This window comes from Hydrogenoanaerobacterium saccharovorans, assembly GCF_003814745.1.
GTDB classification, from domain to species: Bacteria; Bacillota; Clostridia; order Oscillospirales; family Ruminococcaceae; genus Hydrogenoanaerobacterium; species Hydrogenoanaerobacterium saccharovorans.
The window spans coordinates 807400-865070 of record NZ_RKRD01000001.1 but is presented as its reverse complement, the minus strand read 5'-3'; the positions used below and the strand labels follow the sequence as shown (position 1 = coordinate 865070).

General features: G+C 44.2%; 62 protein-coding genes, 1 tRNA gene and 1 other annotated feature (2 of these 64 only partly in view). Of the genes, 16 read left to right on the top strand and 47 right to left on the bottom strand.

Going from position 1 to position 57671, the window contains the following annotated elements; all coding sequences use genetic code 11:
* From mraY to EDD70_RS03975, 14 genes are all read right to left on the bottom strand, one after another.
* Positions 1-747: the 5' portion of a phospho-N-acetylmuramoyl-pentapeptide-transferase gene (mraY, locus tag EDD70_RS04040; protein ID WP_092752770.1), read on the bottom strand. The gene continues 264 nt to the left of window position 1, outside the view; the window shows 747 of its 1011 coding nt (coding positions 1-747); its start codon is at positions 745-747; its stop codon lies off the left edge, out of view.
* Position 748: 1 nt separating this feature from the next.
* Positions 749-2116: a UDP-N-acetylmuramoyl-tripeptide--D-alanyl-D-alanine ligase gene (locus EDD70_RS04035; protein WP_092752772.1), complete on the bottom strand. Its 1368-nt coding sequence runs from the start codon at positions 2114-2116 to the stop codon at positions 749-751.
* A 21-nt stretch (positions 2117-2137) separates the two neighbouring features.
* The gene (locus EDD70_RS04030; RefSeq protein WP_092752774.1) at positions 2138-3577 is read right to left on the bottom strand and encodes a UDP-N-acetylmuramoyl-L-alanyl-D-glutamate--2,6-diaminopimelate ligase; all 1440 of its coding nucleotides are present in this window, start codon (positions 3575-3577) and stop codon (positions 2138-2140) included.
* Positions 3578-3711: 134 nt separating this feature from the next.
* Positions 3712-6072, bottom strand: coding sequence for a penicillin-binding transpeptidase domain-containing protein (locus EDD70_RS04025; RefSeq protein ID WP_242943087.1), 2361 nt, complete (start codon positions 6070-6072; stop codon positions 3712-3714).
* Between the two features lie 131 nt (positions 6073-6203).
* Positions 6204-6683 carry a hypothetical protein gene (locus EDD70_RS04020; protein WP_092752776.1) on the bottom strand — a complete coding sequence of 160 codons (480 nt, stop codon included), beginning with the start codon at positions 6681-6683 and terminating at the stop codon, positions 6204-6206.
* A gap of 61 nt (positions 6684-6744) precedes the next feature.
* Entirely contained in the window at positions 6745-7668 is a 924-nt protein-coding gene (gene rsmH, locus EDD70_RS04015; protein WP_205408585.1) for a 16S rRNA (cytosine(1402)-N(4))-methyltransferase RsmH, read from the bottom strand.
* Between the two features lie 16 nt (positions 7669-7684).
* A complete protein-coding gene (gene mraZ / locus EDD70_RS04010; protein WP_092752780.1) occupies positions 7685-8104 on the bottom strand; it encodes a division/cell wall cluster transcriptional repressor MraZ in 420 nt (139 codons plus the stop codon).
* A 288-nt stretch (positions 8105-8392) separates the two neighbouring features.
* Positions 8393-8845, bottom strand: coding sequence for an ATPase (locus tag EDD70_RS04005; RefSeq protein ID WP_092752782.1), 453 nt, complete (start codon positions 8843-8845; stop codon positions 8393-8395).
* Between the two features lie 28 nt (positions 8846-8873).
* Positions 8874-9359: a pantetheine-phosphate adenylyltransferase gene (gene coaD / locus EDD70_RS04000; RefSeq protein ID WP_092752784.1), complete on the bottom strand. Its 486-nt coding sequence runs from the start codon at positions 9357-9359 to the stop codon at positions 8874-8876.
* Positions 9359-9934, bottom strand: a complete 576-nt coding sequence (gene rsmD, locus EDD70_RS03995) for a 16S rRNA (guanine(966)-N(2))-methyltransferase RsmD (protein WP_423230117.1) — start codon at positions 9932-9934, stop codon at positions 9359-9361. Before rsmD ends, coaD begins: the two co-directional genes overlap by 1 nt.
* 104 nt (positions 9935-10038) lie before the next feature.
* Complete coding sequence (gene uvrC / locus EDD70_RS03990; protein ID WP_092752788.1) at positions 10039-11877, bottom strand: excinuclease ABC subunit UvrC; 1839 nt, start codon at positions 11875-11877, stop codon at positions 10039-10041.
* Positions 11878-12001: 124 nt separating this feature from the next.
* A complete protein-coding gene (locus EDD70_RS03985; protein WP_092752789.1) occupies positions 12002-12265 on the bottom strand; it encodes an HPr family phosphocarrier protein in 264 nt (87 codons plus the stop codon).
* A 204-nt stretch (positions 12266-12469) separates the two neighbouring features.
* A complete protein-coding gene (locus EDD70_RS03980; RefSeq protein WP_092752791.1) occupies positions 12470-13189 on the bottom strand; it encodes a DUF554 domain-containing protein in 720 nt (239 codons plus the stop codon).
* Between the two features lie 9 nt (positions 13190-13198).
* Positions 13199-14395 (bottom strand): AI-2E family transporter, encoded by a 1197-nt coding sequence (locus EDD70_RS03975; protein ID WP_092752793.1) that lies wholly within the window; start codon positions 14393-14395, stop codon positions 13199-13201.
* Positions 14396-14721: 326 nt separating this feature from the next.
* Between EDD70_RS03975 and EDD70_RS03970 the strand changes: the two genes are divergently transcribed.
* On the top strand, positions 14722-15183 hold the full coding sequence (locus EDD70_RS03970) for a hypothetical protein (protein ID WP_092752795.1): 462 nt from the start codon (positions 14722-14724) through the stop codon (positions 15181-15183).
* Positions 15184-15333: 150 nt separating this feature from the next.
* On the opposite strand, the gene EDD70_RS03965 is transcribed toward EDD70_RS03970, so the two are convergent.
* On the bottom strand, positions 15334-15831 hold the full coding sequence (locus EDD70_RS03965; protein ID WP_123811011.1) for a hypothetical protein: 498 nt from the start codon (positions 15829-15831) through the stop codon (positions 15334-15336).
* Positions 15832-16046: 215 nt separating this feature from the next.
* Here EDD70_RS03965 and ylxM point away from each other — a divergent pair, with 215 nt between their 5' ends.
* The 7 genes from ylxM (at position 16047) to EDD70_RS03930 (ending at position 21346) form a co-directional block, all read left to right on the top strand.
* Positions 16047-16406: a YlxM family DNA-binding protein gene (ylxM, locus tag EDD70_RS03960; RefSeq protein ID WP_092752800.1), complete on the top strand. Its 360-nt coding sequence runs from the start codon at positions 16047-16049 to the stop codon at positions 16404-16406.
* Positions 16407-16426: 20 nt separating this feature from the next.
* Positions 16427-17788: a signal recognition particle protein gene (gene ffh, locus EDD70_RS03955; protein WP_092752803.1), complete on the top strand. Its 1362-nt coding sequence runs from the start codon at positions 16427-16429 to the stop codon at positions 17786-17788.
* Positions 17789-17867: 79 nt separating this feature from the next.
* Complete coding sequence (gene rpsP, locus EDD70_RS03950; protein ID WP_092752805.1) at positions 17868-18110, top strand: 30S ribosomal protein S16; 243 nt, start codon at positions 17868-17870, stop codon at positions 18108-18110.
* Between the two features lie 18 nt (positions 18111-18128).
* Positions 18129-18362, top strand: coding sequence for a KH domain-containing protein (locus tag EDD70_RS03945; RefSeq protein WP_092752807.1), 234 nt, complete (start codon positions 18129-18131; stop codon positions 18360-18362).
* A 148-nt stretch (positions 18363-18510) separates the two neighbouring features.
* Entirely contained in the window at positions 18511-19026 is a 516-nt protein-coding gene (gene rimM / locus EDD70_RS03940) for a ribosome maturation factor RimM (protein ID WP_092752809.1), read from the top strand.
* Positions 19016-19756, top strand: a complete 741-nt coding sequence (gene trmD, locus EDD70_RS03935; RefSeq protein ID WP_092752811.1) for a tRNA (guanosine(37)-N1)-methyltransferase TrmD — start codon at positions 19016-19018, stop codon at positions 19754-19756. The genes rimM and trmD overlap by 11 nt, the downstream gene beginning before the upstream one ends.
* A 399-nt stretch (positions 19757-20155) precedes the next feature.
* Entirely contained in the window at positions 20156-21346 is a 1191-nt protein-coding gene (locus EDD70_RS03930; protein WP_092752814.1) for an iron-containing alcohol dehydrogenase, read from the top strand.
* Positions 21347-21397: 51 nt separating this feature from the next.
* Here the strand turns inward: EDD70_RS03930 and EDD70_RS03925 are convergent, their stop codons facing one another.
* The 21 genes from EDD70_RS03925 to EDD70_RS03825 all read right to left on the bottom strand — a co-directional run bounded on the left by EDD70_RS03925 (position 21398) and on the right by EDD70_RS03825 (position 42024).
* Positions 21398-21781, bottom strand: a complete 384-nt coding sequence (locus EDD70_RS03925; protein WP_092752816.1) for a metal-dependent transcriptional regulator — start codon at positions 21779-21781, stop codon at positions 21398-21400.
* Positions 21782-21796: 15 nt separating this feature from the next.
* Positions 21797-21973 carry a FeoB-associated Cys-rich membrane protein gene (locus EDD70_RS03920; RefSeq protein WP_092752819.1) on the bottom strand — a complete coding sequence of 59 codons (177 nt, stop codon included), beginning with the start codon at positions 21971-21973 and terminating at the stop codon, positions 21797-21799.
* Positions 21974-22013: 40 nt separating this feature from the next.
* A complete protein-coding gene (gene feoB, locus EDD70_RS03915; RefSeq protein ID WP_092752821.1) occupies positions 22014-24035 on the bottom strand; it encodes a ferrous iron transport protein B in 2022 nt (673 codons plus the stop codon).
* A gap of 66 nt (positions 24036-24101) precedes the next feature.
* Complete coding sequence (locus tag EDD70_RS03910) at positions 24102-24341, bottom strand: FeoA family protein (protein WP_092752823.1); 240 nt, start codon at positions 24339-24341, stop codon at positions 24102-24104.
* Positions 24342-24704: 363 nt separating this feature from the next.
* Positions 24705-25535 (bottom strand): Mrp/NBP35 family ATP-binding protein, encoded by an 831-nt coding sequence (locus EDD70_RS03905; RefSeq protein ID WP_092752826.1) that lies wholly within the window; start codon positions 25533-25535, stop codon positions 24705-24707.
* A 61-nt stretch (positions 25536-25596) separates the two neighbouring features.
* Positions 25597-26829 carry a YibE/F family protein gene (locus EDD70_RS03900; protein ID WP_242943088.1) on the bottom strand — a complete coding sequence of 411 codons (1233 nt, stop codon included), beginning with the start codon at positions 26827-26829 and terminating at the stop codon, positions 25597-25599.
* 345 nt (positions 26830-27174) lie between these two features.
* On the bottom strand, positions 27175-27798 hold the full coding sequence (locus EDD70_RS03895; RefSeq protein ID WP_092752830.1) for a V-type ATP synthase subunit D: 624 nt from the start codon (positions 27796-27798) through the stop codon (positions 27175-27177).
* An 18-nt stretch (positions 27799-27816) separates the two neighbouring features.
* A complete protein-coding gene (locus EDD70_RS03890) occupies positions 27817-29214 on the bottom strand; it encodes a V-type ATP synthase subunit B (RefSeq protein WP_092752832.1) in 1398 nt (465 codons plus the stop codon).
* Between the two features lie 21 nt (positions 29215-29235).
* Positions 29236-30987: a V-type ATP synthase subunit A gene (locus EDD70_RS03885; RefSeq protein WP_092754559.1), complete on the bottom strand. Its 1752-nt coding sequence runs from the start codon at positions 30985-30987 to the stop codon at positions 29236-29238.
* Between the two features lie 7 nt (positions 30988-30994).
* On the bottom strand, positions 30995-31606 hold the full coding sequence (locus EDD70_RS03880; protein WP_092752834.1) for a hypothetical protein: 612 nt from the start codon (positions 31604-31606) through the stop codon (positions 30995-30997).
* Positions 31607-31636: 30 nt separating this feature from the next.
* Positions 31637-31945 carry a V-type ATP synthase subunit F gene (locus EDD70_RS03875; protein WP_092752836.1) on the bottom strand — a complete coding sequence of 103 codons (309 nt, stop codon included), beginning with the start codon at positions 31943-31945 and terminating at the stop codon, positions 31637-31639.
* A gap of 50 nt (positions 31946-31995) precedes the next feature.
* A complete protein-coding gene (locus EDD70_RS03870) occupies positions 31996-32430 on the bottom strand; it encodes an ATP synthase subunit C (RefSeq protein WP_092752838.1) in 435 nt (144 codons plus the stop codon).
* 50 nt (positions 32431-32480) lie between these two features.
* Entirely contained in the window at positions 32481-34412 is a 1932-nt protein-coding gene (locus EDD70_RS03865; protein WP_092752840.1) for a V-type ATP synthase subunit I, read from the bottom strand.
* A 91-nt stretch (positions 34413-34503) separates the two neighbouring features.
* On the bottom strand, positions 34504-35547 hold the full coding sequence (locus EDD70_RS03860; RefSeq protein ID WP_092752842.1) for a V-type ATPase subunit: 1044 nt from the start codon (positions 35545-35547) through the stop codon (positions 34504-34506).
* A gap of 42 nt (positions 35548-35589) precedes the next feature.
* Complete coding sequence (locus EDD70_RS03855) at positions 35590-35901, bottom strand: hypothetical protein (protein ID WP_092752844.1); 312 nt, start codon at positions 35899-35901, stop codon at positions 35590-35592.
* Positions 35902-36187: 286 nt separating this feature from the next.
* Positions 36188-36931 carry a copper homeostasis protein CutC gene (locus tag EDD70_RS03850; RefSeq protein ID WP_092752846.1) on the bottom strand — a complete coding sequence of 248 codons (744 nt, stop codon included), beginning with the start codon at positions 36929-36931 and terminating at the stop codon, positions 36188-36190.
* A gap of 87 nt (positions 36932-37018) precedes the next feature.
* Positions 37019-38470 carry an N-acetylglucosamine-specific PTS transporter subunit IIBC gene (gene nagE / locus EDD70_RS03845; protein ID WP_205408586.1) on the bottom strand — a complete coding sequence of 484 codons (1452 nt, stop codon included), beginning with the start codon at positions 38468-38470 and terminating at the stop codon, positions 37019-37021.
* A gap of 113 nt (positions 38471-38583) precedes the next feature.
* Positions 38584-39078 (bottom strand): PTS sugar transporter subunit IIA, encoded by a 495-nt coding sequence (locus EDD70_RS03840; RefSeq protein WP_092752848.1) that lies wholly within the window; start codon positions 39076-39078, stop codon positions 38584-38586.
* A 46-nt stretch (positions 39079-39124) separates the two neighbouring features.
* On the bottom strand, positions 39125-39952 hold the full coding sequence (locus tag EDD70_RS03835; RefSeq protein WP_092752850.1) for a PRD domain-containing protein: 828 nt from the start codon (positions 39950-39952) through the stop codon (positions 39125-39127).
* A 108-nt stretch (positions 39953-40060) separates the two neighbouring features.
* A complete protein-coding gene (ptsP, locus tag EDD70_RS03830; protein WP_092752852.1) occupies positions 40061-41743 on the bottom strand; it encodes a phosphoenolpyruvate--protein phosphotransferase in 1683 nt (560 codons plus the stop codon).
* Between the two features lie 23 nt (positions 41744-41766).
* Positions 41767-42024 (bottom strand): HPr family phosphocarrier protein, encoded by a 258-nt coding sequence (locus EDD70_RS03825; RefSeq protein ID WP_092752854.1) that lies wholly within the window; start codon positions 42022-42024, stop codon positions 41767-41769.
* Positions 42025-42484: 460 nt separating this feature from the next.
* Here EDD70_RS03825 and EDD70_RS03820 point away from each other — a divergent pair, with 460 nt between their 5' ends.
* The 4 genes from EDD70_RS03820 (at position 42485) to EDD70_RS03805 (ending at position 44506) form a co-directional block, all read left to right on the top strand.
* Entirely contained in the window at positions 42485-42655 is a 171-nt protein-coding gene (locus tag EDD70_RS03820; protein ID WP_205408587.1) for a DUF1540 domain-containing protein, read from the top strand.
* A gap of 136 nt (positions 42656-42791) precedes the next feature.
* Positions 42792-42868: transfer RNA gene (locus EDD70_RS03815), tRNA-Val, on the top strand.
* Between the two features lie 309 nt (positions 42869-43177).
* Complete coding sequence (locus tag EDD70_RS03810) at positions 43178-43834, top strand: potassium channel family protein (RefSeq protein ID WP_162840822.1); 657 nt, start codon at positions 43178-43180, stop codon at positions 43832-43834.
* A 12-nt stretch (positions 43835-43846) separates the two neighbouring features.
* The gene (locus tag EDD70_RS03805; RefSeq protein ID WP_092752858.1) at positions 43847-44506 is read left to right on the top strand and encodes a potassium channel family protein; all 660 of its coding nucleotides are present in this window, start codon (positions 43847-43849) and stop codon (positions 44504-44506) included.
* A 99-nt stretch (positions 44507-44605) separates the two neighbouring features.
* Here the strand turns inward: EDD70_RS03805 and EDD70_RS03800 are convergent, their stop codons facing one another.
* Positions 44606-45076, bottom strand: coding sequence for a metallophosphoesterase (locus EDD70_RS03800; protein WP_092752860.1), 471 nt, complete (start codon positions 45074-45076; stop codon positions 44606-44608).
* 170 nt (positions 45077-45246) lie between these two features.
* Here EDD70_RS03800 and EDD70_RS03795 point away from each other — a divergent pair, with 170 nt between their 5' ends.
* From EDD70_RS03795 to EDD70_RS03780, 3 genes are all read left to right on the top strand, one after another.
* Entirely contained in the window at positions 45247-45492 is a 246-nt protein-coding gene (locus EDD70_RS03795; RefSeq protein WP_092752862.1) for a hypothetical protein, read from the top strand.
* Positions 45493-45561: 69 nt separating this feature from the next.
* Positions 45562-46209 carry a hypothetical protein gene (locus EDD70_RS14885; protein ID WP_162840823.1) on the top strand — a complete coding sequence of 216 codons (648 nt, stop codon included), beginning with the start codon at positions 45562-45564 and terminating at the stop codon, positions 46207-46209.
* Positions 46206-46715 carry a hypothetical protein gene (locus EDD70_RS03780; RefSeq protein ID WP_092752867.1) on the top strand — a complete coding sequence of 170 codons (510 nt, stop codon included), beginning with the start codon at positions 46206-46208 and terminating at the stop codon, positions 46713-46715. Before EDD70_RS14885 ends, EDD70_RS03780 begins: the two co-directional genes overlap by 4 nt.
* A 39-nt stretch (positions 46716-46754) precedes the next feature.
* On the opposite strand, the gene EDD70_RS03775 is transcribed toward EDD70_RS03780, so the two are convergent.
* From EDD70_RS03775 to EDD70_RS03760, 4 genes are read right to left on the bottom strand one after another with little or no spacing between them, the layout of a single operon-like run.
* Positions 46755-47411, bottom strand: coding sequence for a DUF2628 domain-containing protein (locus tag EDD70_RS03775; RefSeq protein ID WP_162840824.1), 657 nt, complete (start codon positions 47409-47411; stop codon positions 46755-46757).
* Positions 47412-47427: 16 nt separating this feature from the next.
* Positions 47428-48264: a 16S rRNA (cytidine(1402)-2'-O)-methyltransferase gene (rsmI, locus tag EDD70_RS03770; protein WP_092752871.1), complete on the bottom strand. Its 837-nt coding sequence runs from the start codon at positions 48262-48264 to the stop codon at positions 47428-47430.
* A gap of 13 nt (positions 48265-48277) precedes the next feature.
* Positions 48278-49009: a tRNA1(Val) (adenine(37)-N6)-methyltransferase gene (locus EDD70_RS03765; protein ID WP_092752874.1), complete on the bottom strand. Its 732-nt coding sequence runs from the start codon at positions 49007-49009 to the stop codon at positions 48278-48280.
* Positions 49010-49046: 37 nt separating this feature from the next.
* The gene (locus EDD70_RS03760; RefSeq protein WP_092752876.1) at positions 49047-50210 is read right to left on the bottom strand and encodes a cation diffusion facilitator family transporter; all 1164 of its coding nucleotides are present in this window, start codon (positions 50208-50210) and stop codon (positions 49047-49049) included.
* A gap of 158 nt (positions 50211-50368) precedes the next feature.
* Between EDD70_RS03760 and EDD70_RS03755 the strand changes: the two genes are divergently transcribed.
* The gene (locus tag EDD70_RS03755) at positions 50369-50785 is read left to right on the top strand and encodes a putative ABC transporter permease (RefSeq protein ID WP_242943090.1); all 417 of its coding nucleotides are present in this window, start codon (positions 50369-50371) and stop codon (positions 50783-50785) included.
* A 10-nt stretch (positions 50786-50795) separates the two neighbouring features.
* Here EDD70_RS03755 and murI read toward each other — a convergent pair whose 3' ends face one another.
* From murI to EDD70_RS03720, 6 genes are all read right to left on the bottom strand, one after another.
* Positions 50796-51584, bottom strand: coding sequence for a glutamate racemase (gene murI / locus EDD70_RS03750; RefSeq protein ID WP_092752879.1), 789 nt, complete (start codon positions 51582-51584; stop codon positions 50796-50798).
* A 111-nt stretch (positions 51585-51695) separates the two neighbouring features.
* Positions 51696-52322: an HAD family hydrolase gene (locus EDD70_RS03745; protein ID WP_092752881.1), complete on the bottom strand. Its 627-nt coding sequence runs from the start codon at positions 52320-52322 to the stop codon at positions 51696-51698.
* A 65-nt stretch (positions 52323-52387) separates the two neighbouring features.
* The gene (locus tag EDD70_RS03740) at positions 52388-53989 is read right to left on the bottom strand and encodes an MBL fold metallo-hydrolase RNA specificity domain-containing protein (protein WP_092752883.1); all 1602 of its coding nucleotides are present in this window, start codon (positions 53987-53989) and stop codon (positions 52388-52390) included.
* A gap of 97 nt (positions 53990-54086) precedes the next feature.
* Positions 54087-55853: an aspartate--tRNA ligase gene (aspS, locus tag EDD70_RS03735; RefSeq protein WP_092752885.1), complete on the bottom strand. Its 1767-nt coding sequence runs from the start codon at positions 55851-55853 to the stop codon at positions 54087-54089.
* Positions 55854-55931: 78 nt separating this feature from the next.
* Positions 55932-56182, bottom strand: a binding site (T-box leader).
* A 124-nt stretch (positions 56183-56306) separates the two neighbouring features.
* Positions 56307-56867, bottom strand: coding sequence for a thymidine kinase (locus tag EDD70_RS03725; RefSeq protein WP_092752889.1), 561 nt, complete (start codon positions 56865-56867; stop codon positions 56307-56309).
* Between the two features lie 25 nt (positions 56868-56892).
* Positions 56893-57671: the 3' portion of a sirohydrochlorin cobaltochelatase gene (locus EDD70_RS03720; protein WP_092752891.1), read on the bottom strand. 1 nt of this gene lie beyond the right edge of the window; 779 of the gene's 780 nt are visible here — the last part of the coding sequence; the start codon is cut by the window's right edge — 2 of its three bases fall inside, at positions 57670-57671; it ends in the stop codon at positions 56893-56895.

Here is a 57671-nt window from a genome sequence, read left to right as displayed (position 1 = left end):
GAGGAACATGGAACCGGTATCACCCATAAACACCTTTGCGGGGTGAAAGTTCCAAACAAGGTAACCAATCATAGCACCGGCAACTGCGGTTGCAAGAATGTTCATTTCGTTGAATGCAAGCATACCTGCTATCAGCATAAAGCAAGCAGAAACCACAAAGGTTACCGATGCCGCAAGCCCGTCGATGCCATCGGTGAGATTGACCGCATTTACCATAAATATAATAAACAGCATCATAACAGGGTAATATAAAACACCAAGATTAAGCTGACCAAAGAATGGCAAAACAATAATGGTGGAGGTATCGCCTTTTACATACAGTGTTGCCAAATAAGCCCCGGAAATAAGTGTTTGCAAGATAATTTTTTGCAGGGCGGTAAGCCCCAAATTGCGTTTGCGCACTACTTTAATGTAATCGTCTATAAAACCCATAAAGCCAAATGCAAGAGCCATAACAAGCCCCGAGAAAAGCCGAATAACATTCATCTCGTAGGTATGCACAAGGATATTTTCACTTTGAAAATTGTATACGATATAACCAACTGTTACTGCAACCAAAATACCAATGATAAACAGAATGCCCCCCATAGTAGGTGTACCCTGTTTATTTTTATGCCATGTAGGGCCAATATCGTTAATGGGCTGACCGTATTTTACCTTATGCAAAAAAGGTACAAACCAAATGCCCAAAATTGCTGTAATGGCAAATGCAAGCACTGCCGTAAGAATAATTACGAATGTATTCATGTTATTTTCTACGCTCCTCATATACTGTCTGAATAACGTCCTCAAGCTTCATGCCGCGGCTCGCTTTAAACCATAAAATATCGCCTTTATTTGCGTTGGCAATCAAATAACTTGCCAGCTTACGTTTGCTATCGAAATATTTTGCATCACAAACACCGCTGTCTTCCGCTCCTATTATGGTATGCTTCGACATCTCGCCGTATGCGTATACAGCATCTATGCCAAGCTTACCCGCCAAAATACCCACGTTGTAATGCGCCTTGCTCGAAATCGCGCCCAGTTCCAGCATATCGGCTGCTACTAAAATCCGCCTGCCTGTGCAACTTCTGTCCTTTAGGGTATTCAGTGCGGCTACAAAGGAATCGGGGCTGGCATTGTAGCAATCTTCCACAATGGTAATCCCGCCACAGTCTACAATTTTTTGGCGCATACCTGTCGGAGCAAATTCTGCCAGAGCCTTCGCCGCCGATTCGGGCTCTACACCGAGAAGCACGCCCGCTGTAAAGCCCGCCAAAGCGTTTAGCACATTGTGCCTCCCCATTGTGGGGATTACAGCGGGAATACTTCTGCTGTTGTATATAATTGTAAAACTAGTTGTATGGTCGTTGCTTATAATATCTTGGGCACGTACCTCGCAAGCGGGGTTATCTATGCCAAAGTAAACAATATTGAAACGGGAATTGCGGTAAGTAATAAGCAAATCATCGTCGCCGTTTAAAATAAGCGGTGCACCTGCTTTTAAGCCTGCTGTAATTTCTGTTTTGGCTCTAAAAATCCCCTCACGGCTGCCAAGTTTTAAAATATGAGATACTCCGATGTTCGTGATGATGGCAGCATCTGGCCGTGCACAAAGTGATAGTTCTTCAATTTCGCCAAACCCTGACATTCCCATCTCCACCACAGCCGCCTGATGGGTGCTTTCTATCCCAAGTACGGTTTTGGGCACACCGATTTGATTGTTGAGATTACCCTCGGTTTTAATCGTTTTATACCCTGCCGATAAAACTGCCGCAGTCATATCACGTGTAGAAGTTTTGCCGACACTGCCTGTTACCGCTACAATTTTTGTTGTAAGCTGTGCCCGATACAGCGCAGCAATGCGGCGCAGAGCTTTTTCGGTACTGCCCACATAAAGCACCCTGTCTTTTGGGTAATCGCCTTTTACCTCTGCAATTGCATACTGTGCCCCTTGTAACAAGGCATTGCCAATAAAATTGTGTCCGTCAAAATTTTCGCCGCGCAGTGCAACAAAAAGACAACCCGGACGAATATCGCGGGAATCGGTTGTAATGTAATTGACATCGCCGAACAGTTTTTTATCCGCGCATACAACCTCGCAAATTGCGGAAAGCGATAGTTTTATATCCATTGGGGTATCCTCCCGGTGTTTTTACTTTTGCTTTTCTTTTAGCAGTCTTAAAACAATTTCTTTTTCATCAAAACAGATGGTACCAAAATGCAGCACCTGATAATCCTCGTGCCCTTTGCCGCAAAGCAGAAGAATGTCGCCTGCTTTGGCAAAATCGAGCGCCCACTCAATTGCCTCATAACGGTCGGGGAAGATTTCGTACGGCGTATCATGTTCCAGTAATCCCGGTTTTGCATCGTCAATGATTTGAAGCGGGTCTTCATTGCGCGGGTTATCGGATGTGAGGATAACAAAATCGGATAGCCGTGATACAATCTCTGCCATTTTGGGGCGTTTGGTACGGTCTCGGTTGCCCGCACAGCCAAACAGCGTGATTACTCTCCCCTTTGCAAACTCCTTAACAGCAGAGATGACTTTCTCCAGCCCATCGGGAGTGTGCGCGTAATCGCGTATAACAGTAAAATCGGTATGGGTATCCAAAACTTCTGTTCTGCCAACAACGCCCGTACAGCTGTTAAGCCCAATGATTGCATTATCAAAAGAAATACCTGCCGCAAGAGAAGCAACCCCTGCTGCTAACGCATTAGAGATAGAGTATTTGCCCGGCATGCAGAATTTTACTCTGCCAATCAAGCTATCGCCTACCAAAGCAAAACGTGTTTGGGTAGCCGACGGGATGATGTTTTTTGCTGTAAAATCAGCGCTGTCACTGTCGGTAGAAAAGGTAAGGGTTTTGCAATTGATTTCATCCAACAGCCGTCTGCCGTAAGAATCGTCGATGTTGATGACTGCGGTTTCGCACATAGAGAATAATCGTTTTTTGGCTTCGTAGTAATTCTCCATCGTGCCGTGGTAATCCAGATGGTCTTGCGTAAGATTGGTAAACACCCCTACAGCAAAGCGGCAACCTGCCAAACGATGTTGGTCAAGGGCGTGGGAAGATACCTCCATTACCACATACTCACAGCCCGCTTTCAGCATACGCGAAAACAGAACATGCAACTCTGCCGGGTCGGGTGTGGTATGCGTGGCAGGCACATCCATATCACCAATTTCGTTGTGGATGGTGCCGATCAGCCCCACGTGTTTGCCGGCACTTTCAAGTACATGCTTTATCAGGTACGTAATAGTTGTTTTGCCGTTTGTGCCTGTAATGCCTATCAACTTCATATGATGGGATGGATTGCCATAGAAGTTGCCGCACATAATTGCATACGCTTCACGTGAATTGGGCACCAAAATCTGCTCTTTCAATCCCAAGTCGCGCTCGCAGACCACTGCTGCCGCACCTGCGTCCAACGCCTGCTGTGCCACCGTGTGCCCGTCAAACTTTAAACCTTTTACACATACAAAAACAGATGCCGGTATCACTTCGCGATTGTCGCAGGTAACCTTAGAGATTTCACAATCCTTTATTTTATTTTCACATTCAATCTCTTTTAAAAGCTCATAAAGCTTCATTTCGTTACCCCCTCTGCGGGAATACACCCGCTTTCACCAAGGCAAAGCTTACGCATTGCTTGCTTTGCCGCAAGTACAAATTACTTGTTATCAAATCTTGTTCACTCGTTCTGGTATATTTTATTTATTTGTCTTTAATCTGATGTATCTTTGCTGATAAATTGGACGTTTATCACCGTACCGGGTTCTACCTGTGCACCCGCTAATTCACTTTGCTTTGTTGCTGTGTTTACGCCTTCGGTAGCACCGGAGATTTTAATGTTCAGCCCTGCATCGGTTAATGCTACATTTGCCTGCTGCGCCGTCATACCAATTACATTGGGCACGGTTGCAAGTTTACTTAGGCTTTCGGTATCGGTATAAAGCAAAACTTTGCTGCCCTTGGGTACCGAAGTCATTGCGCGCGGAGTTTGTTTAATAACGGTTGAACCTTCCCCTATCACTTCGTAATTTAACCCGATCGGGCGCAAACTGCCCTGTGCATCCATAGTACCTTTACCTATAACATCGGGGACCTTAATATCAATTTTTGCAAGTTCTTCATCGGTATACTGGGGCTCTACACCAAGGTATGGCAGAGTTTCGCTTAATATTGCACCCACCACCGGTGCTGCAATTACCGAACCATATGGGTTATGCATAAATGGTTCGTCAAGCATCAGCAGGCAAGCAACTTGCGGATCGTTTGCCGGTGCAAAACCAAGAAACGACGAGATACGTTTATCAACAGCACCCTGTTCGTTTGTTTTATCCAATTTCTCTGAAGTACCGGTTTTTCCGCCTACACGGTAACCCGGTATGTAAGCATTTTTACCCGAGCCTTTGGTTACAACGTTTTCTGCCATTAAAGCAACAGTATTGCTCGTTTCGGCAGAAATTACTTGACGTTTAACCGTAGGCTCTATGTTTTTTATAATGTTGCCGTCAGAATCTATAATTTGTTTTACAAGGTGTGGCTGCATTAGATTACCGCCGTTTACCACTGCAGATATTGCTGTAATCAGCTGAATGGGGGTTACCTTAAAGGTTTGCCCAAACGATTCGGATGCAAGATAAACGTTGGGCAATTTGGTACCCATTAAGCTGATTTCATGATATAACCCTACGTTACCCGCTTCGCCGGGTAGGTCGATGCTGGTTTTATCCTGCAAACCAAATGCTTGACGATATTTTACAAATTTTTCAACACCCAGCATTTGACCAACCGTAATGAAGCCGGGGTTGCAGGAGTTCATCATAATATGGGTAAAATCTTGCGTACCATGGCCGGCTGTCTTCCAACAGCTGATTCGCTTATTTGCAATTTGTATCGAACCCTTGCACGTGTAAGAGAACGTTTTTGGGTTAACCGCACCTTCCTCCAAAGCCGATGCAGCAGTGATGAGCTTAAATACCGAACCCGGCTCATATGGGTCTGAAATCGCTTTGTTTCTCCACTGGTCGTATTGCATCTGTTGCAGCAGGTCGTTATAAAAATCCTCCCCGCTGTTAATCATTGCTTCAAGTTCTTTGCGTTTATTCACATTTTCAACTTTATCCAAAAGCGCTTTTGCAGCTTCTTTGTCGCCTGATTTTGCTAATTCCAGTTTTGCTGCAATGTTGATGTCTCCTATTGTATAGGGCGAATTGGGGTCAAAATCGTTTTTCGTTGCCATAGCCAGAATTTCCCCGGTTTTAACATCTATTACAATTGCAGTAGCGCGCGCCTGGACATTATGTTCTTTCACGGCGGTTTCAAGATGTTTTTCAACAAAGTGCTGAATGCTCTCATCAATGGTAAGTACAATGCTGTTACCGTCGGTAGCATCATACATCTTTTCGTATTTAAAAGGCATATCGGTACCCCATGCATTCTTTGCCGAAACTACTCGCCCCGGTGTACCGCTGAGCACATCATCGTATTTTGCTTCCAGCCCATAGGCACCGTGGTTTTCACTGCCTGTAAAGCCAAGCACAGTAGATGCCAAACTTCCGTAAGGATAGTAGCGTTTGTTGTCTTCTTCTAGGCTGATGCATGTAATGTTGTTTTCGGATGCAAATGCAATTACCTCGTCGGCAACAGGGCGTTCTACCCTTGTTTTAATAATTTCATAATACGTATTGCGGTGGGATTTCTCGATAATCTTATCTTTGTTTACTTCTAAAATCTCAGAAAGACCGTCGGCTATGGTATTGCGGAGTTCGTCAGCCGAACGTACAATCTTGCCGTCCTTATCTTTTTTATCGCGAATATCGGATGGGGATAACACAACGGTCCATGCTGTGGCACTTTTTGCAAGCGTTTTCATATTGCGGTCGTAAATCGTCCCGCGCTTGGGGCTGATATCTGCCTCACGCAGCTGCTGTTTTGCGGCATTGCGCTGGTATTGTTTTGCATCTACCACTTGCAAGGTAAATAAACGAACAATCAAACCCAAAGTGCCTACCACGCACAGTATAGCCATACAAACCATCATCCGACGCTTCATTTTTGAACTTGGTCCTGTAACCGCCATATCATATCCCCTTTCCGTGGTCGAATCCTGTCTGTTTTACTCGACCTATGGCGGACTTTGTCCGCAAAAAAGCAAAGAGTCAAGAATATAACATCCTTAACTCTTTTAGGATCCACTCCATACTTATTTTCCTACTTGTTAAGGTATTCCTTTATTTTGGCTATAACCTTCTCTACCAGGTTCCCATTCGCCAAATCTTGCTCTGCTACCTCAACGACGTCATTTGGTGCCAAATTAATGTATTCGATCTGACTTCTGTCCATCTTAACAAGCCCCATAGAATTTTCAGCGCTTGTTTCAATATTTTTAACAGACAATTTATTTTCAAGCGAGGCCTGTAGCCGCACATGCTCGCTTTCCAAATCGGCGGCTTCAGCCGCAACGGAGTTAATTTGTGCACCAATTTCGGTAAGTACCACATTGTTATAAATAAACAGTGAAGTAATTGCAACAACAATAATTGCAGTAAACAGCACTGTTGCGGGGGATAAGCCGAACAAAAGGCTGGGTGTTGGATTGTTGTTTTTAATGACTTTGATTGTACGCCGTTCTTTGCGTTCTTCAAACAGCGAAAGATCATATGCCGAGGTATTGTTTTGTGATACAGCCATTTTGTTCGTCCTCCCTTTATTTAAAAACAGTTTAACATCTTTTTTTATTTATTTATTTTAATTACAATTTTTCAATAACTCTTAACCTTGCACTTCTGCTGCGACGGTTTACTTCTAATTCTTGGGCAGTAGGCTCAATGGGTTTGCGCGGTGTGAGCTTGCCTTTTGGCGTTCTGCCGCAAACACATATAGGGAAATCCGGCGGACAGATGCACCCTTTGGTGTACGCCGCAAATTTTTGTTTTACCATCCGGTCTTCTAACGAATGAAAGGTAATAACGGCGAAACGCCCGCCTGTATTTAAACGGTCAAATGCGGTGTCTAGCGCGGTAGATAAGCTTTCAAGTTCTCCATTTACCGCTATGCGGATTGCCTGAAATGTTTTTTTTCCGGGGTTTCCCTCGCGCTTAACGGCAGCAGGTACCGATTTTTTGATAATCTCCAGTAGCTGCAACGTTGTTTCTACCGGTGCTTTTTCTCTGTCTTTTACAATGTTCTGTGCAATTTTCCAAGCAAACTTTTCTTCACCAAACTCGCGTAAAATCCGCGCCAAGTCATCTGCGGAATAGGTGTTGACAATATCATAGGCGCTAACGCCGCTTTGACTCATACGCATATCGAGCTTTGCATCCTGTAAGTAAGAGAACCCACGCTCGGCGGTATCCAATTGGTGCGACGAAACTCCCAAATCCAGCAGAATCCCATCGACTTTATCAATTCCGAGAGAATCGAGAACCTGCGGCAGCTGTGCAAAATCGCTTTGCACTACCTGAGCACAAGAGTATTCAGCAAGGCGTTCGGTTGCTGTTCTGACTGCATCGGGGTCTTTATCTAATGCGAGCAATCTGCCGGTGGTAAGCTTTGCCGCTATGTGTGAGGAGTGCCCTGCACCGCCCGCCGTACCGTCAACATAAATGCCATCGGGTTTAATGTTCAATGCCTCGATGCATTCGTTTAGCATGACCGAAATATGATGAAACTCCATAGTCAATCCTTTCCAATCAGAAACCCAATTCCTCCATAGCCTGTTCGACCATTTCGGGGGTCAGCTCCTCGCAGCTCTTCTGCCATTTTTCTTTGTCCCAAATCTCAGCTCGCACAGAGGCACCAATAATCATAACCTCTTTGCTCAGCTCGGCATAATCGCGCAGATTAGGCGGTATCACAATTCTGCCTTGTTTATCAAGTTCAACATCGACAGCACCCGAGAATAAAAAACGCTGCAACGTTCTTGCTTTGCTCATGGGCAGCGCTTTAATCTTCTCTTCCAGTCTTCCCCATTCATCCATTGCATAAACAAACAGGCAGCCGTCAAGGCCTTTGGTAAGAATAAAGTGTTCCCCCAAGTGTTCGCGCATTTTGGCAGGAAAATTGACGCGGCCCTTCGCATCTAAGCTGTGAGCATATTCGCCGATTAGCATTTTCCGCCACCTGCCTTTCACTTTGAGGGTTTATAAACCACTTCGCCCCACTTTGCACCACCATAGTTTTATTATAACGATATTTTTTCATAAATGCAATGATTATATTTTCTTTTTCAACCCCTTTTTTCGGCATTTGATGCGGATTCCAACAGCTTTTAACAAAACATGCACAAACAGCTATAAAAACCAAAGATTTCTTCATTTCAATCGACAACGTCATACAAAATAAAAAAGAGACGGCATACAAGCCGTCTCATAATTTCGAAATATTTAATAAGAACCGAGTTATTTTTTTGTATTACGCAAAGCCTGACGCGTACTTTTTACTTCCATCAGCGACTTAGCAAGTCCATCTTCGGTGGTTTTAAGCATTTTGTCGGCGAACTCCTGTGCCACTTGACGCATCTCGCGCGATTTCATCTGTGCCTGCGTTATCATTTCTTGTGCTCTTTGATGTGATTGGCGCATAATTTCTTCTTGTGCAACAAGAGATTTTGCACGCTCTTCAGCACGGCGCACAATCGCTTCTGCCTCACGTTTTGCCTCTGCAATAATTTCGCCTCGGTCAGCTACTATTTTTTTTGCATGAGAAATTTCAGGAGGCATATTTGCGCGAATATCATCAAGCAAGTCCCGCACTTTATCTGCATCCAAAACACATCGTCCGCCTGTCATTGGCAAATTCCAGGCACGGTCAATCATTTCATCCAGCATATCCAGAATTTCTTCCACATTCATATTAAAACCTCCTTGATTCTAAGGTGTTTTAGATCGAGCGGCACAGCCTATCCTTTACTTCTGTAACAATTACTCCGGGTACAAAATCGGTGATATCGCCGCCAAATGAAGCGATTTGCTTTACAATACTGGAACTAAGATACATATTCTCGGTAGCAGTGGTTAAAAACAAAGTATCCGCTTGCGGATTAAGCTTTTTATTAATTAGTGCCATCTGAAACTCATATTCAAAATCGGTTACTGCGCGCAAACCTTTTACAATCGCAACCGCACCTTTATCTCGTACATAATCCATCAGCAACCCTGAGAAATTATCTACCTCCATATTTGGGATATCGGTAGTTGCACGGCGTATCATGTCCATTCGCTCTTCAGCCGAAAAGCTAGGGTGTTTGTCTGGGTTGATAACTACAACCACAATGATTTTATCGAACAGCTTGGATGCCCTGTGAATAATGTCTAGGTGTCCCTTTGTAACCGGGTCAAAGCTGCCGGGGCAAACTGCAATTCGCATTAATCAACGTCCCCCTCGTTTTTGTAAACATGTACCAGTATTCTGCCATAACGATAGGTTTTGCGCAAGGTAAAGTTCTCCACGGATTCCGGCAATTTTTCGTCTGCTTGCGTTTCACACACAATAATGCTGTTCTCACGCATCAGCTTAGCCACACCAGGTAAAACAGCTGCCACCAGCCCGAGATGGTAAGGCGGATCTAAAAAAGCAATATCATAGCGATCGGCAGCACTTAGTAAATATGTTTTTGCTTCCATGGGGTAAACTTTTGCTTTACCGATAAACCCTGTGGCATCGAGATTCTGCTTAACCGCAGTAATGGAAAGTTTTGCACTGTCTACAAACGTTGCGCCTTCGGCACCTCTCGAAAGTGCTTCAATCCCCATCTGACCGGAACCGGCAAACAAATCGAGCACATTTGCACCCGGAATATCAAATTGTATAATTGAAAAAATCGATTCTTTTACCTTATCAGCTGTAGGCCGCGTGTCCAGTCCTTCCGGGGTGACGAGTTTTCGTCCGCGGGCCGTACCTGTAATCACTCTCATTTTTGTAACTCCTTTAAGCAGACCCAAGCCGCTTTCAATCCAAAACTATTATTTTTACAGTAAAGTGTACACGTAATATTATCGGTTAATTTTGATAAGCTGTCAACTGCAAATATGCTAATTGGTAAAAATTAACTATTTTCATGGAGAAAATTGTAAAGATTTGTTGCAGTGTTAACCGTCATAGAAGGTGCTTCGGCAAGCTCTTCACAAGTGGCAGATTTCATCGCTTTTACCGTTTTAAAGTGCTTGAACAACGCTCTTGCCCTGTTCTCGCCAATACCATCCACCTTGGTGAGACTCAGTTCGAATGCAGTTGCCTTATGTTTGCTGCGTGAATAAGTGATGGAAAAACGGTGTACTTCATCTTGTATTTTTGTAACAAGAGTAAATGCTGTGCGGTTAGAATTGATTGCAATCTCGCCGCCATCCTCAGCAATGGCACGCGTTTTATGCTTATCATCCTTTACCATACCAAAGACAGGAATGTCGCCCAACCCCATTTTGCTAAGCAACGGACGGATGACACCCACATGCCCCTTGCCGCCATCAAGCAGAATCAAATCGGGTTTTTTACCAAAACCTCTGCCCGTTTCTTGCTCTTCAAAATAACGGTTGAAGCGGCGGGTGATTACCTCACGCATACATGCATAATCGTCCGGAGTAAACTGAGACTTAATAGAAAATTTTTTATATGCTTCTTTTTTTGGACGGGCGTTCTCAAAAACCACCATCCCCGCCACCATGGTATCGGAACCAATATTCGAAATGTCGTATGCCTCGATGTAAACAGGTGCCGATTTCAGCCCCAGCAGACGTGCGAGCTCATCCAATGCGGCAACTTCTTTGCCTGTTCTTTCTGTTTCGTGCGACAGGCGCTGTGCGGCATTGTTGCGCGCCATCTGGGTTAGCTGATAGCCCTCGCTGCGTTTGGGTATGTGCAGGGTAACTTTATGCCCCGCTTGCTGTGTAAGATACTGTTCGATGATGGGCATATCGTCAAATTCGCCGTCTACAGATACTATTTTTGGGCGGTCTGTATGCGAACTGTAATAGTTTGTGATAAATTCACCGCGGAACTGCTTCAATTCACCGGCATCAGTGAAAATATAGTCATCCTTATCCACCAAGCGTTGGTTGCGAAATTTCAGCACTGCGGCACAGGTGAGCTTATCCAACTGCGCAAACCCGATGATATCCTGATTATCGGCTTTGGTATAGATGACCTTCTGATGTTCGGTAATACGATTGATGGCATTGATGCGGTCGCGCAGCTTAGCAGCTTTCTCAAACTCCATATTCTCGCTTGCAACCATCATTTCATCGGTTAGCTTATCAATTGCCTGCGTACTGCCGTTTTTAATAAACTCTACTGCCGAGTCAATCACCTGTTGATACTCTTTTTCCGTAATTTTGCCCCGGCAAACACCCATACACTGTTTGATGTGAAAATTCAGGCAAGGCCTGCCTTTGCCGAATTCATTCGGGAATTTGCGGTTACAGGTTGGCAGCATAAAAATTTTATTGGTTTCATCCACCGTCTGGCTTACCACAAACGAAGAAGTATACGGCCCTAAATAAATTGCTCCATCATCCAATTTTTGCTTTTCTGCCGTAATTCTGCCCCACGGAGGAGCGGAAATTTTAACATAAAAGTAACCCTTGTCATCCTTGAGCAAAATATTGTACTTTGGCGTATATTCTTTGATAAGGCTGCATTCCAACACAAGGGCTTCAAACTCGCTGGCTGTGACGATATACTCAAAATCATATACCGATTCAACCATTTTATACACTTTATCTGTGTGTTTTTCTACACTGCGAAAGTAGCTGGATACTCTGTTTTTGAGCGCCTTTGCCTTACCAATATATATGATGGTACCGCTTTTGTCTTTCATGATATAGCAGCCGGGGTCCAGCGGCAGCTTTTTCACTTTATTTCGAAGGTACGGAAGCCTGTCATTGTTCATCCTGTCGCCCTCCCTAGAAAAAAATAGCGCTGCCAAAACGATGACAGCGCAATTGTTGCTATTGCTAATATAAAATGTACGCACTGAAGTAAATTGGTTGCCTTCAGCGGCTATGTTTGAAAAATTACTCTGTAAAGCCGGATTCGATTAATTTAACAAGACCCTCAACAGCAGCCTGCTCATCAGAGCCGTCTGCAATAATACGAATATTGGTACCGCCTACAATACCGAGAGACAACACGCCAAGAAGGCTCTTCGCATTGACTCTGCGTTCTTCTTTTTCAACCCAGATAGACGATTTATATTCATTTGCTTTTTGAATAAAAAAAGTAGCGGGGCGCGCGTGTAAACCAACCTGGTTTTGAACAGTAACATCTTTTACAAACATAATCATACTCTCCCAAATCAATATATATGGTTTATTAATCAAAATGTGTGTTGCGCAGGAACGTTAGCATACTTGTATGTTTTAATTATAGCATACTGGATTTTTTCGTCAACGGATAATAGCGCTTGTTTGGGGTATTTGAAAGAAATTCTGTTGTTTTTATAGATACACATAGAACAAGCGCGCATCGTTTGTACATAATTACTACAAAGTTTTCAACATCATCAGCATGTTATACACTACAGGAACCAACAAAGCAGGTATGATATTGGCTGTTTTAATTTTGCTGCTGCCAATAAAGTTTAGCCCTATACAAAGAACAATGGCATATCCCACCATACATATCATCGACAACAAATCGTCGGACACTGCTTTGGTAAGTACACCTGCAAGCATGGCGATGGTGCCTTGATAGAGTAATACAGGGATTGCAGAAAACAGCACCCCCACCCCTAAAGTGGATGCAAGAATAAGTGCCGTGGTGCCGTCGAGTGCACTTTTTATAAACAGTACACTTGAGTCACCGCGCAGCCCGTCGTTAAGCGGCCCGATGATGGACATTGCACCAACGCAGAATATAAGCGAAGAACTGATAAAACCTTTTGCAAAACCATCTACTTTCAGCTTGTTTTCAATCATTCTTCCCAAAAGGTTCAGCCGGTCATCAATCTTTAAAAGTTCACCGATCAAGGTGCCAACTGCCAAACTGATGATAAGCAGCAGCCCGCCTCTGTCCCTCAACTTGCCCGAAGGCAATACGGTAATCATTGAGGAAAGTACGCCGTTAAGCGCTACAATCAGAATTCCGATACCCAGCGAGGACATCACTGCATCTTCTACATGCTTTGGTACACCACGTTTAATCAGCAAGCCAATCAGCCCGCCCAATGCAATTGCTACCGTATTAACAATTGTTCCTATCATTTGTTTTGCCTACTCCCCTGTTGTTATAGTATGATCCCCTTTATTGAGCAGTTCCTTTTGTGCCTGTTTTTTTGCAAGCCGTTTATTGGTTATAATCGCTGCTATCTTATAAATAACGGCAAAAGTAGGAATGCCAAAAATCATACCCGGCAGCCCGAAAAATCCGCCGCCCAATATGATTGCAAACATAACCCAAAAACCCGAAAGACCGATGGAATCCCCTACGATTTTGGGCAGAATGATGTTGCCGTCCACCGTTTGAATCAACACAATGAGCACTACAAACCAAATGGCACTTTTTAAATCTACCATTAAAATAATCAAGGTACAGGGTATTCCGCCGATGTATGGACCGAATATTGGTATAATGTTGGTGATGGCAATAATCGTAGAAATCAGCACCAAATAAGGGTTGACAGCGTCCGATAGAGGCATCAGGTTCATACCGATAAAGCATAAAACGCCTACAATCATAGCATCCAACAATTGCCCCGAAATAAAGCCGTTAAATGTGGTATACGCTATGTTGCCCAAACGCAGCATTCTGTCGCGGTGCAGTTCGGATAAATAAGCGTTGAGGAACTTTTTTATCTGCTGTATAAAACGTTTTTTACCCGCTAACAGATAGATCGAAACGATGAAGCCTATAAACAGGTTTGATACCCCAGTTGTAAGTGATTTTGTAAAATTCATTACCTGAGGCAGCGCGTTGCTTAACAGCTTGGTAACCTTTATCAGGATATCTTCCCAAGATCCCAAAAAGTTTTGCACAAGATCGCTGCTGATACCAAAACGGTTCATCAGTTCATTAATTGTATTTTGCAAGCTCTCTAAATATTGCGGAAAATTATTTATCAATATGGTAATGCTCGTTACTATTTGAGGCAGCACAAGCGAAATTACGAAAGTGAAAATCATTAAAAAGAGTGCATAAGTAATCAGCATTGCAAGGAAGCGTTTCTGTTTTTCTCCCCACTTGCTGGTATTACCTATAAACAAGCGTGATTCGATGGCTTTCATCGGCCCGTTAAGCACAAACGCAATGCCAAACCCCACAAAAAACGGTCTGATAATGCTTAACAGCTTGGATGCGGCACCCAAAAAATAGCGTGCGTTGAACAGCACAAAAAATAACAGTACCACATACGTACTGATGACAATCCATGTTCTAATTTTATATTTGGTTGGAGAATCGAGTTTTCTCATTCGTGTTTTTTCCTGCTTTCTACTTAAAATGCGCTCTTTCTTATTCTTGTTATTCTATCCATTATTATACAAGATGCATGTCCGCTTTACAATGTAGAGAAAAGAAATTTTTGCATACCTTTCTGCTCCATTATTCACGTTTTTGTCATAATATGCTAATTGCCATTTCATAACACAGGTGTATGCTTGCATAGGAAAAAGATTTTCTGCATTGGCTGGTGCATATGTATTTATCACTTTGACTGGCTTTTGTAACCGAAGCGTCATTGAAACTATCTGGTTTAAACGGTATACTGGTAGTATTGCTTTTGAGGAGAGTGCTCTTAATGGAGAACGAATTATCACAACAAATTTTGGTGTATAAAAAGAAAATGAAATTGCAGTTTGCAAGCTACATTGTGATTGCCTTCATTGGTGCAGGGCTGCTTGCTTGGTGGCTGACGTCGCATTATAACGGCTTATTTGATATTTATCAAGCTTACATTGTAGGTGTTAGTGCAGGGCTGTTCATTTATGGCACAGGCTCGTCAGTTAAGATGGCACTGCTGTTAAAAAACAGGGACAAGCTTGCCGCTACAGCTGCCGAAAAGTTAGGCAGAACTACCGATTCAATCAACGACAAAGCTATGGCAGCAGCCTTTAAAATATTTCTTTCTGTAATGATGGTTGCCCTTATATTTATTGGCAATATGTTTAATTTTACTTCGTTTGTTGTTTGTTTATTTACCGTTGTATTTGCTTATTTATGTTATATCTTTACATGGGTGTTTATGAAAAAGGCAAAATAAAAAACGAACAAAAGGTGCCCCGTGCAATGCATGGGGCACCTTTTACATGGTATTTTTGTAAAAGAGTAAAAGCGAATGATAAATGATTCGTATGCGCCTTCGTTCTAATAATCGTTGTGCTTTTCTCTACCGGTTGACAGATAGATACCATTATTGTGCTGTGTCTGTACTTTTCATCTCAGTTTTTAGCTTCTCAACGTCTTTATTGCCAAAGAGTATAAAAAGATAAGGTGTAAACATGCTTGGTATAATCAGAATAAATGATGACAGCGGCAGATTTTTTAAAAGCATCTGATACAGAGTAGTATAAAGGCTGACGGGAACAAACAGATACATGAATGTTATGGAATAGCTTGCAAACATTTGAAAAAGCTGCTCTGCCACCAAAACAATGATTTGGTACAGCACAACAAGGGACGCAGATTTTGCAATTTCTTTTTTTGTCATATCTTTAAAACAAAATAGCCCCGCAGCAATGAATAACACAACACATAAAACCAAAGAAAAATAATATACGGTATCTCCCATTTTCAATGTCCACTCCGTTGAATCTTTCACCATTCGCAAAACAACATTATGTTCTATTGCAGAAAGTATCAATCCTGCCACCAAAGATACCAGTGGTACTCTTAACAATTTATTTTTCAATTCAGCACATCCCATCAAGTTATACGCCAAATTATACCATAAAATCAAGATGGTTACAATGAAACGATATGTGAACCTGTTTACATTTTCTGAAATAAAAAGTCAAAAAATGTAATAAAAAATACGTTGACAGCATTGTGTAAATACGGTATAATACTAAATGTTGATGTAAAGTAAAACGCTTTACACTTTGAGCGTTGGGAGGAGAGAGTTCGATGAAAAACCTTAAAATCTCGTTGCTTTTAGATTTTTACGGCGATATTCTGACCGATAAGCAAAAAGAGGTTATCGAACTTTACTACAATGAGGATCTTTCTCTCTCTGAAATAGCCGACCACGAGGGCATCACCCGCCAAGGCGTTCGAGATTCTATTAAGCGCGGCGAAGCAGTGCTTTTAGAAATGGAAGAGCGTTTGGGGCTTGCCAAAAAGTTTCGCGAAGTGCAGGAGGCAATCACCAAGATTGTTCAGTGCGCGAAGGACATTGAGTTCTACAACAAAGAATACCACTATTCGGGGCAGATTGCGGACAGGGCTTCGGCTATTATTACCATCGCAACCGAGCTGAATAATTAACCATAAAGGAATGAACAACTATGGCATTTGAGGGACTGTCGGATAAGCTTTCTGCCGCGTTTAAAAAGCTGCGTTCCAAAGGAAAATTATCCGAGGCTGATGTCAAAGAGGCAATGCGCGAAGTTCGCCTTGCATTGCTTGAAGCCGACGTCAATTATAAGGTGGCGAAAGACTTCGTCAAATCCGTAACCGAACGTGCTATCGGCTCGGATGTATTAACCAGCCTTACTCCCGCACAGCAGGTTATTAAAATTGTTAATGACGAACTAACCACGCTCATGGGTGCGGAAAACAGCAGAATCAATTTTTCTTCCAAAATCCCCACTATTATTATGATGTGCGGTTTACAGGGTTCGGGTAAAACCACGCACTCTGCAAAACTGGCAAAATTCTTTAAAAAGCAGGGCAAGCGCCCGCTGCTTGTAGCGTGTGACGTTTACCGCCCCGCTGCAATTGATCAGCTTAAGGTGGTAGGCGAAAAAGTTGGCGCGCCTGTATTTGAAATGGGGCAGATTGACCCTGTCACCATCGCAAAAAAAGCGATTTCGCACGCAAAAGACTATGGACATGATATTGTCATTCTCGACACCGCCGGTCGTCTGCACATTGATGAGCAGCTGATGGGCGAGCTTAAAAACATTAAATCCGAACTCAAACCCAACGAAATACTGCTTGTTATCGACTCTATGACCGGTCAAGATGCAGTAAATGTTGCAAAAAGTTTTGACGAGGCACTGGGGATTGACGGTGTTATTCTTACCAAACTAGATGGTGATACCCGCGGCGGTGCGGCACTTTCGGTACGCGCTGTTACAGGCAAGCCGATTAAATTTGTGGGTATGGGCGAAAAACTGGAGGATCTCGAGCCGTTTTACCCCGACCGCATGGCTTCTCGCATTTTGGGTATGGGCGATGTGCTCACCTTGATTGACAAAGCGCAGGAACAACTCGACTTGGGTAAGTCGGAAAAGATGGCACAAAAGTTAAAAGAAAACTCTTTTGATTTGGATGATTTGCTTGAACAAATGAAGCAAATACGCAAAATGGGGCCCCTCAGCCAGGTGCTTTCGATGCTTCCGGGAGTAAAAGGTGCCATTAAAGATGAAGAAGCCGAACAGGGCGAAGCACAGCTTCGTCAGATTGAAACCATCATCAACTCGATGACCAAAGCAGAACGTGCAAAGCCGGCTATCGTAAACCCTTCTCGCAAGCGCAGAATTGCGGCGGGCAGCGGCACAAAGGTAGAAGATGTCAACCGTTTGCTGCGCCAATTTGAACAAATGCAAAAAATGATGAAGCAATTCAGCGGTATGGGAAAAAAAGGCAAACGCATGCGTGGCATGATGAGCGGTATGGGCGGCGGCTCTCCGTTCGGATTATAAAACAGGTTATTACATATTGCGTTTTGCGCTGTGTGTAAGAATATATTTAAAAATTAAAAAAACTATGGAGGTGACAGAAATGGCTGTTAAAATAAGATTGCGCCGCATGGGTGCTAAAAAAGCGCCTTTCTATCGTATTGTTGTTGCAGATTCGAGATACCCGAGAGATGGCAGATTCATTGAGGAAGTAGGCTACTACGATCCTACAAAGAATCCTTCTATCGTAAAAATCGACGAGGAAAAAGCAAAAAAATGGATTTCTAACGGTGCACAACCAACAGAAACCGTAAAATCATTGCTAAAAGCTAACGGCGTTATCTAATGCTGTGGGAGGTTGAAAATGGAACAGCTTCTGAAGACAATCGCACAGGGTCTTGTCGAGGATAAAGACTCTGTTAATATCACAACGGACAGCCCGTTGGAGGACGGTACCATTGTGTATCATCTGCATGTGGCACCGGACGATATGGGCAGAGTTATCGGCAAGCAGGGCAGAATTGCGAAAGCAATCCGCGCTGTTATGAAGGCGGCGGCTGTTCGCAAGGACATCAAGGTCGCTGTGGAAATCGACTAACCTGACAATTACGTACGAATGGGAGGGCTTACTGCTTTCCCATTCGTTTTCTATAAAGGGGTTCTTTCGCAATAAAAAAAATGATAGGCTGCTCTTTAAAAGAGTAGCAATGAATTGATAAATTAATCAAATTGAATTGAGGTAAGCTATGATACAACAATTCTTAGATACAGGTGAAATCGTTTCGGTGCACGGCATACGCGGTGAAGTAAAAATCAATCCTTGGAGCGATACCCCCGATTTTCTTTGCGATTTCAAGCGGTTTTATTTGGATAAAAACGGCACAAATAGCATTGAAGCCGAGCGTGTGCGTGTGCATAAAAACGTAGTAATTGCTAAAATCAAAGGGATTGATACCGTTGAGGATGCAGCAAAACTGCGCGGAAAAACCTTGTACATTAACCGCGATGACTGCAAACTGGACGAAGGAGATTTTTTTGTGCAGGATTTGATTGGAATGCAGGTACAGGATGCCGATACCGGTGAAATTTATGGTACCATCTGTGATGTATCGCAAACCGGCGCAAATGACGTTTATCACATCCGTGCAGAGGGCAAAGCCGACAAGTTCATTCCCGCCATCAAGCAAGTGGTACTCCGCACCGATTTGCAAGCCAATTTGATGATGATTCGTCCGTTGGAGGGCTTGTTTGATGAGAATTGATATTGCAACGCTGTTTGTTGAAATGTGCGAGACCGTTCTCTCCGAGAGCATTATCGGGCGGGCAAGGGGTGCGGGGCATATCGAGATTTACTGCCACAATATCCGCGATTACAGCGATGATAAGCACCGCCGTGTAGATGATGCACCGTTTGGCGGCGGGATGGGTATGGTAATGCAGGCAGACCCTATCTACCGCTGCTATTGCGATGTAGCGGAGAGTATCGGCAAAAAACCGCATGTCATTTATATGTCCCCTCAGGGTAAAAAATTTACACAGCAAATGGCGGTTGAATACTCTAAGATGGATAACCTCTTTATTTTATGCGGACACTACGAGGGTGTGGACGAACGCGTGATTGAAGAAATCGTTGACGAAGAGCTTTCCATCGGGGATTATGTGCTCACAGGCGGTGAACTGCCTGCACTTGTTGTTACCGATACCATTGCCAGAATGTGTGATGGGGTGCTTTCTAGCGATGAATGCTTTACCGATGAAAGCCATTTTAACGGTCTGCTGGAGCATCCGCAATATACCCGCCCTGCTAACTGGAACGGCAGGCAGGTACCTGAGGTGCTTTTGGGCGGGCATCACGCCAATATACAAAAATGGCGCAGAGAGCAATCGCTTGAACGCACCTTGCGCAAGCGCCCTGATATGCTCAAGACTGCCCCTTTGAACAATCAAGATTTGGAATACCTTGCAAAACGAAAAGAAACAGTGAAGGACTAAGAGCTTCACTGTTTCTTTTATTATATCAAAGCACGAAGCGTTTTGATAAAATTGATGATGTGCGGCTTTGCCCATAGGCAAATTTCGCACCGCATATCAGAATCAATAGAATAACCGTAAATTAACGCAGCAGTTATCTGTTCCTAACAAAAATTATAGTTATAAGTGCTCTGCAGTTATTATGTTTTATAAAGCATATAGGGCATATCAATTTTACATTACCTTGATTTTTGAATAAATGATAAAATATTAACAAAGGTAGTTTTACACAGAAGGCTATCTTATGAACCCTAACACACACGATACATAATCCCGCGCACATCGGCTCTGCTCTGTACTCGGGCAGAGCCGTTTGTGTATCCAAAACTTTGATTATAAAATTTTTAGGAGGAGTTTATCATGGCACGTTTCACATTACCAAGAGACATTTATCATGGCCCCGGTGCAATTGAAGAACTGAAAAATTTAAAAGGCAAAAAGGCAATTGTGGTAGTAGGCGGCGGCTCTATGAAGCGTTTTGGCTTTTTGGACAAAGTTGTAAACAACTTAAAGGCAGCCGGTATGGAAGTGCAGCTTTTCGAAAATGTTGAGCCGGATCCTTCTGTAGAAACTGTCATGAAGGGTGCTGCTGCAATGCGTGAGTTCCAGCCCGACTGGATTGTTTCCATCGGCGGCGGTTCCCCCATCGATGCTGCAAAAGCGATGTGGGTATTCTACGAGTATCCCGAAACTACCTTCGAAGAAATCATCCAGCCGTTCTCTTTCCCCGAACTGCGTAAAAAGGCAAAATTCCTCGCAATTCCCTCTACATCGGGTACTGCAACCGAGGTTACCGCTTTCTCGGTTATTACCGATTATGCCAAGGGCATTAAATATCCGTTGGCAGACTTTAATATTACCCCCGATGTTGCTGTTGTTGACCCCGATTTGGCTGAAACCATGCCCGCTAAACTAACCGCACATACCGGTATGGATGCGCTCACCCACGCTGTTGAGGCTTATGTATCAACCCTAAACTGCTGCTTTACCGACCCATTGGCGCTAAAAGCCATCGAAATGGTATTTCAGTATCTCGAGGCGTCTTACAAAGGTGATATGAAAGCTCGTGAGCAGATGCACTATGCACAGTGCTTAGCAGGTATGGCGTTTTCTAACGCACTTCTCGGCATTGTCCATTCTATGGCACATAAAACCGGTGCAGCTTACAAAAACGGGCACATCGTTCATGGCTGTGCAAATGCTATGTATCTGCCGCAGGTTATCAAGTTCAATGCTAAAAACGCGGTAGCCGCCGAGAGATACGCACAAATCGCAAAATTTGTTGGGTTAAAAGGTGCTACCACAGCAGAATTGGTAAAAGCTTTGTGCGATAAGATTGATGAGTACAATGTTGCTCTCAGTATCCCTAAATGCATTAAAGATTATGAAAACGGCATGGTGCCCGAGGATGAGTTCTTAGAGAAACTGCCTCAAGTAGCAGAGCTTGCAATTGGCGATGCCTGCACCGGTTCCAACCCGAGAATTCCTACTCAAGAAGAGATGGAAAAACTCTTAAAATGCTGCTATTACGGTACCGAAGTAGATTTCTAAAAATCAGTACATATAAAAACGGACAGATGCTTATCTGTCCGTTTTTTGTTTTTAATTATCTTCTAAATATTTTGCAACAAACTCTGCCCAGCGTGCCATCGTCTGGGCACTGATTGCGTGTTCCATCTTGCACGCATCCTGTTCGGCAACCATTTCTTCTACCTGCAGTGCCTCCACCAAAAAGCGTTTGATGAGCGCATGGCGGCGCGATACCGCCTCGGCACGTTCTCGCCCCATTTCGGTAAGCTTAATATCACCGTAAGGCTGCTGTTCTACCATGCCTGCCTCACGCAGAATTCCGATTGCCTTGTTCACACTGGGGCGCGACACACCAAGACGATTTGCCACATCAACCGAGCGCACACATTCGTTTATCTTTTCAATTTGCAGAATTGCTTCAAGGTAATCCTCGCCTGCTTCTCTAATCACGCTCATTGAAAATTCCCCTTTTTAATCTTGCTTGTTTTCCTCTTCGGGAGGAACGATGCCGCAACTGCCGCGCTGCGAACACCCCTTACAACCCTCGCAGCACTTACCTTTTGCCATATTGCGAAGATTTCGTACAAAAAGCACCAGAGCCAATACAATCAGGAGAATGCAAATACCGATAATAATATATTTTGCCATAAAAACATCCCTTTTCTGTTCACCTGCGGTTTTACGCAGGCTATCTCACAAACAGGCTGCCAATTTGATACACCAATAGTGCAACCACATAAGCTACACCCGTTTCCATCAGCACAGTGGCGAGAGCCCATTTCAGCGAGTTCATTTCACGGCGAATGGATACAAATGCGGCAATACACGGCATATAAAGTAAACTAAACACCATAAACGCATAAGCCGAAAGGGGCGTAAACTGTGTTGCCAACACCGCTTGCAGTGCCAAACCGCCCGCCCCGTACAAAACACTCATTGTGGTAACCACCGCTTCTTTTGCTACGATACCCGAAAGCAGAGCAACCGCCGCCTGCCATGTACCAAAACCAAGGGGAATAAACACCGGTGCAATGAATGCCCCGATTTGACCAAACATGCTGATAGAACTATCTTCTACCATATTCAGTGAAAAACTAAAGTTTTGCATAATCCATACTAGAATGCTCATCGAGAAGATAACAGTTCCCGCCTTAACAAGAAAGCCCTTGCACTTATCCCACATATGCAGCATGGTACTTTTGAGCGTGGGCATTCGGTAAGTGGGCAGCTCCATAACAAACGGCGCCGCGTTGCCTTTAAACAGGGTGTGCTTTAAAATAAGCCCCACTACAATGGCAACTACAATGCCGAGCAGATACATCGAGAACACAACCAGTCCCTGATGTTCCTCAAAAAAGATGCCCGCAAACAGCGCATAAATCGGCAGCCTTGCACCACACGACATAAACGGTGTAAGCATAATGGTGAGTTTACGGTCTTTATCATTTTCCATCGTACGTGCCGCCATTACTGCGGGCGTCGTACAGCCAAACCCCATTAACATAGGGATAAACGATTTACCCGTTAGCCCCAGTTTACGCAGCAGCCGGTCCATAATAAACGCCGCACGCGCCATATATCCGCTGTCCTCTAAAATAGAAAGGAATAAAAACAATAACATGATTTGCGGCAAGAACGTCAATATACCTCCCACACCGCCGATGACTGCATCTAGTATGAGGCTGAACGTCCAAGCAGGGGCATCCGCAGAAATTAGGATGCGTTCTACAGCAGGAGTAATCAAACCGTTTATCAGCCACTCTACAGCTGCTTTCAGCCCTTCGCCGATAGGACCAAATACCACTGAAAACATCAAAAACATTACAAGTAAAAAGATTGGAAGTGCGAGCACACGGTTGGTTACAATACGGTCAATCTTGTCCGACTTGGTTAAATAGCCGGGAGTTGTGTTTTTCGTGACAGTTTTACCCACTAACTCGGTAATATACTTATAACGTGCATCTGCAAGCATGGTATCGCGGTCGCCATACTGCGAGGTTGCCTCATAACGCAAGATAACGTCTTCTATGCGTTTGCGCTGGCTGTCGGTAAGTTTGAGCAGGTCGGCAATCGATGAGTCTGCCTCCAGCAGTTTACTGGCATAGAATTGGATGTGATGGTCGGAAGTACTTTTATTCTCGAGCAGGATCAGCAGAATATCATTGAGGGCATTTTGCGTATTATAATCGTATTTAATCTGATAATGCTGCTGCTCGCCCGAAGTAACAATACGTACCGCCTCGTCCATCAGCTGCTTTAAGCCTTCGCCCTTGCGCGCAACAATGGGGATAACCGGAACACCCAACAGTTTACCAAGCATTTCACAATCGATGTGCTCCCCTTTTTGCACCACATCATCCATCATATTCATCGCGATAATCATCGGTCTGCCAAGCTCCATCAGCTGAATGGTAAGGTACAAATTGCGCTCGATATTCGTGCCGTCTACAATATCAATGATTACGTCGGGGTCATCGTTCATAATGTAATCGCGCGCACAAACCTCTTCCATCGTGTAGGGAGACAGCGAGTAAATACCGGGCAAGTCGTTGACTAGTAACTCCACCCCATTGTGTACCGTTTTACCCTCTTTTTTTTCTACCGTTACACCCGCCCAGTTGCCTACATATTGGTTCGAGCCGGTAAGCTCGTTAAACAAAGTGGTTTTGCCGCAGTTCGGGTTGCCCGCCAATGCAATTGTATAGCTCATATGCTTTCAGCCTTTCTTCGGCGTTGATGCCGCTGTAAACTCGTCCTTTGAAGAATATGCCGATTATTATTCAGATAGTAGAAGAATGTTTTTTGCATCGTCTTTGCGCAGCGAAAGCTCATAACCGCGGATATTGATTTCGATAGGGTCGCCCAGTGGTGCTACTTTGCGCACAAAAACGTCACAACCGGGAGTTAACCCCATATCGATAAGGCGACGTTTGAGTGCCCCTGCGCCGCCGATGGATACAATCTTTGCGCTCTGCCCGGGGTGCAAATCTTTTAAGGTTTTGCTTTTTTTATTCATATGGGTAATCCCCTTTTACTTTTTGTTGTATATTGTTAGCTTAAGCTAACATAAGGTGCTTATTTTACGGATAACAAAATGTTATCCGTGTCTAACATTATTATAATCTAGGTATTACTTTTTGTCAATATAATGGCAACCTCTGCAATCAAAAGTTTGATGCTCAATATTAATAAAATTTGTACACTATGATAGCATTTACATTAAAACGAAAGCCATAATACAAAAAACCCAACCACCCAGTTGCCCAACAATAAAGTTCTACCACCTCTATTATTGACACACAAATCAAACAAAAAAGCCACCCCAAACCCTATTGTACATAGAATTTGGGATGGCTATACTGCATGTTGTCATTTTTATCTACAACGTTTCAATTTTATCGGCTGCTTTATCGAGCCAGTTGCCTTCAAACAGTTCAATTACACCACCGTCGCAGTTCTTGGCAAGCTGCGGGTCAATGGGCAATCTACCAAGTACATCCAGCCCAAATTTTTGTGCGGTTTCGTCGATGTGGCTTTCGCCGAACACCGGCATTTTTTTGCCGCAATCGGGGCACTCGATGTAGCTGTAGTTTTCAACAAGACCAAGAATGGGGATGTTCATCATCTTTGCCATATTGACTGCCTTTTCCACAATCATCGAAACAAGCTCTTGCGGAGAAGTAACAATGATAATGCCATCCACCGGTATAGACTGAAACACCGTGAGCGCAACATCTCCGGTTCCCGGGGGCATATCCACAAACATAAAATCTACGTCATTCCAAATAACATCTGTCCAGAACTGTTTTACAGTACCGGCAATGACAGGCCCGCGCCAGATAACCGGATCACTTTCGTTTTCCAACAGCAGGTTTACCGACATTACATCAATGCCTGTTTTGGTTTTTGCAGGGTAAATGCCCGATTCATCGCCGCACGCGTGCTCGTGGATACCGAACATTTTGGGTACAGACGGTCCTGTGATATCCGCATCCAGCACAGCCACATGATACTCTTTGCGCCTCATCAGTACAGACAGCATGCCGGTAACAAGGCTTTTACCTACCCCGCCTTTGCCGCTGACAACACCAATTACTTTTTTGATACAACTTAATTCGTGCGGCTGCTCTAAAAAATCTTTAGGGCTTTTTTCTCGGCTCGAGCAATTTTGAGAACAGCTTGAACAATCATGGGTACATTCTTCGCTCATTGGATTTTGCATCTCCTTTGAAATTACATATGAATAATTTTAAGTTTTTTTACGATAGTTGTCAAGGTTGTCCGTCCTGCCCTTCCAATAAAGCAGAACTATCTTTATCCGCCGTTTTTGCATGGCGCGTATATACAAATGCTGAAATTGCCGATGTAAGCGGTATGGTAAATAGTATACCCATACTGCCCACCAAAGTTTGCAAAATTTCAACTACAATCATTTCTTTGTTAAGCAGGCCGAGCAAAGATTTATTATAGGCAATGAGCAGCAGTACCATGGAAAGCGAACTGCCGATATATGCAAGCACAAGGGTGTTCGCCATCGTGCCCATAATATCCCGCCCGATTTGAATGCCCGATTTCATGAGTGCGCCAAAGGTTGGCACCTCCATAATTTCGCGCACCTCTGCAAGTGAAGATGCAATAGACATGGCAACGTCCATAATCGCACCCATCGCACCGATGATAATAGCCGCAAAAATAATTGCTTTCAGGTCAATTGGTTTTGGGGTTTCCATATACAAAAGGAACACTGATTCTTCATCTACAAGCCCTGTCAGCCTTAAAAAATAATCCATAATCAGCGTGAGTGCACCCGAGACCAAAACGCCCCCCAAACAGCCAATTCCTGCTGCCAGCCCTTTTGCATTCGCACCGTTTACAATCAGCAAGGTCATTATAATGGTGAATAAGCAAATTACAATCGACGAAATATAAGCATTTTTACCGGATAGTATGGATGGAATAAATACCGCAAATACCGCAAGACATGTAAAAGCCAGCGATATAATGGTGTTAACGCCTTTGCCTCTGCCAAACAACAACAGCAGCACCATAAACACAAGCCCCAATATCAGCAGCGTATCTGTGCGTATATAATCCCAAAACATCCACACACTGCTTGCAGAGGAGGGGTCGGAATTAAAGATGAGCACACGGTCACCCGCTTCTACCTCTTTGTTGCCGATGGGTGTAAAGCCGTCAATCATTTGGTTGCACTGCACAACCTGCCCTTTTTGCCACCCGTTTAATATTTTAGCCGAAAATTCGATTAAGATGTTTTGTACCGCAGTTTCTCCCTGGTCCAACGTAAAACTGTCGGTACTTCTTTTTTGCACGGCAACTACCTGTGCCTTTACAGGCTTCTCCATGCTTGCACCCTCGAATATTTGCATTCCTTGAGAAGCAAACTGATTGCCATAATAAATGAACAAAACAGAGAACAAAACGGTAAGTACATAAACAATTGCACGGTTACGTTTTTGTTTATCCAGCTTTATATTAAAATTCAAAACAGCTCACCCTTTCGCGTTAACCTTTTTATTTTAACATACTAAGATTGCATTCTCAAAGAAAAACTGTTGCAGAACGCGTATGTTAACAAAAAATTTATAGCATTGGTAAATATGCTATATTCTATCAATACCGCGACAGGTGCAAAACAAAACATAAAATTGTATTTTTATAAAAAACAATTCATCTTATACCAAACTTCTATAAAAATTAGGCGTTTGCATAAAACGGATTTTGTGCTTGCACAAAATGCAGCACAGCAATGCTGGGCATACTGCAATGAAATCAATGATTTGATTGCAGTTTAGTATTACAAAATAGGGGATGCAAAAGCATCCCCCTTTTTAATCGTTGGCATTTTTCGTTTTCGTTGCCTTAATCACTTTGAGACGGCTGAATTCTTCACGCTCTTTTTCTTCCAGTGAATCGGTGATGAATTTTGTTGTTTCCTCCAAACGGGGGATGACTACGTTTTTCAGTGCATTGGCACGGCGCTGTGTTTTTACAATGGCATTCGCCAGCTTATAAACACTGTTCTCTACCTCTGCAAGCAGCACCGTCATCTTTTTCACTTCATGAAAGCAGCGGTAAGCATAATCAAGCTGCGAATTGGTATCAAGAAAGCCGTAAGAAAGCTCCGGTTCCTCGTCGTGGTAATCCACAATGGGGATATCCACACCCATAACACTGCGAAAGTGCAGTTTTATACCATCATCCACAGGCACTGTTCGGGCGATGTTTTCTATCACGCCAAGCGTCATATTGGCATGCTGCAATGCACGGTAGGCACGCTCGTAGGTGCCGTCGATTTCTCTGCGCAAAAGTTTGGACTTGTCAATCAGCAGCATCATCTCGCGAATGAGGATGTTGCGTTTGCGGTCGAGCAAATCGTAGCCCATGGTTGAAAGCGAGAGCGTTTTTTTGGTTGCAATCAGGTTGCCTTTAGTCGGAAATACCTGCTGGTTCATACATCCTCACCTTCCCTTTTATGCAAGAAGATCTTTGGCATCCTCAGGGTTATAAAATTTATCCAACAGCTCGCTTTCTACACGATCGAGCTCTTCGCGCGGCAAAAGCGACAGCAAGCGCCAGCCAAGATTTAATGTTTGCTCGATACTGCGGTTATCGGTAAAGCCCTGATTGATAAAATGCCGCTCGAACGCATTGCCGAAACGGACATACTGCTTATCGGTATCCGAAAGCTCCTCTTCGCCGATGACCGACGCCAAGGCTCTTGCATCCTGCACCTTAGCATAAGATGCAAACAGCTGGTTTGATACAGCAGAGTGGTCTGCTCTGGTGTATCCCTCACCGATACCGTCTTTCATCAAACGAGAAAGCGACGGCAATATAGAAATGGGCGGATACACACCCATCTGGTCGAGAGAACGGTCGAGAACAATCTGCCCCTCGGTGATGTATCCCGTCAGGTCTGGCACAGGATGGGTGATATCGTCGTTCGGCATAGTAAGAATGGGGATTTGAGTAACCGAGCCTTGCGCGGTATCAATGACGCCTGCTCTTTCGTACAGCGAAGCAAGGTCGGAGTAAAGGTAACCTGGGAAGCCTTTTCTGCCCGGGATTTCACCCTTGGAGGATGAAAATTCGCGCAGCGCCTCACAATAAGAGGTCATATCCGTCATAACCACCAGAATGTGCATATTGTGCTCAAACGCAAGGTATTCTGCCACCGTTAGTGCACAACGCGGGGTTAGAATACGCTCGATAATAGGGTCGTTGGAAAGGTTTAAAAACATAACCACCTTATCCATTACGCCCGATTCTTCAAACGAACGTTTAAAGTAATCGGCAACATCGTTTTTAACGCCCATTGCAGCAAATACAATACCGAATTTTTGTCCAGACTCTTCTGCGATATTTGCCTGACGCACAATTTGTACTGCCAGTTTATTGTGCTGCATACCGGAACCCGAAAAAATAGGCAGCTTTTGCCCACGGATAAGCGTCATCAAACAATCAATACTGGATATACCGGTGTTAATATAGTTTTTAGGATAGGTTCTTGCTACGGGGTTGAGCGGTTTGCCGTTGATATCTTCCCGTTTTTCGGCATAGATATCGCCCAATCCATCGATTGGCTTACCTGCACCCGATAACGTTCTGCCTAAAATCTCGGCAGACAGCGGCATTTCCATAGGATGACCAAGCAAGCGCACGGTTGCATTAGTGAGCGAAATACCGTTGGTACCCTCGAACACCTGAATAACACAACGCTCGCCTTCTACCTCAACCACACGCCCCAAGCGTACAGCGCCGTTTTTCATTTTTAATTCCACCATCTCGTCATATCCCACCGAAGGGACGTGATCCAGCACAACGAGAGGCCCGTTTATTTCGCTTAGTCCCACAAATTGAAGACTCATTGTTAAATTCCGTCCTTTCGTTTAATCGAGATGGTTAAATGCTTCATCAATCATCTTAAAGTATCTATCAAATTGCTCTAAATGTTCATTTGGCACTTCATATTTCATTTTTACCAAATTTGCAAATACACCGGTTTCAAGTACCTCGGTAAGCGACTTGCCTGCCTGTACAATGACTTTTGACTTTTCGTAAAGATAGAGGATAACCTCCATCATTTTAAGTTGTTTTTGCAAAGGAACAAAGGTATCGTCTTTGTGGAATGCATTCTGCTGCAAAAAGCCTACACGAATTATTTTAGCAATCTCAATAACAAGCTTTTGGTCGTCGGGCAGTACATCCGAACCAATCAGCTTTACAATTTCCATCAGTTCGTTTTCTTCATGCAGCAACGATGCTATCTGCTGGCGTTTGCTGAGAAAACTTTTATCCACATTGGTACCGTACCACTTTGCCAAATCGTCAATATACTCACTGTAGCTGGTATTCCAGTTGATAGCGGGATAGTGACGTGCGTAAGCAAGAGATTTATCGAGCGCCCAAAAACAGCGCACAAAACGCTTGGTATTTTGGGTAACCGGCTCTGAAAAATCAGCACCCTGCGGCGAAACAGCACCGATGATAGAGACGGAACCGTCTTTGTCGCAAAGCGTTACCATGTAACCTGCACGCTCGTAAAATTGAGAAATACGCGAAGGCAGATAGGCAGGGAAGCCTTCTTCTGCAGGCATTTCTTCCAATCGGCCTGAAATCTCACGCAGAGCCTCTGCCCAACGAGAAGTAGAATCTGCCATAATGGCAACATGGTAGCCCATATCACGGTAATACTCTGCCAATGTGATGCCGGTATAAATAGACGCTTCACGCGCCGCAACCGGCATATTGGAGGTATTTGCAATTAAAACGGTACGTGCAGTCAGTTTTTTGCCCGATTTAGGGTCAATCAGCTCACTAAACTCTTTGAGTACCTGTGTCATCTCGTTACCGCGCTCACCGCAGCCTACATAAACGATAATATCAGCATCGCACCATTTTGCCAACTGATGCTGTGTCATGGTTTTACCTGTACCAAACCCACCGGGCACAGCTGCTGTGCCGCCCTTTGCTATGGGGAACATCGTATCGATCACACGCTGCCCGGTAATCAGCGGCTGCGAAATAGGCAAACGCTCTTTCGTCGGGCGCGCTGTACGAATCGGCCACTTTTGGCAAAGAGTGAGTTCATGCATTTTGCCGTGTTCATCTTCTATTTTAACAATTACATCGTTGATTTTATATCTGCCGTTTTCTGCCGCAAAGGTTACTTTACCATTCAGCGTAGGCAAAATCATGCAGCGGTGCTCAATTAACTCGGTTTCGGGGCAAGTTGCATAAATTTGGCCCCCCTGTACCGAATCGCCCTCTTTTACCTTGATGGTTACATCCCATGTCCGTTCATCATCAAGCGACGGAATATTGCACCCCTCGTCGATATAAGCACCGGAACGTTCGTTGATATCTTTGAGCGGACGTTCGATACCGTCAAAAATATTGGAAAGGATGCCGGGCCCCAAGGTTGCACACAAAGGTGAACCCGTAGAATAAACGGGCTCGCCAGGTTTAAGCCCTGTGGTGGTTTCGTATACCTGAATGGTGGTTGCCTTACTGGTAATAGAGATAACCTCACCAATCAGCCTTTTTTCACCGACATACACCATCTCGAGCATAGCAAAATCGGTAGCATTTTTTACGGTCACAACAGGGCCGTTAATGGAATAGATTACGTTGTTCAATATTTTCACCTCACATGGTCACAATAAAGCCCGAATTTGCCGCAAACCATTCCTTTTGCTCTTCAAGTGCAGCGTCCAGGGTTTCATCGGCAATAAAGTTTTTTGCTTCGTTTACAAGCTTGGCTCCGCCGATGAGAATCTCCCCATCCGCCATAATTTCAAGTTTATCGCCACAGATTTTTCGCAGCTGCTCTGTATACCGCAAATCATCCTCTTTCAGCAGCAGTTGTGCACCTTCGCACACACAGCTGTTCACCAGCTTTTTTGCTTTGCCTAACAGAAAATCCAAGTACTCGGCACTTTTGGTAAATTCGGTCAGTTTGATCCTTGCCTCGGCAAAAATCAGTTTGTTATATTCATCACGCTTGATATAGAGTTTCTTTTTCAGCTCCATTTTTTTGCGTGAAAGGTCTTTGGTTTCTTCCACCGAGATTTCAGACACCTCGGATTGGATGATGTTATAGGTTTCGGCAAGGGTATCGTCTTCGTGTTTACCCAGCTCGCCGGTACGGTAGGCTGCAAGCTCATCGTCAATTTCTTTGCAAATTTGCGCCACACTGCCCATAATTTCTTCTTCAAACCGTGCAAGCTTACGTTCTATTCCTTTGTTCGCCGTTGCCATTTGCTCACCACCTTTTCGTATTTTGGCGCACTACATCTTTACGCCGATTGCCTCGTTTACATATCTCTCCAATGCATCGGTTGCGCGGCTGCCGCCATGTCTGTCGGGTACCTCAACAACCAGCATCTTTTTTTGATTGAGCTTCAGGTCATCAATCACATCGTGGCAAAGCTCTGCAAGCTTTTCTGTGATAAGTAAAATGCCTACGGCAGGGTCTTCAACAACACGGCGCACAGCTGCAACCACTTCTTCTCGCTCGTGCAGTACAACGCCCTCAATTCCCGCAAGGCGCATGCCCATGCAGGTGTCTATATTATCACTAATCAGATACATCCTCATGGATTAATCGCCCTTTCTATTTACCGTACCAAGCCAAATGTCGATACAGATTAAAGTTTGTTGATAATCAGGATAGAGATCAGCAAGCCGTAGATAGCGATACCTTCACCAAGAACAACAAAGATGATAGCCTTACCGAACGATTTAGGGTCTTCAGACACTGCACCGATGGCTGCGGGAGCAGCAGCAGCAACTGCGATACCTGCGCCGATAGCAGCAAGACCGGTTACCAATGCAGCAGCAAGAAAGCCCATGCCCTGTGCAGAAGTGCCTATAATTGCGTTAACAACGCCATTAGCTTCGGCAGCAAATGCACTTAGCGGAAAAATGAATGCACAAAGGCAAACGCCAAAAAACATGCAAAGGTTACCGATAACTCTGTTTCTAGCTTGTTTGCCGGTTTTAACACCTCTGGCAACCGAAATTAGTGGAATTGCAATCAATGCAACAACCAGTGCGGGAAGAATAAACATCATACTGTTCATAAAAATACCCTCCATAAGATTCGTTTTGATAATTTGTTTTCAATCGGATACTACTCGCCGATAACAATGGGACGGAACGGTTTGCCTTGTCCTTCGAAGTAGCGGCTGAACATTTCATAAAACTCAAGACGCAGCGCCTGAATGCCCACAATAAAGCCCTCCAGTGCCATAACAAAGGCATTGCCGATAATCATAACCACAATGCTGCCCGAGCCGTTCATCATTTCTGTTAATGTTAATACTACCGCCATCATACCTGCGTGGCTGATGATAAACCCGCCTACACGCAAAAATGACATGGTATTGGTAACAAAGCTCAATACAACTTCGAACAATTCAAAGAATCCTTCCAGGATAAAGCTACCGATACCATCCTCCGGCTTGATGTGTTTGTTACCTTTTGCAAGCTTGCCCAGAGGGTGCTTTAAAAAGATTACCAGAATGGGGGCTACGATAAACTCAAGAATATATGCCGTGGTAAACAAGCTCTTACCGCCTGTAAGCCTAGAAAGAACACCGACGAGGACCGCAACGTAAAACACCATACCTGCAATGCCGTTGTTCGAAAATACCGCTTTTTCGTAATCTTTATTCTTAAAACCAATGATGATATTGGTAAGCATAGAAATAATAATCAGTAAAATACCAAACCCGATTGCAAATATCAGCAGGTTGTTGATGGTAAGAGGATTCATTACCTCAACAGGTTTTTCGTGCAGACCCAAAACGTTTTTGTAAAACGGGTCGAGCAAATGCTCCATACCAAACACCGAGCCATATACCATACCAAAACATGCAGCGGATATACCGATACGAGTCATCACTCTGCCAAGGCTCATTTTTTTAAACTTCCACAAAAGGGCGCCCAGCAGTGTAATCACCAACCCCTGCCCTACATCGCCAAACATAATGCCGAACAGCAATGTGTAAGTGATGCCCACAAAAGGCGTAGGGTCAATCTCATTGTAAGACGGTGTACCGTACATATCGATGAACATTTCAAAAGGCTGAAAAAGTTTGCTGTTGCGCAACTTCGTGGGTGTTGTTAGCCTCTTGTCGCTGTCATGCGGTTTAAATTCAACATGCACATGGGTAATCGGCTCAATACTTTGGGCAAACGATTTTTCATCACGTACCGGCAAAAAGCCCGTAATATGAAACTGATTTTTGTAAACACTTACATAACGGCGCAAGTCAAACGATTCGTTTAAAAAACGAATACTGGAGTAAATGTCGAGGAATTTCTCCTGATGCTCTTGCACAAGTTTTACCAAACGGCTGTTTACCTGTTCAAGTTCTGCTTTATCTTTCGCAAGGCTTTCTTCAAACATGCGTTTTGCAACGCCGGGTGTTCCGTGAGCCTCCGGTATGCGGATGCGTTCGAAATATAAAGAGGAGAAAATATCATCCACCTCTGCTTCATGATCGAGTGTAGTGATATACAAACCCCAGTTGTAAGTGCTACCCTCAGATAGATTTACAAAGAAAAACAATCGGTCTTTGTAATACGAAAGTTTTTTGTAACTGTCAACGGGTATGCGGCCAAAACGTATCTTTAAAAACTCACAAGAAAACAGGTCGTCAAAGCTAACATCCAGCGTATCGAGATGGCGAAGCTGTACCAATGCGGTTTGCCCCTGCTCAATTGCCGCTGTCAGGGCGCGTTTGCGCTCGCTGAGTGCGGCAAGTTCTTCATGAAAGCTGTCTAAAAAATGGTCAACGATTTCCGGTGCTATCTTTTTATTCACGGCGGCATCGTATTTTAATTTGATTCCTGCGCTGACTCCGATGTCAATAATGCGGTTCAAACGTGCTTTGTAGGGGTTTTCTTCGGTCATTTGGGTAAAGCCGCCCACCTTATCACTTAACTGTGCCGGCTGTTCCGGGTGAAAACGTCCCGTATCGGAGCATTTGCGCAGCACCTCGTCAAGAGAATCTACATGACCGGTAATCTGAACCAGTGTCATTTTTTCAATTGACATCCATCACACCACCTTTCTGCGGTAAAATACCGCTTTTAGGCCAATCAAGCCTTGATGAAATTGTAAATTTGCTTTGTGCTCATCTGCATTATCACAGAATCAGCATTTTTTTAATCTCACTGGGGGGAACGCCATATCGCACACCCTCAATAATTGTTGTAATGTTGCCAAGTTCAATGCGGCATAACGACATATATGCGGTAAACACTGTGGGCGCATCGGTAGCAAAACGCAGATAGCGCCTGCTCATATGATAGTTAATGCAGCTTGTGCTGTACTCAATAAAAGTAAAATCGTCGCTGCCCACAAATTTAGCAAAAGGAGACGCAGCAATTTCAGCCAAAAAATCTTCTGCAGTCGGTGCGGCAATCAGCCTGTCAAGCTCTTTTTGCGGGATGCGCTTCCACACCGGCAAAATGCATTTTGCGATGTTTTCGGGCTTGGTTTCGGGGAAAAACTTTTTCATCCGATAAACCGTGCTGATATTAATCAGCTCCAAGTGTGTTTGAAATATCTCATGCAGATGAACGCGTGTTTTACCGCGGAAAGATTGGTCGATGATATCCTCTACATGCTGATAGTAGTAGGACATTAATATGACCTCACACTTGGTATAATCGATGAGTTCATCCCCAAGCGGGCGACACTGCATAATCAGTTTGCCGTAAGGGGTATCACCCAATACACGCAGCAAATCGTCAAAACTGCGTACTTTTGCAAGCTCCATCAAGTTCACGCGCGAACTATGCTCTAAAAATGCCGGGTACTGCGTAATATATTCTTCGGCGCGGTTTGAGTTGAGCAACTGTACCATTTGTAAAATCTGCTCGATTTCAATCTCGATAATGAGATAGCGGTAGTAACTGTCGTTACGCGAGTTGTCGTAATGAATCAATCTCAAGTAGCGAGAAAAACGTTCTTTACGCAGCAAAATCTCCAACTGCCCCCTGTGTATGGCTGTTGGCTGGATGCCTTTGAGTGCCTCGCTGTAGCCGGTTTCATCGCGCAGATATGCGGCTATTTCTGCAACTGTTTTTTTATGGAGCAGCTCCATATATTGTTCGTTCGTCATACGTTTGCCGTACATCGACATTGCTTTTGTCATAATCGCCTTGTTGGAAAAAGACGTCAGCATGCTCTTCCCCCTTTCTGCAATTCAATCGTTCGGCATCTGCACCTAGATTTGTTTGCAGCGGCAAATGATTTCGTTAACCCATTTTTCTTTGTTTGCGACAAATTGGGTTTCCAATGAAGCCGCAGATACACGAAACCCTTCTTCAATCGTAAGCTGTTTCTGTGAGGTTTCTTCATCTGCATGCTGTTTCATTTTCTCAATATGCTCATTTGCACGTTTGAGATAGGCCTCGTGAACTTTGCTTTTTTCCTGTGCGATCTCAGCCTTTGCCTCATTGCGCTTATCCTTTGCGGTTTGAACTGTTTGGCGTGCTCTTTTATCAATTTCAATGAGCGCCTTGATCATATCATCCACCGTCTCTCACCCCTGTTCTATTTTTGAAAGTTGCCCAGAGCATGGCGCTGAGCAGTCATTAAAAAAGTTACCAACTAATAGTATACCTATTGATTAAAATATGCAATCGTGAAAATGTTTTATTTTTCTTCCTCCAAGAGTTTGTTTTTTAATAATATTTACCGAGAATAATTTTATATACTATATATAAAAAACGCTATGGTTTTTTGTAACCATAGCGTTTTTGCCTATAGATACACTCTTATACTAAAAATAGAGTGTCAGTATACAAGTACTTGCGGTTTATTCAAATATTTGTCATAATATCACTAATATTGTTTTTATTTACAACAATAAAATTTTCGTTTGGTGGAAGAACCGAAGCACCGAAATTAAGGTTTGGGTTGCGGCAGGTTGATGTATCTTCGCGGTAAGCTGTACCGCTGAAATGCACCATTTTCACCCCAGTTTGGGCTATTACCTGTGCTATATTGTTTGCTCGGATACCTCCGCCCGCCAATATTTGAATACGGTCGCCGCACTGCTGCACCAATTTTCGGATAGTAGGTGCCCCTGCAAGGGCGTTTTCTTTTCCGCCGCTGGTAAGAATACGTTTTACGCCCAAGCCGATTAAGCGCTCTGCCGTTGCGAGCATATCCTCCACAACATCAATGGCGCGATGAAACACAGGGGTACAATCCCCGACACAATCTAAAAACCTTGCACAGCGCTCATAATCCAAATTGCCATTAGGCTGTAAAAAGCCAAACACTATACCATCCGCACCAATGCGTGCAAACTCTTTTGCGTCGCGGCACATCACTTCAAAATCTTCATCGCTGTAGCAAAAACCTGCTGCTCGCGGGCGGACAATTGCCGAAACAGGCAGCCGCACTTTTTCTTTCACCTTGTACAGCAAGCCTGCCGACGGAGTGAGCCCGCCCAGTAAATGTGCCGTAACCAATTCGATGCAGTCTGCACCTGCACTTTGAGCCGCCAGGCAGTCTTCTAATGAACCGCAGCATATTTCCACAGAAATATTATTTATCATTTAATCCTCCTACTTTGCTTTTTTCGCTTATAAGCAACAAAAAGGACAGGCAGAAAACCTGCCCGCCCTTTTTGCTGGTTAAGGGGGTTATTGTTTTACTGACATTAAAGCGCTAAACTCATCGGCTACAAACTGTACTTGTGTACCTACGATAACCTGTACGTTTGTCTTACTTGGCCTGATAATACCGGAAACGCCCGAAGATTTGATTTTCTTCTCGTTCACTTTGGTATAATCTTTTACTTCGAGTCTCAATCTTGTAATGCAGTTATCAACCGATGTAACATTCTCTGCTCCGCCGACGCCTTCCAAAATAATTGCGGCTACTTCCGCAAAGTTTTTATTCGAAAGTCTCACGGATTTTTCTGCTTCGTCTATGTCATCATCTTCTCTGCCCGGGGTTTTGAGATTAAACTTGGTGATCATGAAACGGAACAGAACATAGTAAATTACAAAGAATACGAGACCGATGGGGATAAGCAACCAAGGGTTAACCGCCATAGGAGCCTTAAAGCTAAGTACCCAGTCAATAAAGCCTGCACTGAAGTTAAAGCCCGCTCTGACAGGAAGCAGCGCACAGATAGCAGCCGAAACGCCTGCCAGTGCAGCATGAACAACGTACAATGCCGGAGCAAGGAACATAAATGCAAATTCCAAAGGCTCGGTAACACCGGTTAAGAACGAGCAAAGTGCTGCTGCGCCTAACAGGCCTGCCGCAATTTTTTTCTTGTTGGTTTTTGCTGTGTGGTACATTGCCAAGGCCGCGCCGGGCAAACCAAACATCATAACCGGGAAGAAACCTACCATGTACTGGCCGGTTACGCCTTTTACACCTGCTTCTGCAGCGGTACCCCAGAATCTGCCGAGGTCGTTAATACCCGCAACGTCAAACCAGAATACCGAGTTAAGGGCATGGTGCAAACCAACGGGAATAAGCAGACGGTTAAAGAACGCATAAATACCTGCGCCGATTGGCCCTGTTACGAGAATTGCTTTACCAAAAGCAACCAGTGCCGAGTAAATAAACGGCCATACAAAGAACAGAACAAGCGCCACTACTATGGTAACCAAACCGGTAACTATAGCCACAGAGCGTTTGCCGCTAAAGAACGCCAGCGCATCGGGCAGCTTGGTGTTTTTAAAGCGGTTATAGCATGAAGCACCGATTAAGCCGCAGAGAATACCGATAAATTGGTTGTTGATTTTACCGAAAGCTGCATTTGCCTCTGCACCTGTGATAATTTCCACAACACCGGGAGCAAGCAGAGTTTGAATCATCAGCCAAGATACCAAGCCGGATAATGCCGCCGTTCCGTCACGGTCATCCGCCATACCAATGGCAACACCGATGGTAAACAAAATTGCCATGTTGTCAATCAACGCGGCGCCCGCTTTTACCAAGAACAGAGCAGCCACATTGTTGGCGCCCCAACCGGTGGGGTCAATCCAATAACCAATGCCCAACAGGATACCTGCTACAGGCAGACATGCTACCGGCAGCATCAGGGATTTTCCGAGTCTTTGCAGATACTTCATCATAAAAAAACCCTCCTCTTTTGTCTTGTGCAGCTTATCGGCTACACATTTTTATATTCAGAACCGTTCCTTGAAAGGTAGGGTTCTAAATTACTTCTAACGCTGTCAAAGGGAATTTATTTTTTGAGTATAATTAGTTCATCCAGTTCGTGCACAGCTTTCCCGCTAAGCGGCTCAACCTGTGCATAATCGGGTGTATTGCAAATAACAATTGGTGTGATAACATCGTAGCCCTCGCTCAAAATTGCGTCTATATCAAATTCAATCAGCAAATCACCTATTTTTACCTTATCACCGTTTTTTACATAAGTTTTATAGTGTTTCCCCTTGAGTTTAACGGTATCAAGCCCTACATGAATTAATATTTCGGTGCCGATATTCGATAAAATACTTACTGCATGCCCGGTATCAAACATCATATCTATGGTACCGGTTACCGGAGAAACCACCCTGCCCTTATTAGGCTTAACGGCGATACCTTTGCCTAAAATTTCTTCGCCGAAAGTAGGGTCGCTTACCTCGGATATAGGAACTGCCTCTCCCTCAACAGGGCTTAAAATTACATTGTTTTTTTCTTTGTTGCCGCCAAAAATTTTATTTAATAATCCCATGGATATTTCCTTTCTACTTGCTTTGAATCATGCAAAGGGTAAACAATTACATTTGTATAAATTTACAAATACTTACCGCCAAAAACGCCTTTGCATCCTCGCTGAAATCAACGCCCAACTCCGTTTTTATCATTGCAGCAATGGCTTGCGCTGTTACATCGTATTCGTGCATATAAAGCTTTACGTAATCCTTAATAGGCATACTGATCACCTTTTTGTTTGCACTTACATTTACCAAGCGGTTCAGCGACATTAAAAAGCTTTTGCAGGCAGAGCAGCTCGTATCAAAGGTGCGGTTATAGCGTCTTTCCACCATAGTAACCGCCTGCTTGAATACGCGTGCACTTTTCATTGCAACGTTAATATGCTTATTGCGGCGGGCAGAATAAAGATGCAGGGCAATGAAGCCTTTTTCCGCATCACCGATGTCGACATCGATTTGTTGTTTAATTAGGCTTGCAGCATTTTCTGCAACCTCATATTCACGATTGCACATAATGGATATTTCTCCTATAAATGGGTTATCGATAGGCAGACCCATTTTTAGGCGTTCAATTGCAAATGAGATATGGTCAAACAGCGCATCGTACAGCTTATCGCTTGTAATATCCAGTTTTTCACGCGCGATTTGCACAATCTCATGTGTCACCTGTTCTACTTTTTCAATGTCGTAGCTCAAACGTTTAATTTCACTCGCGTTGACATTGTCATCTAAAATGTAGAACACTTTTTTGTCATTTCCATCTGCGCTGATGTGCTCGCCTTTTTTCACACCAAACCCAATGCCTTTGCTGATAAGAACGACTTGCTTGCCGTCCTCTTCTTCAGCAAGTACCACGTTGTTGTTAAAAACCTTCACTGCCTTATAATGCATTGCTGAAACCTCCGGTCAGATGCCTCAAGATGTCCTCTTTACATTCGCCGTGGGTTATCTTGCGAACTGTAATATTTTTATGAGCAGTATTCAAAAGTCTCCTTTTGTTTAAATTGAAAGGGTTCCTTCATCCAGACGTTTTAATATTTTCTCTTTGCATAGCGCAAGGTTGATGTCACGTACTTTTTGCCTTACGTCCAATACCGCTGTTGGGCTAACGGAAAGCTCATGGACCCCCATTGCCAAAAATGCAGGAATCAACTCTGCATCTGCCGCAGATTCACCGCAAATACCCGTCCATATGCCGTGTTTTTTCCCGTTCTCTACAATCATTCGCATCATGCGAAGCACTGCCAAATGGCGTGGATCATAAAGAGATGCGATTGTATGGTTCATCCTATCTACCGCTAACGTATATTGAGTTAGGTCATTTGTCCCTATGCTAAAAAAGTCTACATGCTGTGCCAGAATGTCACTAATCATAGCTGCAGCGGGTGTCTCAACCATAATGCCGAACTCAAAATCGTCCGAATATGCGATACCCTCATCTCGAAGCTGTGTCTTAATATTTTCAATGATTTCTTTTGTTTTCAGTACCTCATCCAACGATGTAATCATCGGTACCATAATTGCAAGGTGCCCATAAACCGATGCACGCAGTAAAGCGCGCAGCTGCGCATTAAAAATTTCGGGGCGTGTCAAACAAATACGAATTGCACGGTACCCCATCGCTGGGTTATCTTCGTTGGGGATGTTAAAATACGGTACGTGTTTATCGGCGCCGAGGTCGAGTGTACGTATTATTACACGCTTGCCGTTCATACGCTCCAATACTTCTTTATAAACTTCAAATTGAGCTTCTTCAGTAGGAAATTCCCTACTCTCCATATACAAAAATTCACTGCGGAAAAGCCCAATGCCTTCGGCATCGTTAGCCTGAACCAAAGAAATGTCTGCAGGACGTCCGATATTTGCGTTGATTTCTACTTTTACTCCGTCCAGCGTTTCGCTTGATTTACCTTTCAGTTGCAAAAGTTTTTCACGCGTTGCAAGGTATTCATCACGCTGTGCGGTAAATCGTACAATCGTTTCGGTATCCGGCTGTAAATAAACAGCGCCGGTAAACCCGTCTACAATCACAATACTCTCGTCTTCAAGCTTATTAATTGAATCGCCCAAACCTACCACAGCCGGTATTCCTATCGTTCTTGCCAAAATAGCAGAGTGCGATATCTTTGAACCGCCGCGTGTGACAAAAGCCATTACTTTGCTCTTGTCGAGCTGTACAGTCTCGCTGGGCATTAAATCATCTGCAGCAATAATCACTTTACCGGTGATATATTCCAAATCATGTGCTTTACTGCTTGAAAGCTCTCTCACGAGTGATTTTGAAATATCAAAAACATCGGTACTGCGCTGCTTCATATAATCATCATCCATAGATAAAAACATCTGTGCGAACTTTTGTGCGGTTTCGTTTACCGCATATTCGGCATTCACCTTTTCGTTTACAATTAGGTTTGTTATGTTTTCAATATAATCCAAATCATCGAGCATCATAGCGTGAATTTGAAAAATCATCGCATCCTTTTCGCCGATTTCCAATAAAGCTTTTTCATATATACGGTTCAGGCTATCAATTGCCTTTTTTCTAGCAGTTTCAAGCCGCTGTAATTCTGCAGAGGTATCCTTCACAGAAAATTTTTCAACTTTATAAGGGTCTCCCGTGTAAAACAGCAACTGACCAATTGCAATTCCCTTGGAAGCGCCTACACCTTTCAAAATTTCCATTAAGCGCCACTCCAATCTAAAATTTAAAAATTGCTCTCACAAAAAGCTTTAATGGCCAAATATGCAGCATCCTCATCTTCACCCTCTATCGTAACAGAAATGACATCGCCGAATTTTACGGCAAGCCCCATTACACCGAATAAACGTTTGGCATCTGCACTCTTTCCGCCCTTGGTCAACGTTACTGCCGATTTATATCCAGATACACATTTTACCAGTAAACCCGCCGGCCTGGCATGCAACCCCAAATCATCTTTAACAGTATACTCAAACTTTTTCATATGAAACTCCTTTGTAAATATTATTAAAATAAAAAGGCACAAACCCTCATGAAAAGAAATTTCTTCATTGAAAGTTTATGCCTGATCGAATCAGTTACATTGCTTTATTATGTTCTTACTAATATCATAATGTCACAGGCATCCTTTGTCAACAATTTCTTAAAAATTTGTTAATATTTACAAAATAATAGCCCTGTTTATTGTTATTGTTGATTGAAAAAATAAAGAAAGTTTAATTTGTTTGTGCTTATTATATAGTTTTTTTAGATATTCAGAATAAAATATACAAATTTATAGCTTTTCAAAATCACCTCTTTCTGCTGATATTATGAACAATTTCTAAAGAAAATTACTTTTTTCAAAATTAAAATAGCGGTAAAATACATCACACTTTTTTCTGTGATAAATGCAGCAGCCACGGGGAATGATATATTTACAACCTGAAAAAGGAGGTATTATAATGAATCAATATCAACCCAATGAATGCATCAAATGCACCGTTCAACAATGCACCTATCACTGCAAAGACAAAAACTATTGCTCGTTAGATTGCATTACCGTAGGAACACATGAGTCCAACCCGACTATGGAGCAATGTACCGATTGCGAGTCTTTTAAACCGGAAAGATAAATATTTATTAGAGCTTACGACGTTTGTAATACCTCGTAAGCTTTACATATTTATACAATTTCTGTTCTAAAAAATGTGAAATTACATATTGAACTATACCCATGCTTTGTGCTATAATATTTAAGTACCTAAATTAGGAGGCGTAGCTCAGCTGGTTAGAGTGCCTGCTTCACACGCAGGAGGTCGTGGGTTCGAGCCCCACCGTGTCCACCAAAATGCCGCTTAAACGTGATGTTTAAGCGGTTTTTGTTATATCGAAAAATACACAAATTAGTGCGCATTGGTCGGCGGATTGATTGCAATTACGGTTATTACCATATGGTATACTTGGTGCAAGCGCCACCCGCAAGTGATTAATCTATAATAGTCAGCTTACTTATAATGGTTAGCTTTTTTGTAATATAGATTTGGATAAATTTTCTTGTGACATCCTCAGACAAAAATCAGGTTGCAACTGCAAGTATAAAGCGTTATACTAGTTCTTACTGTAAACAGCTCAAGTACTTTTTTAGAATGCTTTTTATGTTAGATGTATGGAAGAAAGGCGGCACTTTTACAATGAATGTATTGGTCATCGGATGCGGCAAGGTTGGCTCCAAGCTGGCAACGGTATTGGATAAATTGGGACATGATGTATGTATTGTAGACCGTGATGCAGAGCATTTTGAATTGCTTGACCATGAGTTTTCGGGTTACACCGTAGCCGGAATACCCATTGATCAGGATGTTTTGCGGAATGCAGGGATTGAAGGCAGCGATGCGGTAATTGCCGTTACGCAAGACGATAACGTTAATATTATGGTAGCACAACTTGCACGTGAGGTTTTTCACATTGATATTGTACTCACCCGTATTTACGACCCACAGCGGGAAAATGTATTCTCGCACTTCAACCTCAAAACCGTTTGCCCCACAAACCTGACCGTTGATGCGGTGTGTGCCGCATTGGAAGGCGCAATCGATTTAAAACAAATGAGCTTTGGCACGTCTACTATCTCTTACTACTCTTTACCGCTGCGAGAAAATCTTATTGGTAAAACCATACATGATGTTATCCCCGACCCGGGCAGCTTGCTGTTTGGAATTCAACATCAAGACGGCAAACTCATATTGGCACATGACAAACGTGAAAAGCTGAATGCAGGCGACAAACTTGTATTTGCAAAGATGGTTGAGTAGGAGGAAAATTAAATGACAGTGATTGTAGTGGGCGGCGGTAAGGTTGGTTTTTACCTCGCCCGAACACTGATGGAACACGGCCATAAACCCCGAATAATAGAAGAAAGCAAAGAAACCTGTGCACGAATTGCCAACGATTTGGATATCCCCATCTTCTGCGGCGACGGCAGCACAATAGAAGCGCTGCAAAACGCAGGAATTGAAGAGGCTGATGCACTGATCAGCGTTACGGGCAAAGATGAAAACAATCTGATTGCCTGCCAGCTTGCCAAAAAAGAGTTTCACGTAAAGCGTACAGTAGCAAGGGTAAACAACCCTAAAAATATGTCGATTATGAAGCAGTTGGGGGTAGATATCCCCATCAGCAGTACCGATAACATTGCTCGCCTGCTGGAGCGCGAGGTAGATACCTCGGCTATTAAACAAATTATGTCTCTCAACCGCGGGGAAACATCAATCAGCGAATTTGAAATACCCCAAAACTACAAACGCGATGGTATCCGTTTAAGTGAATTGCGGATGCCGGAAGAAAGCATTATCGTATCCATCTCACGTGACGGTACCATGATTATTCCGCGCGGTAACACACAAATTTTCAGCGGGGATAAAGTTATTGTTATATGTCAGCTTAAAGTCATCCATGACCTTAGCCGTATGTTAGGATTGGAATAAGAAATTTACAAAAAAATCTCTATGCTGCAAAAAAGCATAGAGATTTTTATTTTTTGCACCTTTTTACGCAATTTATCATAAACTATGATGATGCAGTGCCTAAAGCTTCACAATAATTGGTACGACTCCCGCTTTGGTAATATCTATGATGGCATAAGTCGCACTGCCCCCCATACCCGAGCAGCTGCCGGGGTTCACCACATGCATACCGTCGATATACTCGATGTAACTATTGTGAGTATGTCCGTACAAAACAATGTCGGCACCGCGCCCTTGTGCTGCATATAAAAGCTCTTTGATACCGAACTTTACATGGTAGATGTGGCCGTGAGTAAAAAATATGCGTTTTCCGTCTGCTTTTATCAGATTGAACGCCGGCGCTAAAGAGTAAAAATCACAATTCCCACAAACGTGGTCATAATTCTTATCGGGATACAGCGCCATCACATCTTCAAAATCGTGTTCGCCGTCTCCAAGATGCAAAAACAGGTCTGCATCGTTATGCTTTTCCACAATTTTTAGTACATTATCAAAATTTTTATGTGAATCGGACATTACAATAATTCTCAACAAACTTCCCCCTACTGCAACCATATGGTAATATTTTAAGTTAAAACCGTGTACACGGCAAGTAACAACATGATTCTTAATTATGCTTTACTTTTTAATTTATCATAAAGAAATATGAAATGGAATACAATTTTATAAATATTATCGACAATTTAAAAGGAGTTTTTACTATGAAAAACAATTCCGGCATGCCTAACATTTCTAACGCTCAGATTGATATGATGCTCAAAATGGCAAGTAAAAAACTAGGCGTTACCCCCGACCAGCTAAAATCTCAACTGCAAAAAGGTGATCTGCCGCAGGGGCTGAATGCCGGCAATGTACAACAGTTTTTGAATGATCCTAAAAAAATTGAGGAACTTCTCAACACCGACAACGCAAAAAAAATATTGAAAGATCTAATGAACGGTAAATAATACACTAACCATGATGCTGAAGCACAATCTATAATAGCACGCGGGCGCCCCGCAGAAGGAGGGAACTAGATGGCTGATTTTTCAGAGATGCTCTCGCAGTTGCTGTCATCAGACGAGGGCAAGCAACAGATAAGTCAGGTGCTGTCTATGCTCGGGCAGGGCGGCAGTCCCTCCGGCGGACAGACAAATAATAGCAATAATAATAGCAACAGCAATAGCAACGGCAATAACAATAACAATAACAACAGCAATAACAACAGCAATAACAACAATATGCCCGACTTAAGCGCACTGCTATCATCACTTGGCGGAGTTAACAATAATAGTAATAACAATAGCGGCAATAACATGCCCGATCTGAGTGCACTGCTGTCATCGCTTGGTGGGGGAAGCAATAACAACAACAATAATAACAATAGTGGCAATAACATGCCCAACCTCGGCGCACTACTGTCATCCCTTGGTGGGGGCGGCAGCAACGAAAATTCTGGGCTTCCAAACCTCGATATTGGTAAGCTGATGAACATACAAAAGCTGCTTTCTCAGCGAAAAGACGACAGCAGTACCGCGCTGTTACGTGCATTAAAGCCTCACCTTGCTGAAGAAAACCGAAAAAAGGTGGATGAAGCCGTTCGTATTATGGAGTTGCTGGATTTACTCCCGCTGATTAAGGAATCCGGTCTTCTTGGTTCGTTGTTAGGCGGTGATAATGGATGACTTGGAGCAATGGCAACGAATACACCCACAAAGATATTATGCGCATGCAGCAAGAAGCTGTAGAACGAGTGAAAGATATGCAGGAACGTGCACGTAAAGCAGTAGAAAGCAGCAACTACCCCGACTATCCCGAATTTGCAAAACGACCAAAACAATCTGAACAGCACCAACAACCTAACCAACACCGACAATCTGAACAATATCGACAGCCTGAACAGTACCGTCCCAATCCACATGACAAACCAGTTATCCAAATTCCGCAAAGCAAGAGTAGTAACAATAACAGTAGCACCGGCGGATTGTTAAGTGGGTTGTTGGGTGGCAACAACCCGCTCAGTTCCATCGGGTCAATTATCGGGGGCGGCTCAAACGGCCCCATCTCGCGCGTTATGGATGCGTTGGGAATTGACAACGATAAAATCATTATTTTAGTTTTGCTGTTTATCTTAATTAACAATCAAGCGGATAAAAAGCTGATTTTAGCCCTTTGTTACATATTACTGTAAAAATACCCGCTGCCGTTTTGGCTGCGGGTATTTGCTTTGTTACAAAAGCATATTCGTTATGGCAGGGGTAACAAACGCAGTTACAAGCTGTATAAATATCTCGCCTGCCACTACCGATATTACCACAGCAGGCACACTGGTGCCGCCCGCCAAACCAAGCCTCTGCTTTAGCTTGCTATCATAAACAGGGGGTCTCCCCTTGCAATTTTCTAGGTCCAAAGCTTTTTTTATACGGCTCCAATAAATTCGGTCACCCAAAAAGCCGCAAACCACACGCAACACAAGCCCAGCCGCAAACGATAAAAGCGCAAACATCTCGGATGATATCGTACCGTTGGTAAGAGGTGTTATTAAAACTGCCGCAATGCCGATTCCAATGAGTACAGATGTCAGAATAATCCCCACTGCCCAGCCATACATCCGCCGGTAAGCAAACCAATTTGCCGTAAATAAAAAGGCGCACCAATTGTAGGTGATTCGCTTTTGCTCTATTGCTTCAAGCTTATCGGTATACACATCACTTTTTTTGTCCACAAAGCTTGCAATATCTGCGGTAAGGTACCCTTCTATTCGGTGATCATCAATTGCAATTACATTAGGAGTACCTTGGGTAAAATCATAGCCGCAGCTACTGCAAAATCTGCATTCATTTTCCATATCAGCATTGCAACTCGGGCAAGTTTTTTCTGCCAGCATAAACTCAAACTCCCGTCTATTTGTTTGCTTTTTCCAAAGCAGCTTTATAAAGATCTCCCTTTTTATAGCCGGTTTCTTTTGCTGTTTGTTTGGCGGCATTGGTAATCGATTCACCATCTTGTACCAAACTGCATACCATTCCAACCGCATCTTCAAAGGTTAGTTCTGTGGGGGCTTGCTCTGGGGCGCCTTCAATCACAAGCACATACTCACCACGCGGCGACTTCTCACGGTATAGCTCCAGTGCACCCGAGAATGTGGTGCGTATTACTTCTTCGTGCAGTTTGGTAAGTTCGCGCGCCAACGCCACCCTGCGTTCGCCCAAAACACTTTGCATATCCTGCAAAGTGGTAATCAGCTTGTGCGGTGCTTCATAAAAAATCAGCGTATGTCTGTCATTTTTTATGGATTCAAGATGCTGCAACCGATTTTTGCGGTTGGTGGAAAGAAAGCCCTCAAACGCAAAGCGCGAGGTAAGCAGCCCCGATACCGCAAGTGCCGATACCACGGCAGACGGGCCCGGCACCACAACAATCTCCACACCTCTCTCGGCGCAAAGCCGTACCAAATCCTCACCCGGGTCCGAGATGCAGGGCATCCCCGCATCGGTTACAACGGCACAGTTTTCGCCTGCCAAAATACGCTCTGTTATTTGCTCGCTCACTGCACTCTGGCTGTGTTGGTGGTAGCTGATGGTATGTTTTTTTATTTCAAAGTGGTTGAGCAGTTTTTGCGTTACACGGGTATCCTCTGCCGCAATAAAATCGACGTCACGCAGTGTTTGCACCGCACGCGGGGTCATATCCCCCAAGTTGCCGATTGGTGTGCCTACCACAAAAAGTTTACCTGCCATACTTTGTTCTCCTTTATACTTTTCCGTTTCCGTAAATCTTCAGCAATTCATCGCTGAAGCCGTCGCGCCCGCCGCCCTCTATAATCAGCGGCTTTTCTACTTTTAAATACGGCTTTGAACCTTTTTTGCCCTGCACCAAAAACAGCCACGGGGCAAGCCCCTCGCGCTGCTGTACAAAACGGACAAGCTTTGGCTCTATGCCGTTTTTACGCATGGCTTCCAGTACATCGAGCAAACGCTCGGGGCGTTGGCAAATGCAAAGCCGCCCGCCAAATTTAAGCAGCTGAGAAGCCGCGGCGCAAACGTCGTTTATGTTACACAGCACCTCATGCCGTGCAATCTGCTCGCTGGTAAGGTCGCTTAAAATGCCCGTATTTGCAATTTTATAAGGCGGATTGCAGGTTACCAAATCAAACTGCGCTTTGGGTAATATTCCGTCAAGTGCTTTTAAATCGGCAAGCACAGGGGTTAAGCGGCTGTGCAGACCGTTATGCTCTACTGTAATCTTTAACTGTTCAATTGCCTTAGGCTGAATATCCACCGCGTAAACACGCTGCGGCGGGTCGCACCGAAACCACAGCAGCGGAATGATTCCGCAGCCGGTTCCAAGGTCGCAGGCAATATCCTTACGGCGGTGCTGTGCAAAATGGGAGAGCAAAAATGCATCCGTACCAAATTTATGGTCTGGTGTTACACAAATCGATAGTTCTTGTGTGAGCTGTTCAAAGGTATAGGCAAAATCCATCCAAAATCTCCTATTTATTATAATTGACGAGTATGGGTTAACATAAGGTATGGTCGATGTTTACAACGGTATAATATTCGGGGTTGATTGCTTTGATTTTTTGCGCGATAGCAGCTTTGATTTCATCATCGGTTTCCTTGGTTTCTACCGGAATATTGATATCAAATATAAAATTGGTGAGTGTGCCGCCGTGCACCATACGAAAATCGTGGATCGTAAACTCGGGGTTGATTTCTTGTACCAAATTTAAAGTCAGCGCGCGCAGTTCATTGGTTTTTTTGCAGTCTGTCTCTATCGGGTCGAGGTGGATTACAATTTCGACATGCAAGTTTTCTGCAATTTCGCGTTCGGCACGGTCAATCACATCATGCGATAGGATAATATCACTGTGAACCGAAACCTCGGCATGCACCGAAGCAAACCGCCTGCTGGGCCCGTAATCATGCACGATTAAATCGTGAATACCCAAAATTTCTTTATGATCAAGAATCGAATCTTTTATTTTTTTTACCAATTCGGGGTCAGGGTGACCGCCAAGCAGCGGGTTGAGCGTATCTTTGGCAACACCGTAACCTGCATATAAGATGAGCAATGCCACAATCGTCCCCATCACACCGTCAATCGGTAAATGGGTAAAACGTGCCGCAACCACCGAAATTAGGGTTACCGCAGTGGCACATACATCCGATATACTGTCAACCGCAGTTGCCTCCATTGCGGTAGATGAAATTTTTTGACCCAGCTTTTTATTGAATAAACCCAACCACAGTTTGACCAAAATGGATACCGCCAGACCGATAACAACGACGATGCTGAATTCAACCGGCTCGGGGTTTATTATTTTTCGAACAGAGTTTTTGCCAATTTCTACACCAACCAGCATAATAAAAAAAGAAATAAGCAAACCACTAAGATACTCTATTCTGCCATGCCCAAAAGGATGCTCATGATCCGCAGGCTTCGATGCCATCTTAAAGCCTACCAATGTTACAATGGATGAGCCTACATCAGAAAGATTGTTGAATGCGTCGGCTGTAACTGCAATGCTGTTGGCAATCGAACCCAAAATAAACTTAACGGTAAACAGCAGTACATTACACACAATGCCCACCACACTGCTTAGCACGCCGTACTGCTGCCGAACAGCAGCATTTTCGGTATCATCTGCATTTTTTATAAAAAGCTTCAACAAATATTTCATGTTGTACTCCCCTCCTGTGGGCGATTGTTTTATCTTAACAGTATACCACAATTACAATTCAAATTCTTGTTATTGCAATTGAAATTGTAAAAATTTTGTATTTGTTGATACCGAATATCTGCCCTTTAAATGCGCAAAGTAACCACGAGGTGTTGCTTGTGAACCGCGTACGAAATGGTATGCTTGTTTTTTTGATTGGATGCTGCGGATATTCTTTTATTGAAGTGGTTTGGCGCAAATATACCCACTGGACTATGGCACTTACAGGTGGCGTTTGCTTTGTAATTTTAAACAACCTGTTTGAACGCTGTAAAAAAATTTGCCTTTGGAAAAAGTGCCTGCTGGGTGCGCTTTCGATTACAGGCGTAGAATTTACCGTAGGCTGTTTGGTAAACCGCTTGCTGAAATGGGACGTGTGGGATTATTCGCATATGCGCGGAAATGTACTGGGGCAGGTGTGCCCGCTCTACACATTTTTGTGGAGCCTTTTGTGCATCCCCATTGCAGGCATCAGCGCCCTGCTTAACCGGTTTGTATTAGAAAAAAACTCACCCGCGAAACTGCTTCACAGGTGAGCCTATTACTTTACACGCAATAGATGTTTGCAGGGGTTTTAATCTCTAAACGCTGCAAGATTGCCTCATAAACCGAGGCAGACCCGCTCATATAAATATCAAAGCTATGCCCATCTGCATCATTTAAAAGGTTGTGTTCTTTCAGGTATTCGGCAACCGCCTTTGCCTGCTCGAACGCGGGGTTTATAAAATGTACTTCAGGGGCTGCCTTTTCAAATACATCGGCAACAATTGGGTAATGCGTACAGCCATAGATGACATGTTTTACAGGGTGCTGCTGCAATAAATGGTTCATATGTACAGATATTTCTTCGGTAATAGCATCCATATCAAACTTACCGCTGTCTACCAAAGCCGCCAGATTATGGCTTGGTTCGCCGTAAACGGCAATATTGGCATTGCCCTCGTGGATAAGCCTTTTATAAGCGCCTGTGTTAATGGTAAGCTGGGTCGCAATCACCCCCACACTCGGCAGATTATGCCGTACTACATACTGTGCAGCAGGCTTGATAATGCTGAAGATGGGAAATGGATATTCCTTTTCGAACCTATGAATCAACGATGAGGTTGTATTGCAGGCGACCACTACAGCTTTAATGCTTTTGTTCTGTAAAAAGCCGATGGTATTGTGCGCTATTTCAACAATATTGTCGGCAGTACGGTTGCCGTACGGGCAGTTTTTATTGTCACCAAAATAAACAATATCTTCATTCGGCAAAAGCTGTTCCAGTTCTTTGACTACGGTAAGTCCTCCTACGCCGGAATCCAGTACGCCGATTTTTTTGCGGTTTTCATTCATGTAAGAACGCTTCCTTTGTTGTGTTATAAACTAGTGTCAACAGAGTAACGTTTTTATTGTACCATAGGTTGCATCATAATTCTAGAAAAACCACACGAAAACTGCCTTGATTTAAGATTTTGCAGCCAATGCAAGCAAATCTAAAGGTGCAGCAGGCAAATGGTCGGCTTGAATGCCCTCGTGCGAGGCAGCACCCCATGTGGCAAGGGCAAACGCCGTACCCGCCCCTTTGGCACATTGGCAATCGTAAACCGTATCGCCTATATAAAGGGTATCCTCTGCTTTTGCACCCGTTCGGCGCAGATACTCCAGCATAGGTGCAGGCGTTGGTTTGTGCTCGGTGGTATCGCTGGCGGTGAGTATCACTTCAAAATAAGGCAGCAGCAGCTCCATATTCGGGTCGTACTCCATTTCTGTTTCCGAGCGTGAAGTGATAATCCCGAGCTTTACAGGGCAACCCTTTAAGGTATGAAGCAACTCCATAACGCCGTCAAACGGTTTTGCTGTATCAATAATTTCAGCGTAATAGCTATCCCATTCGGCGAGAATCTCATCCGTACACTCCATGCCAATCATCGGCAGAACTTTTCGGCTGGGGATGCCCAAAGAAAAGAGACATTCCTCCAGCGAGACTTCACGCCCTTGCCTAGAAAGGATAAGCTTTTGCAAAGCTTTCAGGCATACCTCTTCGGTGTCAATCAGCGTTCCGTCAATATCGAATACAATGTTGTGATACATAAATAATAATCCTTTCCGGCAGGCTTACCTCAGTTACCTTGTATTTTTCACTCGCAAAACTCCGCCTACCTATCCCATTTGTCACAGAGCGAATGAATTTGGTCTGCAAATTTGGCAAGGTCTTTGTTTGCACCGCCCTCGTTGTGCCCAATTACTGTCATCAGGCGCTTGCCTGCCGCCATCAAGCGGGCAAACATATCAGATGACCGCTGCGCTGCCGCTTTTTCTTTATGGGCAGGCGTTTTAACACCTTCGTTGATGCAGATATTCTTTATAAGATCGTAACTTGTTCCGCTATAGGGTGCCACTGCATCGTAGTGATATTCTGCGCGCAGGCATTCGGTAAACGCTTCGCAAACACCGTTTTCACCGTGCACCACAAACACACGCTGCGGATGTTTTTCAAACGCTTGCAGCCAGTGCAGTAAGCCCTGCTTATCGGCATGCCCGCTGATGCCCTCGAGCCGCTCGATGTGCGCACGTACCTCGATGGTTTCACCAAACAGCTTTACGGTTTGTGCGCCTTCTTGCAAAGCACGTCCCAATGTACCAAGCGCCTGGTAACCCACAAATAAAACCGTGCATTCGGGGCGCCAAAGGTTGTGCTTGAGGTGATGTTTAATTCTGCCTGCCTCGCACATCCCCGATGCAGATAGAATGACCTTTGGCTTTTTATCGAAGTTGATTGCTTTCGATTCATCGCTTGTTACCGAAACATTCAGCCCATCAAATGCAATGGGATTAATCCCTTGCGATACAAGCTGCAGTGCTTCTTCATCAAAATAGCCCTGCACATTCTCGTTAAAGATGTTGGTTGCCTCTACTGCAAGCGGGCTGTCTACATAAACGGGGAAGTTTTCGTGCCCTTTTACCAGCCCTTTTTCTTTAATTATACGCAGAAAATACAACAGCTCTTGCGTGCGCCCCACCGCAAACGATGGAATAACCACATTTCCGCCTCGGTCGAATGTTGTTTGGATAATATGAGAAAGTTCGGTTACGTAATCGGGAGGTGAACCATGGCTGCGGTCGCCGTAGGTCGATTCCATCACCACATAGTCTGCGTCTTTGATGTACTGGGGGTCGCGGATCAGCGGCTGATTGAAATTACCGATGTCGCCTGAGAATACTATTTTTTTGCTTGCTCCATCCTCTTCCATCCATACTTCTATGCTTGCAGAACCCAGTAAATGCCCCACATCGGTAAAGCGTATGCGAATACCTTCGCACAGGTGGATGATTTCACCGTATTCGTACGAACGAAACAGCTTGAGAACGCCTACTGCATCCTCCATATCGTACAAAGGAACATATTCCTCACGCCCGGCACGCTTTGCTTTTCGGTTGCGCCACTCTGCCTCAAACATTTGAATGTGCGCACTGTCGCGCAACATAATATCGCACAAATCGGCAGTTGCACCGGTAGTGTGTATTTCACCGCGAAAGCCTCTGCCATAAAGCAGCGGCAGCCGCCCCGAATGGTCGATATGCGCATGGGTAAGCAATACATAGTCAATTTCTGATACGCTGACGGGAATCTCTTGATTTTGATACTCATCCGGGCCTTGCTCCAGCCCGCAGTCAATTAAGATATGCTTTCCGCAGGCTTCGAGGTAAAAACAGCTCCCGGTCACTTCATGGGTTGCGCCTAAAAATGTCAGTTGCATTGTGTAGCCCCCTTTTATCCTTTATTCTACCATTGAAATCCAATTGGTTCAATTACAGAAATGTAAAAGTTGTAAATATCAACTGCTTGCTGTAATATTACCACTCACCCGTTGTAATGCCCAGTACTTTTAATTGTGCTAGGTCCACCTCGTCGGGTGCATTGGTCATTAGGCAGGAGGCATCCTTTGCTTTGGGGAATGCGATGACCTGGCGCAGCGAATCTTCCCCGAGCATCAACATAACAAGGCGGTCCAACCCAAACGCAAAGCCGCCATGGGGCGGGGTGCCGTACTGAAATGCATTTACCATAAAGCCAAAACTGTCTTCTATTTGCTCTGCTGTAAAGCCCAGTGCCTCAAACATTTTTTGCTGCACCTCTTTTTGGTAGATGCGCATACTGCCGCTGCCAAGTTCAACGCCGTTGAGCACCACGTCGTAGGCTTGAGCACGTACACGGGCAGGGTCATCGGTGAGGTACTGCACATCCTCGGGGTACGGCATAGTAAACGGGTGGTGAGTCGCCACATAGCGCCCCGCCTCGTGCGAATATTCAAACTGAGGGAAATCGGTGACAAACAAAAACTTAAAATCGTCTTTGCGGCGCAGCCCCAGCAGTTCAGCTATATCTATGCGCAAAGCCCCCAGTGTACGGCGCACTGTATCAAGTTGGTCGGCACAGAAGAGAACAAAATCTCCCGGTTTTGCATCTACCGCCTTGAGGATTGCATCCATCTCTTCAGCGGTTAGGTATTTGGTGAGGATGGAATACAATTCGCCGTCGGGTTTCACTGCGATCCATGCCATACCCTTTGCGCCGTAGCTTACCGCTTTTTGGGTAAGCTCTTCAATAACCGTACGGGTAAAATCAGCACCGCCTTTTACATTGATGGCACGCACTGCCCCGCCTGCTTCCATCACATTGCGGAACACAGAAAAACCGCAAGACGATGCGATGTCGCTTACATCCACAATGGGCAGCCCAAAGCGGATATCGGGTTTATCCGTACCGTAAACATCCATTGCATGCTGCCATGTTATACGCAAAAACGGCTCGTCAAAACAGATGCCCAGAGTTTGCTCAAACAGGTGCTTGAATAAACGCTCCAAATGCTGCAAAATATCCTCTTGCTCAACAAACGACATCTCCATATCAACCTGCGTAAACTCCGGCTGGCGGTCGGCACGCAGGTCTTCGTCGCGAAAACAGCGTGCAACCTGATAATATTTATCCACTCCGCCCACCATCAGCAGCTGTTTAAAAATCTGCGGCGATTGAGGCAGCGCATAAAAGCAGCTTTCGTGTACACGGCTGGGCACAAGGTAATCGCGCGCACCCTCGGGGGTACTCTTGGTGAGCAAAGGGGTTTCTACTGCGAGAAAGCCATCGCCGTCCAAGTAATCTTGAACCGCTTTTTGCACCTGATGGCGAAAGCGCAGATTGCGCAGCATTTGCGGGCGCCGTATATCTAAAAATCGGTATTTCAGCCTCAGTTCTTCGCGCACAGGGGTTTGATCTTCAATTGCAAAAGGCAACGGATGTGCCTCACTTAACAGTTGTACCTGCGTTGCTTTCAGTTCTACCAAGCCGGTTGCAAGCTTAGGGTTGAGGGTCTCTTCATCGCGCAAGCGAATCAATCCGCTTACCGCAACAACAGACTCATTTTTCAGCGTTTCTGCTGTTGCAAAGTCCTCCTCTGTAAGGTTGGCAATATCAAACACTACTTGCAAAATTCCCTCACGGTCGCGCAGGTCGATAAACACAACGCCACCCATATCACGTTTGGTTTGTACCCAACCCATTACCGTTTCTGTCTTTCCTACGTCTTTTTCGCGGTACAATCCGCAATAACCTGTTCTTTTCATAATATAATACTCCTTTCGCTAGTTAAAATTTTTCTGTAAAATACAAAACAAAAAAGCCCTTCGTCCGCTTGAAATTATTCAAGGGACGAAAGACTTTATCTTCCGTGGTACCACCCAAATGAACCGTAAATACGGTCCTCTCATCGGCACAAGCTTTGTCGCTGATGCCTATCGGCTGTAACGCGCCGCCCGCGGCTAAGCCTACTTGCAAATGCTTTCGGTTAGCAACTAGGGGATGTTCTTCCGTCAAAAATCCGCGCCGAACTCTCACCTAACATCGGCTCTCTGTACCTACCATTTCGACTTACTCTTCCCGTCATCGTTTTTATGGTGTATTCAGTTTTACAGTTTTGATTGGGTTTATTATACCCTGCCAATACGAAATGTCAAGGGCTTTTTTAATGAAATTGAAATTTGTTTTTGGATAAACTGCCAATTTATACATATATGCAGTTACAGCTTGCCTTGCTGCCAACAATGGTAGCACAAACCGATGTACTTATCGTTGCCGCCAATTTCGATTTGCTCGCCCTCTTTGACTATTTTACCGTCTTTGATGCGCGCGTTTACTTCAGCCTTGCGCCCGCATTTGCAAACCGATTTGATTTCGGTAAGCGAATCTGCAATCTCAAACAGCCGCTTGCTGCCCTCGAACATTTGGGTACGAAAATCGGTTTTGAGCCCATAACACAGTACGGGAACCGAATTCATGGCTATTTCTTTCAGTTGGTCAATTTGTATGCCTGTAAGAAACTGCGCCTCGTCTATAATCAATACATCATATTGCTTATTGTGCAAAAACCAATCGTTCAGATCCATCTTAGGTGTAATTACAATCCCTTTGCCCGTAAGCCCGATGCGGCTTTTTACAATATCGGCGCCGTCACGGCTATCCAAAGCAGGCTTCATCAGCCCCACATTGTAGCCCTTTTCTTCATAATTAAATTTTGCCATCAGCGCCTGTGCAGATTTTGAGCTGCCCATCGCGCCGTATTTAAAATAAAGCTTTGGCATAAAATAGCCTCCTCATTTTTCTTTGTTACAGCTCCTCTGCTTTTTTTAGGTGCTCCGCAAAAAGATTGCCAATCCCATCCAAGCTGCCCAAACCCTGCAACAGTATCTGCGTTTGGTACCCTTTTTGTTCCAGAATCATCTTCCAAGAATCCTCATCGTCCCCCGCCATATCATTTTGCGCATGGTCACCTGCAACAATCATAAAGGGCATTAGAACCACCTTTTTAATTTCGTGTTTATCCAAGCGCCCCAATACATAATCAAGGTTGGGGAAACCCTCTACCGTGCCCACATAAACACGCTCGTATCCCAACGAGCGAAACGTGTTTTCCAACTGGCTGTATGCCCCGTTTGCAAAGTGGTCGGTACCGTGCCCCATTAGAACCAGAGCTTCATCGTTGCCGAGTGCAGGCACCTCTTTCATCAACAATGCGCAGCAGTCGATGTAATCCTGTACATCACTCAACAACGGCTTGCCAAGCTTTACGCTGGTAAATTTGTGCGCTTGCCCGCTGATTTGGTAACACATCTTGTCGTATTCCACACCGTTGATAACGTGAGTGGACTGGCACACAATCTCGTCGTAACCTTGCTCAGCCAATCGGATTAGCAGCTGTTCGGGGCTTTCTACTGCAATGCCCTGCGCTTTTTGCAGCTTACGAATCACCATACCCGAAGTAAATGCCCGAAACAGGTCATAATCCGGCATTGCATTGTGCAAACGCTGTTCAATCTTCTCAATTGCTGCCATTGCATCGGGATAAGTTGTACCAAAACTGATAACCACCAGTGCTTTTTTATTCA

What these genes read in the sequence shown, in the direction of transcription:
- EDD70_RS03980 (WP_092752791.1), bottom strand. Translation starts at nt 13,189, where the DNA reads ATGATAGGAACAATTGTTAATACGGTAGCAATTGCATTGGGCGGGCTG.
- coaD (WP_092752784.1), bottom strand. Translation starts at nt 9,359, where the DNA reads ATGCGAATTGCAGTTTGCCCCGGCAGCTTTGACCCGGTTACAAAGGGA.
- EDD70_RS03875 (WP_092752836.1), bottom strand. Translation starts at nt 31,945, where the DNA reads ATGAGGATGTATCTGATTAGTGATAATATAGACACCTGCATGGGCATG.
- EDD70_RS04005 (WP_092752782.1), bottom strand. Translation starts at nt 8,845, where the DNA reads ATGAATGTGGAAGAAATTCTGGATATGCTGGATGAAATGATTGACCGT.
- EDD70_RS03780 (WP_092752867.1), top strand. Translation starts at nt 46,206, where the DNA reads ATGACTTGGAGCAATGGCAACGAATACACCCACAAAGATATTATGCGC.
- EDD70_RS03925 (WP_092752816.1), bottom strand. Translation starts at nt 21,781, where the DNA reads ATGAGCGTGATTAGAGAAGCAGGCGAGGATTACCTTGAAGCAATTCTG.
- uvrC (WP_092752788.1), bottom strand. Translation starts at nt 11,877, where the DNA reads ATGAACAATGACAGGCTTCCGTACCTTCGAAATAAAGTGAAAAAGCTG.
- EDD70_RS03810 (WP_162840822.1), top strand. Translation starts at nt 43,178, where the DNA reads ATGTTAGATGTATGGAAGAAAGGCGGCACTTTTACAATGAATGTATTG.
- nagE (WP_205408586.1), bottom strand. Translation starts at nt 38,470, where the DNA reads ATGATGAAGTATCTGCAAAGACTCGGAAAATCCCTGATGCTGCCGGTA.
- EDD70_RS03805 (WP_092752858.1), top strand. Translation starts at nt 43,847, where the DNA reads ATGACAGTGATTGTAGTGGGCGGCGGTAAGGTTGGTTTTTACCTCGCC.
- rsmH (WP_205408585.1), bottom strand. Translation starts at nt 7,668, where the DNA reads ATGGAGTTTCATCATATTTCGGTCATGCTAAACGAATGCATCGAGGCA.
- EDD70_RS03850 (WP_092752846.1), bottom strand. Translation starts at nt 36,931, where the DNA reads ATGATAAATAATATTTCTGTGGAAATATGCTGCGGTTCATTAGAAGAC.
- EDD70_RS03775 (WP_162840824.1), bottom strand. Translation starts at nt 47,411, where the DNA reads ATGCTGGCAGAAAAAACTTGCCCGAGTTGCAATGCTGATATGGAAAAT.
- EDD70_RS03795 (WP_092752862.1), top strand. Translation starts at nt 45,247, where the DNA reads ATGAAAAACAATTCCGGCATGCCTAACATTTCTAACGCTCAGATTGAT.
- trmD (WP_092752811.1), top strand. Translation starts at nt 19,016, where the DNA reads ATGAGAATTGATATTGCAACGCTGTTTGTTGAAATGTGCGAGACCGTT.
- mraZ (WP_092752780.1), bottom strand. Translation starts at nt 8,104, where the DNA reads ATGCTAATCGGCGAATATGCTCACAGCTTAGATGCGAAGGGCCGCGTC.
- EDD70_RS03820 (WP_205408587.1), top strand. Translation starts at nt 42,485, where the DNA reads ATGAATCAATATCAACCCAATGAATGCATCAAATGCACCGTTCAACAA.
- EDD70_RS04020 (WP_092752776.1), bottom strand. Translation starts at nt 6,683, where the DNA reads ATGGCTGTATCACAAAACAATACCTCGGCATATGATCTTTCGCTGTTT.
- EDD70_RS04025 (WP_242943087.1), bottom strand. Translation starts at nt 6,072, where the DNA reads ATGGCGGTTACAGGACCAAGTTCAAAAATGAAGCGTCGGATGATGGTT.
- EDD70_RS03920 (WP_092752819.1), bottom strand. Translation starts at nt 21,973, where the DNA reads ATGGCAAAATATATTATTATCGGTATTTGCATTCTCCTGATTGTATTG.
- EDD70_RS03840 (WP_092752848.1), bottom strand. Translation starts at nt 39,078, where the DNA reads ATGGGATTATTAAATAAAATTTTTGGCGGCAACAAAGAAAAAAACAAT.
- aspS (WP_092752885.1), bottom strand. Translation starts at nt 55,853, where the DNA reads ATGAAAAGAACAGGTTATTGCGGATTGTACCGCGAAAAAGACGTAGGA.
- EDD70_RS03970 (WP_092752795.1), top strand. Translation starts at nt 14,722, where the DNA reads ATGGAGAACGAATTATCACAACAAATTTTGGTGTATAAAAAGAAAATG.
- EDD70_RS03890 (WP_092752832.1), bottom strand. Translation starts at nt 29,214, where the DNA reads ATGAGTCTTCAATTTGTGGGACTAAGCGAAATAAACGGGCCTCTCGTT.
- feoB (WP_092752821.1), bottom strand. Translation starts at nt 24,035, where the DNA reads ATGAGCTATACAATTGCATTGGCGGGCAACCCGAACTGCGGCAAAACC.
- EDD70_RS03905 (WP_092752826.1), bottom strand. Translation starts at nt 25,535, where the DNA reads ATGAGCGAAGAATGTACCCATGATTGTTCAAGCTGTTCTCAAAATTGC.
- EDD70_RS03945 (WP_092752807.1), top strand. Translation starts at nt 18,129, where the DNA reads ATGGAACAGCTTCTGAAGACAATCGCACAGGGTCTTGTCGAGGATAAA.
- EDD70_RS04035 (WP_092752772.1), bottom strand. Translation starts at nt 2,116, where the DNA reads ATGGATATAAAACTATCGCTTTCCGCAATTTGCGAGGTTGTATGCGCG.
- EDD70_RS04030 (WP_092752774.1), bottom strand. Translation starts at nt 3,577, where the DNA reads ATGAAGCTTTATGAGCTTTTAAAAGAGATTGAATGTGAAAATAAAATA.
- EDD70_RS03975 (WP_092752793.1), bottom strand. Translation starts at nt 14,395, where the DNA reads ATGAGAAAACTCGATTCTCCAACCAAATATAAAATTAGAACATGGATT.
- ptsP (WP_092752852.1), bottom strand. Translation starts at nt 41,743, where the DNA reads ATGGAAATTTTGAAAGGTGTAGGCGCTTCCAAGGGAATTGCAATTGGT.
- EDD70_RS03865 (WP_092752840.1), bottom strand. Translation starts at nt 34,412, where the DNA reads ATGTCAATTGAAAAAATGACACTGGTTCAGATTACCGGTCATGTAGAT.
- EDD70_RS03835 (WP_092752850.1), bottom strand. Translation starts at nt 39,952, where the DNA reads ATGCATTATAAGGCAGTGAAGGTTTTTAACAACAACGTGGTACTTGCT.
- rpsP (WP_092752805.1), top strand. Translation starts at nt 17,868, where the DNA reads ATGGCTGTTAAAATAAGATTGCGCCGCATGGGTGCTAAAAAAGCGCCT.
- EDD70_RS03740 (WP_092752883.1), bottom strand. Translation starts at nt 53,989, where the DNA reads ATGCAACTGACATTTTTAGGCGCAACCCATGAAGTGACCGGGAGCTGT.
- EDD70_RS03880 (WP_092752834.1), bottom strand. Translation starts at nt 31,606, where the DNA reads ATGGCAACGGCGAACAAAGGAATAGAACGTAAGCTTGCACGGTTTGAA.
- EDD70_RS03745 (WP_092752881.1), bottom strand. Translation starts at nt 52,322, where the DNA reads ATGTATCACAACATTGTATTCGATATTGACGGAACGCTGATTGACACC.
- EDD70_RS14885 (WP_162840823.1), top strand. Translation starts at nt 45,562, where the DNA reads ATGGCTGATTTTTCAGAGATGCTCTCGCAGTTGCTGTCATCAGACGAG.
- ylxM (WP_092752800.1), top strand. Translation starts at nt 16,047, where the DNA reads ATGAAAAACCTTAAAATCTCGTTGCTTTTAGATTTTTACGGCGATATT.
- EDD70_RS03860 (WP_092752842.1), bottom strand. Translation starts at nt 35,547, where the DNA reads ATGCTGACGTCTTTTTCCAACAAGGCGATTATGACAAAAGCAATGTCG.
- murI (WP_092752879.1), bottom strand. Translation starts at nt 51,584, where the DNA reads ATGAATGAAAACCGCAAAAAAATCGGCGTACTGGATTCCGGCGTAGGA.
- rimM (WP_092752809.1), top strand. Translation starts at nt 18,511, where the DNA reads ATGATACAACAATTCTTAGATACAGGTGAAATCGTTTCGGTGCACGGC.
- EDD70_RS03765 (WP_092752874.1), bottom strand. Translation starts at nt 49,009, where the DNA reads ATGGATTTTGCCTATACCTTTGAACAGCTCACACAAGAACTATCGATT.
- EDD70_RS03725 (WP_092752889.1), bottom strand. Translation starts at nt 56,867, where the DNA reads ATGCCAAAGCTTTATTTTAAATACGGCGCGATGGGCAGCTCAAAATCT.
- EDD70_RS03760 (WP_092752876.1), bottom strand. Translation starts at nt 50,210, where the DNA reads ATGAAATATTTGTTGAAGCTTTTTATAAAAAATGCAGATGATACCGAA.
- EDD70_RS03930 (WP_092752814.1), top strand. Translation starts at nt 20,156, where the DNA reads ATGGCACGTTTCACATTACCAAGAGACATTTATCATGGCCCCGGTGCA.
- EDD70_RS03825 (WP_092752854.1), bottom strand. Translation starts at nt 42,024, where the DNA reads ATGAAAAAGTTTGAGTATACTGTTAAAGATGATTTGGGGTTGCATGCC.
- ffh (WP_092752803.1), top strand. Translation starts at nt 16,427, where the DNA reads ATGGCATTTGAGGGACTGTCGGATAAGCTTTCTGCCGCGTTTAAAAAG.
- EDD70_RS03985 (WP_092752789.1), bottom strand. Translation starts at nt 12,265, where the DNA reads ATGTTTGTAAAAGATGTTACTGTTCAAAACCAGGTTGGTTTACACGCG.
- rsmI (WP_092752871.1), bottom strand. Translation starts at nt 48,264, where the DNA reads ATGGCAGGTAAACTTTTTGTGGTAGGCACACCAATCGGCAACTTGGGG.
- EDD70_RS03910 (WP_092752823.1), bottom strand. Translation starts at nt 24,341, where the DNA reads ATGAATAAAAAAAGCAAAACCTTAAAAGATTTGCACCCCGGGCAGAGC.
- EDD70_RS03870 (WP_092752838.1), bottom strand. Translation starts at nt 32,430, where the DNA reads ATGAACAGTATGATGTTTATTCTTCCCGCACTGGTTGTTGCATTGATT.
- EDD70_RS03895 (WP_092752830.1), bottom strand. Translation starts at nt 27,798, where the DNA reads ATGAACCAGCAGGTATTTCCGACTAAAGGCAACCTGATTGCAACCAAA.